Source organism: Methylobacterium carpenticola (genome assembly GCF_042748905.1).
Classification (GTDB): Bacteria; Pseudomonadota; Alphaproteobacteria; order Rhizobiales; family Beijerinckiaceae; genus Methylobacterium; species Methylobacterium carpenticola.
The window spans coordinates 4,037,501-4,093,690 of sequence record NZ_JBHZEO010000001.1; the positions used below are offsets into that span (position 1 = coordinate 4,037,501).

53 protein-coding genes (1 of these 53 running past the window's edge) are annotated in these 56,190 nt (G+C 70.8%); 26 read left to right on the plus strand and 27 right to left on the minus strand.

All coding sequences use genetic code 11. The annotated features are described in order from the left end of the window. The first annotated feature begins 108 nt into the window (after positions 1 to 108). Positions 109 to 1,095, plus strand: a complete 987-nt coding sequence (gene acuI / locus ACE101_RS18875; protein ID WP_379132603.1) for an acrylyl-CoA reductase (NADPH) — start codon at positions 109 to 111, stop codon at positions 1,093 to 1,095. A gap of 103 nt (positions 1,096 to 1,198) precedes the next feature. Next, entirely contained in the window at positions 1,199 to 1,660 is a 462-nt protein-coding gene (gene greA, locus ACE101_RS18880; protein ID WP_379132605.1) for a transcription elongation factor GreA, read from the plus strand. Positions 1,661 to 1,720: 60 nt separating this feature from the next. Here greA and ACE101_RS18885 read toward each other — a convergent pair whose 3' ends face one another. Further along, a complete protein-coding gene (locus ACE101_RS18885) occupies positions 1,721 to 2,614 on the minus strand; it encodes a LysR family transcriptional regulator (protein WP_379132608.1) in 894 nt (297 codons plus the stop codon). Positions 2,615 to 2,747: 133 nt separating this feature from the next. Between ACE101_RS18885 and wrbA the strand changes: the two genes are divergently transcribed. After that, positions 2,748 to 3,347, plus strand: a complete 600-nt coding sequence (wrbA, locus tag ACE101_RS18890; protein WP_379132611.1) for an NAD(P)H:quinone oxidoreductase — start codon at positions 2,748 to 2,750, stop codon at positions 3,345 to 3,347. A 150-nt stretch (positions 3,348 to 3,497) separates the two neighbouring features. Here the strand turns inward: wrbA and ACE101_RS18895 are convergent, their stop codons facing one another. Further along, positions 3,498 to 4,505: an L-threonylcarbamoyladenylate synthase gene (locus ACE101_RS18895; protein ID WP_379132614.1), complete on the minus strand. Its 1,008-nt coding sequence runs from the start codon at positions 4,503 to 4,505 to the stop codon at positions 3,498 to 3,500. Positions 4,506 to 4,595: 90 nt separating this feature from the next. Here ACE101_RS18895 and ACE101_RS18900 point away from each other — a divergent pair, with 90 nt between their 5' ends. The 7 genes from ACE101_RS18900 (at position 4,596) to ACE101_RS18930 (ending at position 11,724) form a co-directional block, all read left to right on the plus strand. After that, entirely contained in the window at positions 4,596 to 6,389 is a 1,794-nt protein-coding gene (locus ACE101_RS18900) for an acyl-CoA dehydrogenase family protein (protein WP_379132616.1), read from the plus strand. Between the two features lie 300 nt (positions 6,390 to 6,689). Then, the gene (locus ACE101_RS18905; protein ID WP_379132619.1) at positions 6,690 to 7,454 is read left to right on the plus strand and encodes an enoyl-CoA hydratase-related protein; all 765 of its coding nucleotides are present in this window, start codon (positions 6,690 to 6,692) and stop codon (positions 7,452 to 7,454) included. After that, the gene (locus ACE101_RS18910; protein ID WP_379132622.1) at positions 7,451 to 8,305 is read left to right on the plus strand and encodes an SDR family NAD(P)-dependent oxidoreductase; all 855 of its coding nucleotides are present in this window, start codon (positions 7,451 to 7,453) and stop codon (positions 8,303 to 8,305) included. The genes ACE101_RS18905 and ACE101_RS18910 overlap by 4 nt, the downstream gene beginning before the upstream one ends. A 48-nt stretch (positions 8,306 to 8,353) precedes the next feature. Continuing rightward, the gene (locus ACE101_RS18915) at positions 8,354 to 9,208 is read left to right on the plus strand and encodes an SDR family oxidoreductase (RefSeq protein ID WP_379132625.1); all 855 of its coding nucleotides are present in this window, start codon (positions 8,354 to 8,356) and stop codon (positions 9,206 to 9,208) included. 10 nt (positions 9,209 to 9,218) lie between these two features. Then, positions 9,219 to 10,214: a magnesium/cobalt transporter CorA gene (corA, locus tag ACE101_RS18920; RefSeq protein WP_379132627.1), complete on the plus strand. Its 996-nt coding sequence runs from the start codon at positions 9,219 to 9,221 to the stop codon at positions 10,212 to 10,214. Between the two features lie 10 nt (positions 10,215 to 10,224). Beyond that, positions 10,225 to 10,938 carry an SOS response-associated peptidase gene (locus tag ACE101_RS18925; protein WP_379132629.1) on the plus strand — a complete coding sequence of 238 codons (714 nt, stop codon included), beginning with the start codon at positions 10,225 to 10,227 and terminating at the stop codon, positions 10,936 to 10,938. Between the two features lie 543 nt (positions 10,939 to 11,481). Further along, positions 11,482 to 11,724, plus strand: coding sequence for a hypothetical protein (locus tag ACE101_RS18930; protein WP_379132631.1), 243 nt, complete (start codon positions 11,482 to 11,484; stop codon positions 11,722 to 11,724). 138 nt (positions 11,725 to 11,862) lie between these two features. Here ACE101_RS18930 and ACE101_RS18935 read toward each other — a convergent pair whose 3' ends face one another. From ACE101_RS18935 to ACE101_RS18950, 4 genes are all read right to left on the minus strand, one after another. After that, positions 11,863 to 13,146 carry a DUF3422 family protein gene (locus ACE101_RS18935; RefSeq protein ID WP_379132632.1) on the minus strand — a complete coding sequence of 428 codons (1,284 nt, stop codon included), beginning with the start codon at positions 13,144 to 13,146 and terminating at the stop codon, positions 11,863 to 11,865. An 85-nt stretch (positions 13,147 to 13,231) separates the two neighbouring features. Beyond that, positions 13,232 to 14,836, minus strand: coding sequence for a bifunctional phosphoribosylaminoimidazolecarboxamide formyltransferase/IMP cyclohydrolase (purH, locus tag ACE101_RS18940; protein ID WP_379132634.1), 1,605 nt, complete (start codon positions 14,834 to 14,836; stop codon positions 13,232 to 13,234). Between the two features lie 119 nt (positions 14,837 to 14,955). Continuing rightward, the gene (locus tag ACE101_RS18945; protein WP_379132636.1) at positions 14,956 to 16,671 is read right to left on the minus strand and encodes a heparinase II/III family protein; all 1,716 of its coding nucleotides are present in this window, start codon (positions 16,669 to 16,671) and stop codon (positions 14,956 to 14,958) included. Between the two features lie 142 nt (positions 16,672 to 16,813). Then, a complete protein-coding gene (locus ACE101_RS18950; protein ID WP_379132639.1) occupies positions 16,814 to 18,160 on the minus strand; it encodes an RsmB/NOP family class I SAM-dependent RNA methyltransferase in 1,347 nt (448 codons plus the stop codon). Between the two features lie 126 nt (positions 18,161 to 18,286). Here ACE101_RS18950 and ACE101_RS18955 point away from each other — a divergent pair, with 126 nt between their 5' ends. The 4 genes from ACE101_RS18955 (at position 18,287) to ACE101_RS18970 (ending at position 21,086) form a co-directional block, all read left to right on the plus strand. After that, a complete protein-coding gene (locus ACE101_RS18955) occupies positions 18,287 to 18,493 on the plus strand; it encodes a DUF1674 domain-containing protein (protein WP_379132641.1) in 207 nt (68 codons plus the stop codon). Positions 18,494 to 18,833: 340 nt separating this feature from the next. Then, entirely contained in the window at positions 18,834 to 19,907 is a 1,074-nt protein-coding gene (locus ACE101_RS18960; RefSeq protein WP_379132643.1) for a glycosyltransferase 61 family protein, read from the plus strand. Between the two features lie 44 nt (positions 19,908 to 19,951). Beyond that, entirely contained in the window at positions 19,952 to 20,632 is a 681-nt protein-coding gene (locus ACE101_RS18965; protein ID WP_379132645.1) for a class I SAM-dependent methyltransferase, read from the plus strand. A 115-nt stretch (positions 20,633 to 20,747) separates the two neighbouring features. Then, positions 20,748 to 21,086, plus strand: coding sequence for a cupin domain-containing protein (locus ACE101_RS18970; protein ID WP_379132647.1), 339 nt, complete (start codon positions 20,748 to 20,750; stop codon positions 21,084 to 21,086). Between the two features lie 78 nt (positions 21,087 to 21,164). Here ACE101_RS18970 and ACE101_RS18975 read toward each other — a convergent pair whose 3' ends face one another. Genes ACE101_RS18975 through ACE101_RS18985 form a run of 3 tightly spaced genes read right to left on the minus strand, consistent with a single transcriptional unit; the run spans position 21,165 to position 22,375 of the window. Then, positions 21,165 to 21,677, minus strand: coding sequence for a hypothetical protein (locus ACE101_RS18975; protein ID WP_379132650.1), 513 nt, complete (start codon positions 21,675 to 21,677; stop codon positions 21,165 to 21,167). Positions 21,678 to 21,736: 59 nt separating this feature from the next. Then, entirely contained in the window at positions 21,737 to 22,201 is a 465-nt protein-coding gene (locus ACE101_RS18980; RefSeq protein WP_379132653.1) for a TadE family protein, read from the minus strand. A 3-nt stretch (positions 22,202 to 22,204) separates the two neighbouring features. Next, complete coding sequence (locus tag ACE101_RS18985; protein WP_379132656.1) at positions 22,205 to 22,375, minus strand: hypothetical protein; 171 nt, start codon at positions 22,373 to 22,375, stop codon at positions 22,205 to 22,207. A 143-nt stretch (positions 22,376 to 22,518) separates the two neighbouring features. Here ACE101_RS18985 and ACE101_RS18990 point away from each other — a divergent pair. Together ACE101_RS18990 and ACE101_RS18995 are read left to right on the plus strand one after the other, a co-directional pair. Then, positions 22,519 to 23,285 (plus strand): IS5 family transposase gene (locus tag ACE101_RS18990; protein WP_379126120.1). Its coding sequence is split into 2 segments (ribosomal slippage): positions 22,519 to 22,834 and positions 22,834 to 23,285, totalling 768 coding nucleotides; the frame shifts between segments, so codons are not numbered across the junction. Positions 23,286 to 23,351: 66 nt separating this feature from the next. Further along, entirely contained in the window at positions 23,352 to 24,605 is a 1,254-nt protein-coding gene (locus tag ACE101_RS18995; RefSeq protein WP_379132658.1) for an IS701 family transposase, read from the plus strand. 93 nt (positions 24,606 to 24,698) lie between these two features. Here the strand turns inward: ACE101_RS18995 and ACE101_RS19000 are convergent, their stop codons facing one another. Then, entirely contained in the window at positions 24,699 to 25,439 is a 741-nt protein-coding gene (locus tag ACE101_RS19000; RefSeq protein WP_379132660.1) for a hypothetical protein, read from the minus strand. Between the two features lie 421 nt (positions 25,440 to 25,860). Continuing rightward, entirely contained in the window at positions 25,861 to 26,367 is a 507-nt protein-coding gene (locus tag ACE101_RS19005; RefSeq protein WP_379132663.1) for a L,D-transpeptidase, read from the minus strand. 207 nt (positions 26,368 to 26,574) lie between these two features. Between ACE101_RS19005 and ACE101_RS19010 the strand changes: the two genes are divergently transcribed. Next, entirely contained in the window at positions 26,575 to 26,814 is a 240-nt protein-coding gene (locus tag ACE101_RS19010; protein WP_379132664.1) for a DUF6894 family protein, read from the plus strand. An 8-nt stretch (positions 26,815 to 26,822) separates the two neighbouring features. Here the strand turns inward: ACE101_RS19010 and ACE101_RS19015 are convergent, their stop codons facing one another. Further along, the gene (locus ACE101_RS19015) at positions 26,823 to 29,168 is read right to left on the minus strand and encodes a GumC family protein (protein ID WP_379132667.1); all 2,346 of its coding nucleotides are present in this window, start codon (positions 29,166 to 29,168) and stop codon (positions 26,823 to 26,825) included. Positions 29,169 to 29,366: 198 nt separating this feature from the next. Here ACE101_RS19015 and ACE101_RS19020 point away from each other — a divergent pair, with 198 nt between their 5' ends. From ACE101_RS19020 to ACE101_RS19030, 3 genes are all read left to right on the plus strand, one after another. Then, positions 29,367 to 29,939, plus strand: coding sequence for a polysaccharide biosynthesis/export family protein (locus ACE101_RS19020; RefSeq protein WP_379132670.1), 573 nt, complete (start codon positions 29,367 to 29,369; stop codon positions 29,937 to 29,939). Between the two features lie 221 nt (positions 29,940 to 30,160). Continuing rightward, positions 30,161 to 31,381 (plus strand): glycosyltransferase family 4 protein, encoded by a 1,221-nt coding sequence (locus ACE101_RS19025; protein ID WP_379138791.1) that lies wholly within the window; start codon positions 30,161 to 30,163, stop codon positions 31,379 to 31,381. A 158-nt stretch (positions 31,382 to 31,539) separates the two neighbouring features. Beyond that, positions 31,540 to 33,060, plus strand: a complete 1,521-nt coding sequence (locus ACE101_RS19030; protein ID WP_379132672.1) for an undecaprenyl-phosphate glucose phosphotransferase — start codon at positions 31,540 to 31,542, stop codon at positions 33,058 to 33,060. 48 nt (positions 33,061 to 33,108) lie between these two features. On the opposite strand, the gene ACE101_RS19035 is transcribed toward ACE101_RS19030, so the two are convergent. The 6 genes from ACE101_RS19035 to ACE101_RS19060 form a co-directional block, all read right to left on the minus strand. Next, the gene (locus ACE101_RS19035) at positions 33,109 to 34,827 is read right to left on the minus strand and encodes a cation acetate symporter (protein ID WP_379132674.1); all 1,719 of its coding nucleotides are present in this window, start codon (positions 34,825 to 34,827) and stop codon (positions 33,109 to 33,111) included. Beyond that, a complete protein-coding gene (locus ACE101_RS19040; RefSeq protein WP_379132676.1) occupies positions 34,824 to 35,132 on the minus strand; it encodes a DUF485 domain-containing protein in 309 nt (102 codons plus the stop codon). Before ACE101_RS19040 ends, ACE101_RS19035 begins: the two co-directional genes overlap by 4 nt. Positions 35,133 to 35,469: 337 nt before the next feature. Further along, complete coding sequence (gene acs / locus ACE101_RS19045; RefSeq protein WP_379132678.1) at positions 35,470 to 37,419, minus strand: acetate--CoA ligase; 1,950 nt, start codon at positions 37,417 to 37,419, stop codon at positions 35,470 to 35,472. A 327-nt stretch (positions 37,420 to 37,746) separates the two neighbouring features. Further along, positions 37,747 to 38,019, minus strand: a complete 273-nt coding sequence (locus ACE101_RS19050; protein ID WP_379132681.1) for a hypothetical protein — start codon at positions 38,017 to 38,019, stop codon at positions 37,747 to 37,749. A gap of 58 nt (positions 38,020 to 38,077) precedes the next feature. Then, entirely contained in the window at positions 38,078 to 39,427 is a 1,350-nt protein-coding gene (locus tag ACE101_RS19055; RefSeq protein ID WP_379132683.1) for an MFS family transporter, read from the minus strand. Between the two features lie 251 nt (positions 39,428 to 39,678). Continuing rightward, on the minus strand, positions 39,679 to 41,010 hold the full coding sequence (locus ACE101_RS19060) for an ABC transporter substrate-binding protein (protein ID WP_379132686.1): 1,332 nt from the start codon (positions 41,008 to 41,010) through the stop codon (positions 39,679 to 39,681). A gap of 323 nt (positions 41,011 to 41,333) precedes the next feature. Here ACE101_RS19060 and ACE101_RS19065 point away from each other — a divergent pair, with 323 nt between their 5' ends. Together ACE101_RS19065 and ACE101_RS19070 are read left to right on the plus strand one after the other, a co-directional pair. Further along, the gene (locus ACE101_RS19065; RefSeq protein WP_379132689.1) at positions 41,334 to 42,212 is read left to right on the plus strand and encodes an alpha-hydroxy acid oxidase; all 879 of its coding nucleotides are present in this window, start codon (positions 41,334 to 41,336) and stop codon (positions 42,210 to 42,212) included. After that, positions 42,209 to 42,376, plus strand: a complete 168-nt coding sequence (locus tag ACE101_RS19070; protein ID WP_379132691.1) for an alpha-hydroxy-acid oxidizing protein — start codon at positions 42,209 to 42,211, stop codon at positions 42,374 to 42,376. The genes ACE101_RS19065 and ACE101_RS19070 overlap by 4 nt, the downstream gene beginning before the upstream one ends. A gap of 65 nt (positions 42,377 to 42,441) precedes the next feature. Here the strand turns inward: ACE101_RS19070 and ACE101_RS19075 are convergent, their stop codons facing one another. Further along, positions 42,442 to 43,890 carry an IS1182 family transposase gene (locus ACE101_RS19075; RefSeq protein ID WP_379132694.1) on the minus strand — a complete coding sequence of 483 codons (1,449 nt, stop codon included), beginning with the start codon at positions 43,888 to 43,890 and terminating at the stop codon, positions 42,442 to 42,444. Positions 43,891 to 43,904: 14 nt separating this feature from the next. Between ACE101_RS19075 and ACE101_RS19080 the strand changes: the two genes are divergently transcribed. Further along, positions 43,905 to 44,174, plus strand: a complete 270-nt coding sequence (locus ACE101_RS19080; protein WP_441005386.1) for an alpha-hydroxy-acid oxidizing protein — start codon at positions 43,905 to 43,907, stop codon at positions 44,172 to 44,174. Positions 44,175 to 44,481: 307 nt separating this feature from the next. Here the strand turns inward: ACE101_RS19080 and ACE101_RS19085 are convergent, their stop codons facing one another. Beyond that, positions 44,482 to 47,325: a PAS domain-containing sensor histidine kinase gene (locus tag ACE101_RS19085; protein ID WP_379132698.1), complete on the minus strand. Its 2,844-nt coding sequence runs from the start codon at positions 47,323 to 47,325 to the stop codon at positions 44,482 to 44,484. A 236-nt stretch (positions 47,326 to 47,561) separates the two neighbouring features. On the opposite strand from ACE101_RS19085, the gene ACE101_RS19090 reads away from it, so the two are divergent. Beyond that, positions 47,562 to 48,005 (plus strand): phasin, encoded by a 444-nt coding sequence (locus ACE101_RS19090; RefSeq protein ID WP_379132700.1) that lies wholly within the window; start codon positions 47,562 to 47,564, stop codon positions 48,003 to 48,005. A 246-nt stretch (positions 48,006 to 48,251) separates the two neighbouring features. Here the strand turns inward: ACE101_RS19090 and ACE101_RS19095 are convergent, their stop codons facing one another. Next, positions 48,252 to 48,491, minus strand: a complete 240-nt coding sequence (locus ACE101_RS19095; protein ID WP_379132703.1) for a hypothetical protein — start codon at positions 48,489 to 48,491, stop codon at positions 48,252 to 48,254. A 127-nt stretch (positions 48,492 to 48,618) separates the two neighbouring features. Here ACE101_RS19095 and ACE101_RS19100 point away from each other — a divergent pair, with 127 nt between their 5' ends. Further along, positions 48,619 to 48,909, plus strand: a complete 291-nt coding sequence (locus ACE101_RS19100) for a hypothetical protein (protein ID WP_379132704.1) — start codon at positions 48,619 to 48,621, stop codon at positions 48,907 to 48,909. A 69-nt stretch (positions 48,910 to 48,978) separates the two neighbouring features. Here ACE101_RS19100 and ACE101_RS19105 read toward each other — a convergent pair whose 3' ends face one another. The 3 genes from ACE101_RS19105 to ACE101_RS19115 form a co-directional block, all read right to left on the minus strand. Then, a complete protein-coding gene (locus tag ACE101_RS19105) occupies positions 48,979 to 49,644 on the minus strand; it encodes a L,D-transpeptidase (RefSeq protein WP_379132706.1) in 666 nt (221 codons plus the stop codon). Between the two features lie 307 nt (positions 49,645 to 49,951). Further along, positions 49,952 to 51,211, minus strand: coding sequence for a class I SAM-dependent RNA methyltransferase (locus ACE101_RS19110; protein ID WP_379132708.1), 1,260 nt, complete (start codon positions 51,209 to 51,211; stop codon positions 49,952 to 49,954). Beyond that, a complete protein-coding gene (locus ACE101_RS19115) occupies positions 51,208 to 51,960 on the minus strand; it encodes a TlyA family RNA methyltransferase (RefSeq protein ID WP_379132711.1) in 753 nt (250 codons plus the stop codon). The genes ACE101_RS19110 and ACE101_RS19115 overlap by 4 nt, the downstream gene beginning before the upstream one ends. A 139-nt stretch (positions 51,961 to 52,099) precedes the next feature. On the opposite strand from ACE101_RS19115, the gene ACE101_RS19120 reads away from it, so the two are divergent. Continuing rightward, positions 52,100 to 52,585, plus strand: a complete 486-nt coding sequence (locus ACE101_RS19120; RefSeq protein WP_379138794.1) for a superoxide dismutase family protein — start codon at positions 52,100 to 52,102, stop codon at positions 52,583 to 52,585. 270 nt (positions 52,586 to 52,855) lie between these two features. Here the strand turns inward: ACE101_RS19120 and ACE101_RS19125 are convergent, their stop codons facing one another. From ACE101_RS19125 to ACE101_RS19135, 3 genes are all read right to left on the minus strand, one after another. Next, the gene (locus tag ACE101_RS19125; RefSeq protein ID WP_379132713.1) at positions 52,856 to 53,821 is read right to left on the minus strand and encodes a type II secretion system F family protein; all 966 of its coding nucleotides are present in this window, start codon (positions 53,819 to 53,821) and stop codon (positions 52,856 to 52,858) included. Positions 53,822 to 53,887: 66 nt separating this feature from the next. Beyond that, the gene (locus ACE101_RS19130) at positions 53,888 to 54,856 is read right to left on the minus strand and encodes a type II secretion system F family protein (protein ID WP_379132716.1); all 969 of its coding nucleotides are present in this window, start codon (positions 54,854 to 54,856) and stop codon (positions 53,888 to 53,890) included. Then, positions 54,853 to 56,190 carry the 3' portion of a TadA family conjugal transfer-associated ATPase gene (locus ACE101_RS19135; RefSeq protein ID WP_379132719.1) on the minus strand. 114 nt of this gene lie beyond the right edge of the window, so the window shows 1,338 of its 1,452 coding nt (coding positions 115-1,452); its start codon lies off the right edge, out of view; the stop codon is at positions 54,853 to 54,855. Before ACE101_RS19135 ends, ACE101_RS19130 begins: the two co-directional genes overlap by 4 nt.

Sequence of the window (56,190 nt, forward strand, 5' to 3'; positions counted from 1 at the left end):
GCAAGCCTGCGCGGAGCCTCCTCTCCCGCGGGAGAAGGGGCTCCGCCATCTTGCCGCCCCGTCATCGTCGCTCCACAACCGGGCGACAACGACGATGGGAGGCGCCCGATGGGCCGGTTCAAGGCGGTGGTGATCGAGAAGGGGGAGGACGGGCAGCGCGTCGCGCTCACCACCTTCGACGAGGCCGACCTGATGGAGGGCGACGTCACGGTCCGCGTGACGCATTCCACCCTGAACTACAAGGACGGGCTCGCCATCACCGGGACGCTGCCCGTGGTGCGCCGCTGGCCGATGATCCCCGGCATCGATTTCGCGGGCGTGGTCGAGCAGTCGAGCCACCCGGATTGGAAGCCCGGCGATGCCGTCGTTCTCAACGGCTGGGGCACGGGCGAGACGCATCTCGGCGCCTATGCGGAGAAGGCCCGGGTCCGCGGCGACTGGCTGGTGCCGCTGCCCGCGAGCTTCACGCCGCAGCAGGCCATGGCGATCGGAACCGCCGGCTACACGGCGATGCTGTCGATCCTGGCCCTCGAACGGCATGGCCTCGCGCCCGAGCGCGGTCCCGTGCTGGTGACGGGAGCCTCGGGCGGCGTCGGTTCGGTGGCGGTCGCGCTCCTCGCGGCGGGCGGCTGGCACGTCATCGCGGCGACCGGCCGGGCCGCGGAGGCGGATTACCTGCGCGGTCTCGGCGCGGCCGAGATCATCGATCGCGCGGAGCTGTCGAAGCCCGCAAAGCCCCTCGCCAAGGAGCGCTGGGCCGCGGCGATCGACACGGTCGGCAGCACCACCCTCGCCAACGCGCTCGCGATGACCCGCCACGGCGGGGCTGTGGCGGCCTGCGGCAATGCCGGCGGCATGGACCTGCCGGGTTCGGTGGCGCCGTTCATCCTGCGCGGGATCGCGCTGCTCGGCATCGACAGCGTGATGGCGCCGCTGCCGCTGCGCCGCGAGGCCTGGAACCGCCTCGCCCGCGACCTCGATCCCGGTAAGCTCGCCGCCATGACCACGACGATCGGCCTGGAGGACGTCATCGCGACGGCGCCCGAGATCCTGGCCGGGCGCGTGCGCGGCCGCGTCGTCGTCGCCGTCTCCTGATGGCAACCGCGGCATCAGACTGCCTGCGAGAAACTCAAGACTGCCTGCGAGAAACTCACGGCGGCGCGGGAACCTTGACGGTGCTCCGCGCATTGCCCGTTTCATGAGCATCGCCTTCGTCCGTGAGCCGGAGGGTGGGGAAGCCTTCGAGGACCTTCCCGACCGTCCGCTCTCCCCGCACCAGAATTTCGTCACCCCGCAGGGGCTCGCCCTGATCGAGGCGGAGCTGGAGCGGCTGCATGCCGAGCACGGCGCCCTGTCGCCCGACGACAAGGCCGGGCTCGCGCGCACCAGCCGCGACCTGCGCTACTGGACGGCGCGCCGCAACTCCGCCCAGGTGATCGAGCCGTCGCCCAGCGACACGGTGCATTTCGGTTCCACCGTCACCGTCGAGCGCGAGGACGGCATCCGCCAGACCTTCCGGATCGTCGGCGAGGACGAGGCCGATCCCACGAAGGGCTCGATCGCCTACGTGGCGCCGCTCGCCCGCGCGCTCACCGGCAAGCAGGCGGGCGACACGGTGACGGTGGCCGATCACGAGGTCGAGATCATCGAGGTCCGCTGAGACCGCGCGACCTGACGATGCGAACGAGAACCTCGGCAGAATTGCTCGCCGCAATTCTGCTTAGCCCGCTGGATCGCGGCCCTCGATGAGGTCGCGCAGGCGCCCGATCTCGGCCGCGACGAAATCCAGGAAGACGCGCACCCGCGCCGCGTGCCGCAGATCGGCGTGGGTGAGCAGCCAGAGCCCGGCCGAGAGGTCCGGCTCCGGCGGCGTGAGCCGCATCAGGCCCGGCCGCCGGTCGCCCGCGAGGCAGGCGAGCGGCGCGATGCCGATGCCCGCCTCGACCGCCCGCACCAGGCTCACCACCGTGTCGAGCCGCAGGGCGATGCGGGCGGGATCGGCCCGTGCCGCGACGTAGCGGGCGACCTTCGCCGCGCCGGTCTCCTGCGCGAGGGAGACCCAGCGCCGCTCGGCGAGCGGCGTCTCCGCCCCGTCCTCCACTCGCCCGTAGAGGGCCCAGGCGATGGTGGCGAGCCGGCGCCCGACCAGGGTGTCGGGCGGGCCGTCCGTGGCACGCAGGGCGACGTCGGCGTCGCGCTTCGAGAGGTTCAGGGGCTGGTTCGACAGCACCACGTCGACGCGAACCTCCGGGTAGCGGTCGCAGAACCGCGCCAGGATCGGCGCCAGGAGATCGTTGAACAGGGAATCCGCGGTGGTGATCCGCAACTCGCCGGAGGGGGCGAGAAGCTGACCGTCGAGCTTGCGCGAGAAGGCCGCGACGTCGTCCTCCATGCGGGTGGCGACCCGCATCATCTCCTCGCCGGCCGGGGTCGGCGCGTAGCCGGTGCGGTGGCGCTCGAACAGGATCGTGCCGAGCGCCGCCTCGATCTGCCCGAGACGGCGGAAGACGGTGGAGGGATTGATGCCGAGCCGCTCCGCCGCCGGGGCGAGCCCGCGCTGGTCGGCGATGGCCTTGATGAGACGGAAATCGTCCCAGGCGAGAGGGCTGGTCACGGCGCCGCGTGCGCTCCTGCAAGATCGTGCTTGCAGGCTAGTCCATTCCCCTCGTCGCGGCGATCCCCGATGTTGCCGGCACCGCAGCCCGCCCCAGGTTGGGCCGACGCGCGCAGCGAAGAGGATTCCCGCCATGGCGAAGGTTCTGGTGCTCTACTATTCCACCTACGGCCACATCGAGCAGATGGCCTACGCGGTCGCGGAGGGCGTCCGCGAGACGGGGGCCGAGGTGCACGTGAAGCGGGTTCCGGAACTCGTGCCGGAAGAGGTGGCCCGCAAGTCCCACTACAAGCTCGACCAGACGGCACCGGTCGCCACCGTGGACGAATTGCCGGACTACGACGCGATCATCTTCGGGACGCCGACCCGCTACGGCAACATGGCCGCCCAGATGAAGAACTTCATCGACCAGACCGGTGGCCTGTGGATGAAGGGCGCCCTCGTCGGCAAGGTCGGCTCGGTCTTCACCTCGACGGCCTCCCAGCATGGCGGCCAGGAATCGACCATCCTGAGCTTCCACACCGTGCTCCTGCACCAGGGCATGGTGGTGGTGGGGCTGCCCTACGCCTTCCAGGGCCAGCTCGGCGTGTCGCAGGTGATGGGCAACTCGCCCTACGGCGCCTCGACCATCGCGGATGGGGACGGCAGCCGCCAGCCCTCGCAGGTCGAACGCGACGGTGCCCGCTTCCAGGGCCGCCACGTCGCCACGATCGCCGCCAAGCTCGCGGGCTGACGCCCCCTCGGCGGGCCAAAAGAAAAGGCCCGGATTGCTCCGGGCCTTGACAAGGGGGAAGGCCGATGGGGGCTTGGAATGGCCTTCAATGCGATGAAAACGTCGCGCTGCTGGAACGGTTCCAGCATTCCTGAGATTTTTTTCGCGTGATCAGCGCGGGGCGGCGGCGCGGGCGAGCCGGTCCGCGATCGCCTCGCCGAGGCCGTGGCGGGGAATGGGCGTGACCGCGATGGTTGCGGCACCGGAGGCGTCGAGTCGCCGCAGGGCCGAGAACAGGTTCGAGGCCGCCTCCGCGAGGTCCCCGCGCGGGCTCAGGTTAAAGCTCAGCCGGGCGCGCTCCAGCCCCGGCGGCTGCGCATCCCCGAACAGCAGCGCCGCCTCGTCCGGCCGGATCGCCGCCGCGTCGAGGCGCACCGCCGCCCGCGGCGCGTAATGCGAGGCGAGCAGGCCGGGCGCGCGGGGCGCGGCATCGGCCGCCTCCGGCGCGAGAAGGGCCCGGCCGAGAACCGCCTCGATCGCTTCGCGCGGCACGCCCCCCGGGCGCAGCAGCCGCGGCGCGCCGTCGAGGCAGGCGACGATCGTCGATTCCACGCCGACCGGGCAGGGCCCGCCATCGAGCACGGCGGCGATCCGGCCGTCGAGGTCGCCGAGGACGTGATCCGCCGCGGTCGGGCTGACCCGCCCGGAGCGGTTGGCCGAGGGCGCCGCGACGGGACGGCCGACCTGCGTGAGAAGGGCGTGCGCGAGCGGCGAGGCCGGCACCCGGATCGCCACGCTGTCGAGCCCCGCCCGGGCGAGATCGCTGACGCGGGCGGTCGCGGCGAGCGGCACCACCAGGGTCAGCGGTCCCGGCCAGAAGGCTTCCGCCAGGCGCAGGGCCTCCGGACCGAAGGCGCCCTCGCGGCGCGCCGCGGCGAGATCCGGCAGGTGCGCGATGAGCGGGTTGAAGCGCGGGCGCTCCTTGGCCGCATAGATCGCGGCCACGGCCGCTCCGTCGGTGGCATCCGCGCCGAGCCCGTAGACGGTCTCGGTCGGGAAGGCGACGAGGCGCCCGTCGGCGAGCAGCCGCGCGGCCTGCGCGATCCCCTCGGCATCGGGCGCCAGACGCCGCGTCGGCGTTGACCCGATATGGTTCACATGTAAACTATCGTCCGGCATGACAGCGGCCCTAGCGTCGCGTGCGGCTTCGCGTCAAATGACGAAGCGCCGGCCCGGCCCGCCGGGCGACGCTGTCCGGGAGGAAACAGGATGAGCTTTCGCGCACCCGTGGCCGAGATGGCTTTCACGATCCGGCAGGTGGCCGGGCTCGATCGCGCGATCGCCGAGGGGCTGCACGGCGACCTGACGGCGGATCTCGCCGAGGCGATCCTGGAGGAGGCCGGGCGGTTCGCCAGCGACGTGGTGGCGCCGCTCAACCGCGTCGGCGACAAGCAGGGCGCCGTGCTGAAGGACGGCGCCGTGACGATGCCGCCGGGGTTCCGCGAGGCCTACCGGGCCTGGAGCGAGGCGGGCTGGAACGCCCTGCCGGGGCCGGAGGCCTATGGCGGCCAGGGCCTGCCGCTGCTCCTCAACGCGGCCTGCGTCGAGATGTGGAACGCCGCCTCGATGTCCTTCGGGCTCGGGCCGCTCCTCACCGCGGGCGGCGTCGAGGCGCTCGCCAGGCACGGGGCGGAGGAGCTGCGCGAGCGCTACCTCGCCAAGCTCGTCTCGGGCGAGTGGACCGCGACCATGAACCTGACCGAGCCGCAGGCCGGCTCGGACCTCTCGGCCCTGCGCGCCAAGGCCGAGCCGGCGGGCGACGGCAGCTACCGGATCCGCGGCGAGAAGATCTACATCACCTGGGGCGAGCACGACCTCACGGACAACATCGTCCACCTCGTCCTCGCGCGCCTGCCCGACGCGCCCGCGGGCACCCGCGGCATCTCGCTCTTCCTGGTGCCGAAGGTGCTGCCGGACGGGAGCCGCAACGACCTGCGCTGCGCCGGGCTGGAGCACAAGCTCGGCATCCACGGCTCGCCGACCTGCACCATGGTCTACGGCGAGAATGACGGCGCGACCGGCTGGCTGGTGGGCGAGCCGAACCGCGGCCTCGCCTGCATGTTCACGATGATGAACAACGCCCGGCTCTGCGTCGGCCTGCAGGGCGTCGGCATCGCCGAGCGGGCTTATCAGCAGGCCCTGTCCTACGCCCGCGAGCGGCGCCAGGGCCGGGCGGGCACCGTCGCCGGCACCGGCAGTTCTGCCGGCATGAGCCCGATCATCGAGCATCCGGACGTGCAGCGGATGCTGCTGACCATGAAGGCGATGACCGCGGCCTCGCGGGGCATCTGCTACCTCACCGCCGAGGCGCTGGACCGGGCCCATCGGGCGCCGGACGAGGCGGCGCGCCGGGACGCCCTCGACCGCGCCTCGCTGCTGACCCCGGTGGCGAAGGCCTTCTCGACCGATATCGGCATCGAGGTCGCCTCGATCGGCATCCAGGTCCACGGGGGCATGGGCTTCGTGGAGGAGACGGGGGCCGCCCAGCACCTGCGCGACGCGCGGATCGCGGCGATCTACGAGGGCACCAACGGCATCCAGGCCATCGACCTCGTCACCCGCAAGCTGCCGCTGCAGGACGGGGCGGTGGTGCGGGCGCAGATCGCCACCATGCGCGGCATCGCCGAGCGGGTGCTGCGCGAGGGCGGCCCGGCCTTCGGGCTCACGGCACCGCGGCTGCGCGAGGCGATCGCGAGCCTCGATGCCGCAACGAGCTTTCTCCTGCGGGCGCTGCGCTCCAACCGGCCCGAGGAGGCCCTGGCAGGGGCGACGCCGTATCTGCGCCTGTTCGGCCTCGCGCAGGGCGGTGCCACCCTGGCGCAGGCGGCGCTCGCGGCGCATGCCGCCGCGGCGGGCGGCGACAGCGACCCGGCCCACCCGGCCCGGGTCGCGCTGGCGCGCTTCTTCGCGGAGAACCTCGCCACCACGGCCAGGGGCCTGGAGGAGACGGTGACGACGGGTGCCGGCTACCTTCAGGACGCGCCGCTCGCCCTCGCGAGCTGAGGCGGCCCGCGACCGGGAGGGGCGGACATCGTCGGCGCGGCGATCATCCAGTCCTCATCCCCTTTCCGGGCCCCTTCGGGCCTGCGCGCATGAAGCGAGAGCGGAATGCGACCCGGGACCCAGCACGACACGTCGCGAGGCGATCGCTTCTTGCGGTTGCGCCGACACGCCGAGCCTTCGCGGCAACTCCTCTTGCTGGGTCCCGGATTCCCGTCCGCTGACGCTGCCGTCGTCCGGGACAGGGGGGCCCACACCCCGATCATCCTCAATCCGTTCCGTCACGAAGCCCGAGGACATTCCATGACCGATCTTGTCAGGATCACGCGCGAGGCGGGCGGGGTCTGCCTCATCCGGCTCAACCGGCCGGAGAAGAAGAACGCGCTGACCGGCGCCATGTACGATGCCATGCGGGAGGCCCTGCTCGCCGCCGATGCCGAGGGCTCCCAGACCGGTGCGGTGGTCTTCGCGGGCGTCGAGGGCGCCTTCTCGGCGGGCAACGACATCGCCGATTTCGTCGCCCGCGCGAGCGAGTCCTTCGGCGGCGCGCCGTCCCTGAAGTTCATCCGGCAGCTCGCCGCCACCCGCACCCCGATGGTCGCGGCGGTGGATGGGATCGCGGTCGGCATCGGCACGACGCTCACGCTGCATTGCGACCTCGTCTACGCGACGCCGCGTGCGCTGTTCCGCATGCCGTTCGTCGATCTCGGCCTCGTGCCGGAGGCCGCCTCCAGCTACCTGCTGCCGCGCCGCGTCGGCACCGCCAAGGCGACGGAACTGCTGATGCTCGCCGAGGCCTTCGGGGCCGAGGAGGCGGCGCGGCTCGGCCTCGCCAACGCCGTGGTGCCGAGCGACGCGCTGCTCGAACACGCTCTCGCGCAGGCCGCCAAGCTCGCGGCCAAGCCCCGAGGGGCGCTCGCGGCCACCCGCGCGCTGATCCGCGGCGACCGCGCCGCCGTCGAGGCCGCCATGGATGCAGAGGCCAAGGCCTTCGACGCGGCCCTGCGCTCGCCGGAGGCGCAGGCCGCCTTCCGCGCCTTCCTGGAGAAGGGCAAGGCCCGGGCATGAGGCCGGCGGGCGTCCCGGATCTCTCGGGACAGGTCTGCCTCGTCGCCGGGGCCTCGCGGGGCGTCGGGCGCGGCATCGCCCGGGCGCTCGGGGAGGCCGGCGCCACGGTGATCGTCACCGGCCGCTCCAGCGAGAGCGGCCCGCGCACCGACGGGCGTCCGGAGGTGCTGGAGGACGCGGCCCGGGAGGTCGACCTCGCGGGCGGGCGGGGCTTCCACTATCTCTGCGACCATACCCGCGAGCAGGCCGTGGACGGGCTGGTGCACTGGACGCTGCGCCGCTTCGGCCGCATCGACATCGCGGTGTCGAGCGTGTGGGGCGGCCACGAGGGCTATGACGGCGACCGCTTCCCGGACGGGGCCGCCTGGGGCGATCCGTTCTGGCGCCGGGCCGCGACGCCCCTCGGCCATGCCCTGCAATCCGGCCCCTACGCGGCCCTGCTCCTCGCCCGGGCGGTCGCCCCCGCCATGGTCTCGGCCAAGCGCGGCCTCCTCGTCCTCGTCTCCTTCGGCACGCAGGAGGGCTATCTGGGCGACATCGTCTACGATCTCGCCATGGCGACGACGAACCGCCTCGCCCTGGCGACCGCCGCCGAACTGGCGCCGCGCGGCGTGACCGCGCTCGCCCTCTCGCCGGGGCGGGTGCGCACCGAGCGCAGCATCGATGCCGGGTTCGGCGAGGTGGCGGACGAGACGCCGCTCTATGCGGGCCGGGCGGTCGCCGCGCTGGCGGGCGATCCCGCCCTGGCGGAGCAGGCGGGCCGCACGCTCCATGTCGCCGATCTCGCCCGCCACTACGGCTTCACGGACGAGGATGGCCGCCGGCCGGACCGGTTCCGGATGGGCTTTTAGCGACGCCCGGCCCCCATCCGCCACGCGAGAAACAACTCGGAGGATCCTATGTCGCTCAAGGGCAAGACGCTGTTCATCACCGGGGCCTCGCGGGGCATCGGCCTCGCCATCGGCCTGCGGGCCGCGCGCGACGGCGCCAACGTCGCCATCGCGGCCAAGACGGCCGAGCCGCATCCGAAGCTCGACGGCACCATCCACACCGCCGCCGAGGCGATCGAGAAGGCCGGCGGCACGGCGCTGCCCCTCGTGGTCGACGTGCGCGACGAGGGGCAGGTGAAGGCGGCGATCGACGCGACCGCCGCCCGCTTCGGCGGCCTCGACATCGTGGTGAACAACGCGAGCGCCATCTCGCTCACCAACACCCCGGCGACCGACATGAAGCGGTTCGATCTGATGCACCAGATCAACACCCGCGGCACCTACATGGTCTCGAAACACGCGATCCCGCATCTCGAGAAGGCCGGGAACCCGCATATCCTGATGCTCTCGCCGCCCCTCGACATGCAGGAGAAGTGGTTCGCGCCGCACCTCGCCTACACGATGGCGAAGTTCGGCATGTCGCTCTGCGTGCTGGGCCTCGCGGGGGAGTTGCGGGCCCGTGGCATCGCAGTGAACGCCCTCTGGCCGCGCACCACCATCGCCACGGCGGCGGTGCAGAACCTGCTCGGGGGCGACGCCCTGATGCGGGCGAGCCGCACGCCCGAGATCCTGGCCGAGGCCGCGTGGCGGATCTTCCGGAAGCCGTCGCGCGACTTCAGCGGCCGCTTCCTGATCGACGACAGCTTCCTGGCGGAGGAGGGTGTCACGGAGTTCTCATACTACCGCGTCACACCGGGGGTGCCGCTTGCGCCCGACTTCTTCGTGCCGGATACGAGCGTGCCCCCGCCCCACGCCTTCGACTGAGCTCAGCCCCTTGATCTTCGTCCACCAGCCGAACGCCTGCGCCAGCACCGGTCAGCCCCTTCTCGAACGCCGGCTCCTCGATCCGCACGAGCCGATCCCGCCGGACACGATCTGGATCGACCTGATCGAGCCGACCCGGCAGGAGGACCTGCGCGTCGAGGCGTTCCTGGGCATCTCCATCCCGACCCGGGAGGAGATGCAGGACATCGAGCCCTCGGAGCTGCTCTACGTGGAGAACGGCGCCCGCTACATGACCGGGCGCCTGCTCTGCAAGGTCGACACGGAGGACGCGACGCTCACCGGCGTCACCTTCATCCTGCAGGACAACCGCCTCGCCACGGTGCGCTACGAGGACCCCCAGGCCTTCCGGATGTTCGTGCAGCGCGCCGCCCGGCCCTCCGGCGTGATCCTGGGCGGCGAGGCGATCCTCTCCGCGCTGATCGAGACGGTGATCGACCGCGCCGCCGACGTGCTCCAACTCCAGGGCGAGCGCATCGACGCGCTCTCCCGCCTGATCTTCGACGACCGGGCGGATCCGAGTGCGCGCAACGCCGAATTGCAGCAGACCCTGCGCGGGCTCGGACGCCACAACGATCTCCTGTCGAAGCAGCGCGAGAGCCTGGTCTCGATGGAGCGCATCCTGCTCTCGCTCTCGGCGAGCTACCGGGTGACCAAGGCGCCCCGCGAGATCCGCGAGGAGGTCCGCTCCACCCTGCGCGACCTCCAGTCCCTGGAGGAGCACGCCACCTTCCTGTCCGGCAAGATCCAGTTCCTGCTCGACGCGACCCTCGGCCTCGTCAACCTGGAGCAGAACAACATCATCAAGCTGTTCTCGGTCATGGCCGTGGTGTTCATGCCGCCGACGCTGATCGCGTCGATGTACGGGATGAACTTCAAGGCGATGCCGGAACTCGACTGGTCCTTCGGCTACCCGATGGCGATCGTGATGATGGTGGTGGCGGCGATCCTGCCCTATGCCTTCTTCCGCTGGAAGCGCTGGCTGTGAGGATGACGGGATGTGCGGCCGCTACGTGATCCTGTCGCCGCCGGAGGTGTTCCGCGAGACCTACGGCTACGGCGAGCAGCCGAACTTCCCGCCCCGCCACAACGTGGCGCCGACCCAGCCGGTGCCGGTGGTGACGGCCGAGTACGGGCGGCGGCGCTTCGTGCTGATGCGCTGGGGCTTCCTGCCGGCCTGGGTGAAGGATCCGGCGGAGTTCCCGCTCATCATCAACGCGCGGATCGAGACCGCGGCCGAGAAGCCGAGCTTCCGCAACGCCCTGCGCTACCGGCGCTGCGTCTTCCTGGCGGACGGCTTCTACGAGTGGCGCCGCGGCGGCGCGCGGGGGATGGCGCCCTACCTGATCCGGTGCGCCGACGGGCGCCCGATGGCGCTCGCCGGCCTGTGGGAGACCTGGAGCAGCCCGGACGGATCGGAGATCGACACCGCCGCCATCGTGACCTGCGGCGCGAACGGCCTGCTCGCGGCCCTGCACGACCGCATGCCGGCGATCCTGCCGCCGGAGGCGGTCGATGCCTGGCTCGACCTGCAGGCGGTGGACGCGAAGGCGGCCTCCGACCTCTGCCGGCCCTGCCCGGAGGAGTGGCTGAGCCTCGCGCCCGCGAATGCGCGGGTGAACGACCACCGCAACGACGACGCCGACCTGCTGGCGGGGCCGCCCGCCCCGCCGCCCGCGCCGGTCCCGCCCGCGCAGGGCAGCCTGTTCTGAGCGGAGGGGCGCCGGCATCGTCCGGCGCCGACCCGGGCGACCGGCCCGCGGTGGCGCGAGCGGCGCGTCGCGAACCCGCAATGCGAGCTCGCACGATTCGCGGGATCAGGGGGGCGTCAGGCGGCGTGATACGGCCGCTGCGGTTGCAAGTCGCAACCGGAGAGACGGGCTGGCAAGGCCAAGCCGGGCGCCGCGGCGGCGTCGGGCCAGCGCGCCACCACGACCGCGCGTGACGATCGTGATGCCAAGGACGAGCGCGGTGCGGAGAAGGGCGGCGCGCCGCGGATCCCGACGACAAGGTGACACCCCATATCTGGCCGGTCATGAGCCACGCGCGGGCGCTCGGCAGCACGGGGCGATGGCGAGGCTCCGGCCGGAGCCCTCGCAGTTGCAATCACCAGCCCGTTGCCGGCTTGAGGAGTGCGGCCCCGCGCCCATGTCTTCAGAGGGAAGGACAGCCCAGGCTTGGCACGCGCCATGCCGGGAGAGTCGATCGGCCGGTCCTGGCACCAGCCGTCCTCACACGGGGAAGGGGCGTCATCCATGAAGACCGCGCTCGTCGTCGCTCTCTCGCTGATCCAGCCGGCGCATTCCTGGTATCCATTCGAATGCTGCTCCGATCAGGATTGCGAGCCGGTGAGCGACGCGGTCGAGGTTCCGGGCGGCTACAGGACCCACGGCATCTTCATCCCGATGGCGAAGGTCCGCCCGAGCAAGGACGGCAACTTCCATTGGTGCCACCGGGGCGACTACGTGTTCTGCTTCTTCGCCCCGCTCGCGGGGTGATACGGTTTCCGGAAGTTCACTTTCGGAAACCGTATCACGAGCCCGCGCGGCGCCTGAGCGAGGCCGGTTTCCGCATCGCGAAGCGATCATCCGGAAACCGTATGAGACCGTTTCCGCACGGATCGTCCGGAAACCGGATCAGTGGTCGCCCGGCTCCGCGTGCCGGCGCCGGATGCGCCGCACCGTCCAGGCGACGCCGAGCACGATGAGGGGAATCGCCACCGCGGTGCCCATCGTCGGATCGACGTGCGCGCCCGCCGCGTGCACGCCCTCCAGCACGTGGTGCATCAGGCTCGCCACGTAGTAGCTGATCGCCGCGACCGAGAGGCCCTCCACCGTCTGCTGCAGCCGCAGCTGCAGGCGGACGCGGTCGTTCATGGCCTGGAGCTGGGCGTGGTTCTGGCGCTCCAGCTCCACGTCCACCCGGGTGCGCAGCATCTGCGCGGTGCGCGACAGCTTGCGCGAGAGCGTGTCCTGCCGCTCGCCGGTGGCCATGCAGGTGCGGATCGCCGGGTTGAAGCGCCGGGCGAGGAAGACCGACCAGCTCGTCTGGCCGGGGATCGCCTGCTCGCGGATGGCGTCGAGCCGCAGGCGGATCAATTCGTCATAGGCGCGGGTGGCGCCGAAGCGGAACAGGGAGCGGGCCGCGCCGGCTTCGAGTTCGGCGGCGAGGGCGACCAGCCGGTCGAGGAGGTGATGGTTGGCGTCGAAGCCCTCGCTCCCGCGCATCTCCTCCATGAGGTCGGGCAGGGCGGTCTCGATGCGCCGGATCGCCGGGGCCAGCGCCTGCGCCTCGGGCAGGCCGAGAAGGGCGAGGGTGCGGTAGGTCTCGATCTCCAGCACCCGCTGCACCAGCGCGCCCGCCGCGACCCGGGTCATGCCGCGATCGGCCACCACGATGCGCACGTAGCCGTGGGGATCCGGCTGGAAATCGGTGGCGACGATGGCCGCGCCGCCCTCCGCCTGCGCCACCGCCAGGGAGGCGGGCGAGAAGGTGGCGCTGATCTCCGGGGGCAGGTCGCCCTCGCCCGCGGCGAGGAGGTGCAGGTCCACGGCGACGAGGAGCGGCCCCGGCTGGACCAGCCCCTCCATCGCGCCCGAGAGCGCGTCGGGCTGCGGCTGGAAGGCGAGGCCCTGCGGGTCGGCATATTCCCAGGTGTAGGTGGTGAACTCGCTGTGGCTCTCCCAGCGCAGGATCGCGCCGGAGAACACCACCCGGTGCTGCTTGGTGCCGGGCGGCGGCCCCGGCAGGCCGAGGGAGCCGCAATAGGCGTCGAGGGCCACGCGGTCGGCCGCGGCAGCCTCGCCGTCGGTCAGGAAGGCGTAGTGCAGGAAGCGACGCGGGGTCTTGACCGGCATGAAGGGGCGGGCGTGGACCTCCGCCAGCACCCGCGCCCGCAGGTCGTGTTCGATGAGCCGCATCACCCGGTTGCCCCGCCCCGCCGTACCGCGACGCTCGGCGCCGGGCGAGGGCGGCGGTCAACGCCCCTGCCGGCCGGGCCGCCGATCAGTGCCGGAAATGCCGGTGGCCGGTGAACACCATGGCGAGGCCGGCCTCGTCGGCGGCGCGGATCACCTCGTCGTCGCGCATCGAGCCGCCGGGCTGGATCACCGCCGTGGCGCCCGCCTCCGCCGCGGCGAGCAGCCCGTCCGCGAAGGGGAAGAAGGCGTCGGAGGCGACCACCGAGCCGCGCGCGAGGCTCTCCGGCGCGCCCGCGGCCTTGGCGGCCTCCGCCGCCTTCCAGGCGGCGATGCGCGAGGAATCGACCCGCGACATCTGGCCGGCGCCGATGCCCACCGTGGCGCCGTCCTTCGCGTAGACGATGGCGTTCGACTTCACGTGCTTGGCGACGCGGAAGGCAAAGCGCAGATCCGCGAGCTCCCGCTCGCTCGGCGCCCGCTGCGTCACCACGCGCAGGTCCATGTCGTCGATGACGGCCGCGTCGCGGCTCTGCACCAGGATGCCGCCCGCGACCGTGCGCCAGACCTGGCCCGCCTGGCGCGGATCGGCGACGCCGCCGGTCACGAGGAGGCGCAGGTTCTTCTTGGCGGCCACGATCCGGGCCGCCTCCTCGGTGGCGTCGGGGGCGATGATCACCTCGGTGAAGATCTCGACGATGCGCCGGGCGGCCTCGGCATCGAGGGGTCGGTTCAGCGCCACGATGCCGCCGAAGGCCGAGACCGGGTCGCAGGCGAGCGCCCGCTCATAGGCGGAGAGCAGCGTGTCGCCCTCGGCGACGCCGCAGGGATTGGCGTGCTTGACGATGACCACCGCGGCCGCGCGGGCGGGGTCGAACTCGGACACGCACTCGAAGGCGGCGTCCGTGTCGTTGAGGTTGTTGTAGGAGAGTTCCTTGCCCTGGAGCTGGCGGGCGGTCGCCACGCCGGGGCGGCTCGCGCCGGCCGTGCGGTAGAAGGAGGCCTGCTGGTGCGGGTTCTCGCCGTAGCGCAGGCCCTGCGCCAGGGTGCCGCCGAGCGCCCGGAACACCGGCGTCCCGGGGATCGCCTCCGCGTATTCCCCTTCGAGCCAGGTGGCGATCGCCGCGTCGTAGGAGGCGGTGCGCGCGAAGGCCTTCTGGGCGAGGCGCCGCCGGGTCGCCCGGGTCACCGCGCCGTCATGGGCGTCGAGATCGGCCAGGACCGCGTCGTAATCGGCGACGTCGACCACGACGGCCACGTCCTCGTGGTTCTTGGCGGCGGCGCGGATCATCGCCGGCCCGCCGATGTCGATGTTCTCGATGCATTCCGCCGCCGGGCGCCCGGCCGCCAGCGTCGCCTCGAACGGGTAGAGATTCACGACGAGGAGGTCGATCGGCGCGATCCCGTGGGCCAGCATCGCGGCCTGATGCTCGGGATTGTCGCGGATGGCGAGGAGCCCGCCATGCACCCCCGGATGCAGGGTCTTGACGCGCCCGTCCATCATCTCGGGATAGCCGGTGAGGTCGGAAACCTCGGTGACCGTGAGGCCGGCCTCGGTGAGGGCCCGGTGCGTGCCGCCCGTCGAGACGAGCACGACGCCCCGAGCGGCGAGCGCCTTGGCGAAATCGACGAGGCCGGTCTTGTCGGAGACGGAGAGCAGGGCGCGGGTGACGGGAATGAGGTCGCTCGCCATGGGTCGAGGTCCGTGTGTCGTAGCGGAAAGCCGGCGGGGGCGCCTGCTGAAGGGTCGGTGTCCGCGCGGTAGCAGAAACGGCCGGGGGAGGCCAGCGCGGGCGCGAATCGGCCAAGCCGTCACAGCCGGCGGAACTGCCATGCGACCCGGCTGCCATCCGTCACCCGCAGGTGCAGCACGATCTGCTCGGTGCGCCGCGCGCCGTTGGAGGCGGCGAAGAACACGCTCTCCTCGATCACCGGATCGACGGTTTCCGCCTCGAAGAGCCAGGTCTCGCCGTTCGCGGCCAGGAGGCGCACGGCGCGGCCCTCGCGCCCGGCCCGTACGGAGGGGTGCAGGTGGAAGCGGATCGCCGCATCCACCGGTGGGCCTCCCCCGGCCCGCCCCTCGCGGACGCGCCGGAAGGCGTCCTCGCCGCTCAGGCGCGCGCCGTCCGGGGCGAGGCGCCAGCGGCGCTCGTGCAGGAGGCCGAGGGTCGGGGCGTAGCCGTCGTGGCTCGCCGCGAGCACCGCGGTGCCGTCCGCCTCCGTGCCGCGCTCGGCCGGAACCTGGGCCGGGCCGCGCACGATCACCGCGCCGATCCGGCTCCTCAGCCACGCGGCGAGCGGATGGGCGAAGCCGCGCCCCGGCGGGTTGAGGAAGCGGCAGGAGGACATCTCGCCGAGGATCGCGGTGGAATGGGCCGCCGTGGTGCGGGCGAGCTGGCGCATGTCCTCGCCGCCCGCGGGCCTGCCGCAATTCACCACCAGGCGCTGGGCGCCGCTCGACAGCTCGAAGGACAGGCTGCCCGCCCCCGCCATGGTCGAGAAGGCGGGGGGCGGCGCCCCGCCGATATCGGCCACCACCAGCGTCGTGCCCGCCTCCAGGCGGGAATAGCCCGTGTGCGGCGCGTGCATCAGCGGGCGGGCGAGGGCGCCGTCGTAGATGAGCAGCGTCGCGAGCTGATCGGCCTCCGTCACCCCCATGCCGTTGTGGTGGCCGAGGGAGGCATCGCCGTGCCGCAGCAGCCGCAGGAAGGGCAGCATGCGGTCGATGGCCTGGAGCAGGGCCTCCGGCGGGGCGATGTCGCGGCTGAGGAAGCTTTGGCGCAGGGGCAGCAGGTCGAGGAGGAGTTCCTTGACGGCGGCCGGATTGCGGCTGCGGTGGCCGCCATCCGGCAGGATCTGGCGGCGCAGTTCCCGCGACAGGAGCCGCGTGCCCCGGCGCAGGACCGGCTCGTAGCCGTCGCAGCACAGGCCCGCATAGGTGAGCGCGACCGCGGCCGCGAGGCGCTGCCGGGGCGGGACGCCGTGGCGCAGGGCGGCGTCGAGGCGGCGCACGCAGCGCCCGATGCCCTTCAGGAAGGCTTGGTAGAAGGCGTGGTCGGCCCCTTCGAGCACGAGGGGCGACTGGCTGAGCAGCGAGATCAGCCGCCGCGCCGCCACGGCCGGCCGGTCGGCGATCTCCCGGTCGCCGCGCCCGGCGAGGAAATCCTGCACGAAGGCCTGGGCGTTGGAGCGGGCGAGGGCGCTGTCGGCGGCGCGCAGGTGGCGCAGCCAGCCGAAGCCGTAGAGCGCCTCGCCCCATTCGGGCGACGGTGGGGTGAAGTCGAAGGGCGAGCGCCCGCCGGTGGCGAGCGCCCGACCCGCGAAGACGAACAACCCCGCGTAGATGTCCCCGGCCAGGGTGGCGTCGCTGGTGCGCAGGTCCTGCGGGGCGATGACGAGGCCGGTGGGGCGCAAGCGGGCGAGGGCCGAGGGGGCCGATGAGACCCGAACGCCGACGTTGCGCGCGGCGCGCCCGATCTCACGCCCGACGAGCCGGTAGAAACGCCAGCGGTCAGGCCCCCAATGCAAGCTACCCCCCGGGAGTGTCCGCGCGTGGCGGGCGCCCGGCCCCGGCCGCGCGGGACCATGATCAACCAACCGTGAACACCAATGGTGAAGGATGGCGGCGGCGTCAAACGCGGCCGCAGCGCTTGTGAACAGGATCGGCCGTTCAGTCCGCGGCTTTCTGCAACCGGACCGCGAAGAAACCGTCGATGCCGCCGCGCCCGCCTTCCGGGGCGGCCCAGTGCGCCGGGAGGGTGCGCAGGTCGCCCTGTGCGGAGAGGAGCGCGGTCTCGCCGCCCACCTCCGCGGCCGTGACGGGCCGGCGCGCGAAGTCGGCATGCCGCGCCAGGAAGGCCTCGGCCTGCGCCTCGCCCTCCTCCGGCTCCAGGGAGCAGGTGCAGTAGACGAGCCGCCCGCCCGGCCGCAGCAGCCGGGCGGCCTTGTCGAGGAGCTTGCCCTGGAGCGCGCCCAGGCGCGCGAGATCCCCCTCGCGCTTGGTCCAGGCCACGTCGGGATGGCGGCGGATCGTGCCGGTGGCGCTGCAGGGCGCGTCGAGCAGGATCGCGTCGAAGCGGTCGTCGTCGGGCAGCGTCAGGGCATCCGCCGCCCGCGTCTCCGCCGAGAGGCCGAGGCGCGCGAGGTTCTCGCGCAGGCGCCGCAGGCGGGATTCCGAGCGGTCGACGGCGACGACCGTCGCGCCGGCCGCGGCGAGCTGCGCGGTCTTGCCGCCGGGAGCCGCGCAGAGATCGGCGACGCGCTCGCCCGGCCGCGCCGCGAGCAGCCGGGCGGGGAGGGCGGCGGCGGCGTCCTGCACCCACCACGCGCCCTCATCGTAGCCGGCGAGCTGCGGCACGGGCGTGCGGGCATCGTCGAGCCGCAGGCTGCCGGTGGGCAGGAGCCGCGCGCCGAGGCGCTCCGCCCAGAGCTCCGGATCGGCCTTCACGGTGAGGTCGAGCGGGGCGCCGCGCATATGCGCCTCCGCGATGGCCCGCGCGGTGGCGTCGCCGTAGGCGTCGCTCCAGCGGCGGGCGAGCCAGGCGGGCGTGCCGAGACCGAGGGGATCGGCGTCGGTCTCGCGGCGGATCGCCTCCTTCTCGCGGGCGACGCGCCGCAGGACGGCGTTCGCGAGGCCGCTCAGGTGGCGCAGGCTCGCCTCGCCCTTGGCGAGCCGCACCGCGAGATCCACGGCGGCGTGATCCTGGACGTTGAGGTAGAGGATCTGCGCGGCGCCGGTGGCGAGGAGCGCGAGGAGCTTCGGCTGATCCTCCGGCAGGCCCTGGGTCATCCGGGCGGCCAGGGCGTAGCGGATCGCCCCGAGATGCCGGAAGGTGGTGGCGGCGATCGCCCGGGCGAGGCCGAGATCCTGCGGCGCCAGGGCGGCGCGGGCCGCCGCCGGGTCGAGCACGTCGTCGAGGGCGGTGCCGGACCGCGCCCCGAGGAGATCCGCCACCCCGGCGAAGGCGAGGCGCCGTGCCGCGAGTCCAGCCGTGCGATCGTCTTGCCCGTCGTCCATGCGCCTGCCGCCGCTCCCGTCTTGACGGCGCGCCGGCCCCCCGCCACCTGCGGGGGAACTGGCATCGACGCGCCAGGCCGGGCGTGGCACCGCGCCGCCCCGGATGCAAGCGGGAGTATCACGACCATGGACGACACCCATCCCGAGCCGGCCGCGCGCAGGCCCTTGAGCCCGGCCGCCGAACGGGCCCTCGCCGAGGCGCAGGCCCGCCGCGCGGAGATCGATGCCCGCGCGGCCGAGATCCGCCGGGAGCGCGAGATCAACGGCCGCGGCGGCCTCGAACCCGTCCGCTACGACGATTGGGAGGTGAAGGGGCTCGCCACGGATTTCTGAGGGCCTGCGGACCGTGCCGCTCGACCCTCGACAGATCGGGAGAACCCGCCTCCGCCTGAGGGCCGAGGTGGATGTCATGGGCGTTGCGCCCGCAGCCAGGGCGCGTGCCGCCCCGGACCCGGCCTCCCGGTCGGCGCGTGTGGTGTCCCAATGGTCGGGCCGCTATGGACCGGTCCTGAATCAATATTTCATGGTTAGCGGTTCATTAACCCCAGCATGGCAGCTGTAGCCTGCGGCCGATCGAGAGGGGCGGCCACATCCGGGAATTTGAGAACCCTGGGTATCGCCGGATTGCAGGGGGCTCGTTCACTTGCGGGCGGCGCCTCCTGAGGAGGGGACATTGGGCACGTCTGCAGCGCCGATCGTCAATTTCTATCAGCACAGGAATTACATTCCTCTCCTGACCCGGAACGTCTACCACGACGAGCCGAACGCGGATGTCGTGTTCAGCGGCAGCCTGCCGCGCGTGCAATGCGAGCTGGCGCGCTTCGTCGAGAAGGTGACGTTCGAGCGCGTCGGCATCATGCGGGGCGAGTACGTCCTGCTGATGGACGCCGAGGCGCTCCTCCTGCCCGACGGCACCTGCATCAAGATCAACGTCGCGTGCGAGGATCAGTGGGCCGACCAGGCGCTCAACGAGATCCTGCGCTCGAGTGTGTTCTCCGCCGCGCGGGCGCAGATCGCCCAGCACTGGCACGCCCTGCCGGTCCACGACAATCTCGGCATCCTCTCCGACGCCAACAACGCGAACTACTATCACGCCAGCCTGGAGATGATCCCGCGGATCCGCTTCCTGGCCCCGCACAGCTCGGCGATCTACATCCCGCAGAGCTATCGTCACCGGCCGAACATCCAGCACATCGTCGAGCGGATGTCGCCGCACATCCCGTTCGTGTCGACGCCGCACGCGATCCGGGTCCGCGATCCCATCGTCGCCCACGACCAGCTCTCCTCCGCCGGCGTTCACTGGCTCCGGACCGCCTGCGGCCTGCGCATCGAGCCCGGGACGCGCCGCATCTACATCCGGCGCGGCAAGACGGCCCGGGGCGGCGGTCTCCACGAGACCGAGAGCTTTCAGGCGATCCTGCGCGAGTTCGACATCGAGGCGATCGATTTCGGCCAGGGCGAGCTGACCCTCGCCCAGCAGGTCGAGCGTCTCGCCGGGGCCGGCCTGATCATCGCCCCCCACGGCGCCGGCATCGCGAACATCGTTCACCTCGGTACGCCGATGGGGCTGCTCGAGATCCTCCCGCTGCAAACCGCGCGAACGATGTGGGCCGAGGTCTGCGCGATGCTCGGCTACTCGTATCGCGGCATCTACTCCACGGTCACGACGGACGAGGGCGAGATCGTGCCGGATTACGACGAGCTGCGCGCCACCGTGATCGCCATGCTGTCGCGCCAGGCCGCGTGAGGCGAGCCGCAGCATCCTTCCCGAACGGGCTTCCGGAGTTCACCGTGACCACTCAACCGACGATCCGCGACCTGCTCTTCTCACGGTCCCCCTATGACGGCTTCGACAGCGAGGCTCACCCGGCCGACATGCAGGGCTGGGGCTCCGACCACCCGATCCTGCCGCGCGTGATCGAGCGGCTGCGCCCGAAGCGCATCCTCGAGATCGGCAGCTGGAAGGGCCGCTCGGCCATCAACATGGCGAAGGTCGTCAAGGCGCTGGACCTCGATTGCGAGATCGTCTGCGTCGACACCTGGCTCGGCTCGCCGGAGCATTGGCTGCGCGTCGAGGGAGGCTGGTACGAATCCCTCCGGATCGAGCACGGCTATCCGCATCTCTACTGGACCTTCCTGTCGAACGTGGTCCGCGAGGGCGTGCAGGACGTCATCACCCCGTTCCCGAGCACCTCGGAGAATGCCTGCCTCGTCCTCAAGCGGCTCGGGGTGACGTTCGATTTCTGCTACCTCGACGCCGCCCACGAATACGAGCCGGTGAAGCGCGACCTCGACGCCGTCTGGGATCTCATCGCCGAGCCGGGCGTCCTCGTCGGCGACGATTACGGGACCTGGCCCGACGTGACGCGGGCGGTGAACGAATTCGCCGAGGAGCGCGGCCTGTCGGGCGTCGGCGAGCACGGCAAGTTCATCATCAGCAAGGGCACGATCGACCCGCCGATCACCCTGTGAGTCCCGCGCCCGCCGCCGGAGCGGGAACACCGCCACCGGGACGCCGTTGGGGTCGCGGCGACCCGTTGGGGGTCGCGGCGACCTGTCGGGGTCGCAACGGCTCGCGGAGGCAGCGATGGCGGAGACGACGATCAAGAAGGTCTCGGGCGAGACCTCCCCGCACGGCCGGCAGGGCGAGCGCTACCTCGCCTCCGGCAAGCACGTGTCGATGCGGCTGTGGGAGAACGAGCCGCCGACGGACAGCAAGCCCGCCGCCGCCCGCGACTACGAGACCGTGGGCTACGTGATCGCGGGCCGGGCGGAGCTGGAGGTCGCCGGGCAGACGGTCCGCCTCGAACCCGGCGATTCCTGGCTGGTGCCGGCCGGGGCGGAGCACACCTACCGCATCCTGGAGAGCTTCACCGCGGTCGAGGCCACCGCGCCGCCCGCGCAGGTGCACGGCCGGGACGCCTGACCGGAGCGGGCACGCCGACGGCTGTCGCGCTTCTCGATCCGGCGGCGTGGAACCGCCCCGCGCTGCCGGGCCCGGCCTTCAGCAGAGCTGGACGTTGCTGACCTGGACGGCGACCGTGTAGCCGCGCAGCGCGCTCGTCTCCGTACCGGTGAACAGCTTGGACATGAAGCCCACATACGGAACGTAGGTCCCGGTGATCAGGACGACGATGGCCACGTCCTTGTCACCCAAGATCTGCAGCGCGCTGGTGTTGATGTCGGCGTCGAGGTAGGTGGCGGTTCCCGCGCAGACGCGGATCGCGCCGTTGACCTTGTTGACCTGGATGATGCTCAGCTGCGGCTGATTGGTGGGATCGCGCAGCAGCCGGATCAGCGTGACGAGCGCATTGGTCTTGCGGTCGGTCAATTGCTTGATCGTGTCGGTGGTGCAGCTGGCATAGCCCGGCGTCGACGAAGCCGGGCAGGAGGTGATGGCCGCCGCGAGCTGCGTGGTCGAACGCTCGATCTCGCGGGTGAGGGTGGTCAGGTTGATGAGGTCGACCCCGGCCGCGCTCAGCGCGATCAGGATGGTCGCGAGAAGCGCGAATTCCACCGCGACGCCGCCGCCCCGGGAACGGCGGAACCGGTGCCGGGCCTGACGCAGGCTCGACCTCACGGCCGCCGGAAGACGACGGAGGCCTTCGCCCGCATGACGGGGGCGAAGGGCAGGATCTGCAGGGTCGGGACGGCGGCGCGCAGCACCATCAGGTTCATCGGAAGGCCGGGATCGAACACGCTGCCCTGGATGTCCGTGACCGTCGTCGGCAGGCTGGCAAGCGGCTCCAGCTCGACCAGCAGGGTCGCGCGGCAGGTGGCGTCCGGGATGATCGGGATGCTGGCGCAGATGCGGTTCCGGTAGCCGGCCTGATCCCCCAGGATGACCTCCGTGCCGGGGGCCGCCGCGGTGTCGAACAGGGCGTTGCTCAGGGTCGCCTGCGTGTACTGATAGAAGCCGAATTGCAGCGCGCCCAGGATCAGCACCATGGCCGGCCAGAGCAGGAGGGCGAACTCCACCGCCGTGGCGCCCAGCCGGTCCGGACCGAGGCGCTGGAGAAGCCGGAGCCGGCCGGAGACCACGGCTCAGCTCGCCGGACATGTGTTGCGGCAGACGCGGATGTTGTCGATCAGGCCGCCATAGGTGTCCTGACGGCCGGCCGCCCGCCACGAGATCCGGTAATCCGACGTCGTCAGGACCTGGAAGTTGATGATCCGCTCGGTCCAGGTGTTCGACTGGACGCAGACGTCGGCCATGTTGCTTTGATCGTACGTATAGCTGCCGGATTTCTCGATGTAGACTTCGATCCGGTTGGTCTGGCCGTTCGCGGTGTAGGGCCTGTTGTCGCTTGAACCCTCTGGGCTGATGAGCGTTTCCCCACTTTGAGTGAGGAGACGCGATGCTGACGGACGCCCAGTGGGCCGAGTTGGAGCCGCTGGTGGAAGCCTGCCGGCCCAAAGGCAAGACGCCGCCCCTTGAACTGCGCCGCACGATCTCAGCCATCCTTTGGCGGCATCACAACGGCGCCTCCTGGCGCGCCATCCCGGCCGAGCTGGGTCCCTGGTGGCAAGCCGCCCAGGTCTTCATCCGCTGGGCGCGCGCCGGTGTCTGGGAGCGGCTGCTCGACCTCGTGCAGACCCGCGGCGTCGCGCTCGGCATGGTGTTTCTCGACGCCACGAGCATTCGGGCTCACCAGAAGGCGGCGGGCGCGGCCAAAAGGGGGGATCTGGAGCCGAGCGAGACCATCGTGAAGCTCTTGGCCGTTCGCGTGGCGGCTATGGCACCAAGGCCTGCGTGATCGCCGACGGGCGAGGACGCGCGATCGCGTTCCGCCTCGCGCCCGGCCAGGCGCATGAACTGCCGCACGCTCTCCCGTTGCTCGATCGACTGCCCGGCGTGCCGCAGTGGGTGGTGGGTGACCGCGGCTACTCCAGCCACCGTTTTCGCGAGGCGATCTGGACCGCCGGTGCACGGCCAGCGATCCCGACCAAGGGCAACGAGGCCCCGCTCGCCTGTCCTGAGTGGATCTACAGCAACCGCAACATTGTCGAGCGGCTCTGGGCCCGGCTCAAGGAGTGGCGGGCCATCGCCACCCGCTACGAAAAGACCGCCGTCAGCTTCATGGGCATCCTTTGTCTGGCCGCCACTCTCGATTGGCTCAAGTGACGACAGGCCCTAGCATTACAGTTGCATGGTGTTGCGCCTATCTGAAGGTTTTGGACGGAGAGCCCGATGCCCTCAGCCTCGTTGGAGACCACGTTGGAGCTCTGGTCGACGTCGCTGCGCGAGGCCAAGCAGCGCATGCGACCGCTGTTTGCCGCTCCCAGTGTCGCCGCCTCCGCGAACGCCTTCCTGGATGGGCTGCTCGGGGGCGAGCGGCGCAAGACTGGCTGGATGCGCGCGGAAGCAGCCGGGGATCCTGGGCCCTGGCGTCAGCAGGCGATCCTGGGCCGCAGTCACTGGGACGCGGACGCTCTGCGCGACGTGGTACGCGACCTCGTGATCGAGACGCTTGCCTCACCAGATGCGACCCTCGTGCTCGACGAAACCGGCTTTCTCAAGCAGGGCAAAGCCTCGTGCGGCGTCGGCCGTCAGTACACGGGCTCGGCCGGCAAGATCACGAACTGCCAGATCGGCGTGTTCGCGGCCTACGTCTCGGATCAGGGGCACGCCTTCATCGACCGTCAGCTGTATCTACCCAAAGCGTGGAGCGGTGATCCAGCGCGTAGGCGGGCGGCGCATGTTCCCGACGAGATCGCCTTTTCGACCAAGCCACAGCTGGCGCGGGGGATGATCCAGCGCGCGATCGCCGCGGGGGTGCCGTTTGCCTGGGTGGCGGCGGACAGCGTCTACGGGGTGAGCGAGATCGAGATGGCGCTGCGGCGCGCCTCCAAAGGCTACGTGCTGGGCGTCACCGGCCAACACAGCTTCTGGTCCTGGATCACCGAACGTCCCATTGCCGGCACGGCCGAGGAGATCGCCAAGGCTCTCTCGGAGACGGACTGGGTCCGCTTATCAGCTGGGGCGGGCACGAAGGGCGCACGCCTGTTCGACTGGGCCTACCTGCCCCTGGCCACCCTGCCGGCCAGCGCCGTGGATCCGGCCCTCGATGAGAGCGAGTGGACGCGCGGCTTGCTGGTCCGGCGCAGCCTCTCGGACGGGGCTCTGGCCTACTTCACGACCTGGTGCCCGGCCGGGACACCCGTCTCGACGCTGGTGGCGGTGGAGGGCCGGCGCTGGGCGATCGAGGACGCCTTCGAGACCGCCAAGACGGAACTCGGCTTGGCCCACAACGAGAGCCGCTCCTGGCATGGCTGGCACCGGCACGTCTCGCTGGTGATGCTGGCCTTTGCGATGCTGGCGCGGGTGCGCCGATTGGCGAACGGCGCGCCCCCAAAAACCGCGCTCATCGCCACGCTCGCCGGTGCCCTGGTCGGTCCAGGAGATCCGGCGCGTGGCGATGCGGCTGGCACAGCGACGCATTGAGCCCGCTGTCGTCATTGCATGGTCAGCCTGGAGACGCGCTCATCAAGCGGCAGCCCGAGAAGCATATCTGAAACGCCGCATGCAACTGTAATGCTAGTACGAGACGTCGCTGTTCTTCGATCCGCAGATCACGCGGCTGCCGATGGAGGCATCGGAGAGGCGCGAATAGTACCAGTATCGGACCTGATAGGCGCCCGGCGTGAGATTGAAGATCCGGGAGATCGTCGAATTGGACTGGCAGGACCGGTTACCCCGGTTGGCCGCGGTGGAGCAGTCGCTGTCGAGCTCCACGAAGTAGCTGCCGAACAGCACGCTGCTCACCGCGATCGCGCGCTGGCTGTCGACCTCGATGCCGGCGCCCTGCGTGGTCCAGCCGTTCCAGGTATTGTTGTTGTTGTAGCCGCCCAGCACGTCCCAGCCGGCGGCGCTGCTCCCGACACTGTGGCTGGCCTCGAAGGATTCCGAGAACAGCATCACCGGCGCGAGCCCGTTGCCCCGGGCGGCCACCGTCGAGACCACGGCACAATCCTTCGCCGCCGTGAAGGTCAACGCGCTCTGATGGAGCAGGCTGCCGAACACGAGCGGCTGCGACCGGGTCGCCTCCACGTGGACGTTGACGTCGGTGTTGTCCGTGACCGGAGCCGGCGTGGTCGCGATGCCCTTGGCCGTGAAGACCCGGCCGGTGATCTCCTTGACCATCTCCGGATAGGTGATCGCGACCGATGTCGCCTGCACGTCCAGCGGCTTGTGCGCGTTCACGTAGGCTGCGCCCTGGCTGCACGACAGCTCGACCGCGCTCGCCAGGCGCTGACGGAACGAGATCGCGCGCGACACCTCGATCGCTCCGCCGATGCCGGCCAACAGGGCCGGAAGGGCCAAGGCAACGATAACGGTGATCGCGCCGCTGTTATCCCTATGACGCATCGATTTCTTATTCGGAGGATTGCGCGCGCTTACGCTATGCGGAAATTGCTAATTTCGGCTTAATCATTCCTCCGACTTTTCGGTAGATTATTGGCTGAATACTCGTCGATGGAAGGGCCTGCAACGTTCCGCAGGTTTCCTGTCGGCCCCGGTGGAGCGCATGGCGGGGAAGCCCGGGGGGCAGGTCTGAGGGAGTCTCGGTCAGCGCGCGCGGTCGGATGGTCCGACGCGCCCCGCGCGCAGCGGACCACCGGTCCGGCACACCCGCGAGGCCGGCGCCCGAGAGCGTGACCGGGCCGGCCCTGCTCCCCGGGGTCCCGCTCCCGGCCGGTCAGCGCGTCACGATCACCGGTGTGCCCACCCCAACGCGACTGAACAGGTCGACGACGTCCTGATTGTACATCCGGATGCAACCGTAGGACGCGAAGGTGCCGATGGAGTTCGGGCGGTTGGTCCCGTGGATGGCATATTCTCCGCGGTCGAGGGTGAGGGCGGCGGCGCCCATCGGGTTGTGCGGCGAGCCGCCCGCGATGACGTTCGGCAGGCGCGGGTTGTCGCGCTTCACCTCGGCGGGCGGCGACCAGGCCGGCTGGACGTACTTGCCCTCGATATGGGCGAGCCCGGTCCATTGCTTGCCGAGCTTGCCCACCGCGACCGGATAGCGGATCGCCGTGCCGTCCCCGTTCACGAAGTAGAGCCGGCGCTCACCCGTGCGCACCACGATGCTGCCCGGTGACGCACCGGGATCGAAGACGACGACCTCCCGCGCCGATGCCGGGCCGCACGCCACCAGCGCCGCGGCAGCCAGTGCCGCGGCCCATCCACTCTGCTTGATCATCCCTGTGGTCCTCGAACGTGACCATTGAAGCGGGACGATAATCCGCAGGGAATTCTGTCGTTCCGGTTGGCGAAGATGCTTGCTCAGCCGTGAACGGCGACGCCTCGCGGCGGAGACTTAACGCACCGCTTCGCGGATCGTTCGAACTGCGTTGACATGAGAACAAAATGTGAACAAATTGCCCGAGGCACGGGAGGATCCGATCGCATGGCGACCTATCGGTTTCACTGCACGAACGGGCTCGAATGCCTCCTCGATGCGGAGGGGCAGGAGGTGCGGAGCGGCGACTCGCTGCGGCTGCGGGCGGCGCGGGTGGCCGAAGGCGTGCGGACCCGCTTCGGCGGCGACTGGTCGGACTGGAGCGTCACCGTGCACGACCTGGAGGGGCGGCAGGTGCTGCTGCTGCCCTTCGGGTCGGCCGGGTCCGGCTTGGCCCTCGCGGCGTAGGCCCGCGCTCAGGCCGAGCGCCGCAGCGGGTAGATCGGCATGGCGATCGGGGCCGGCGGCAGTTCCTGCGCCACGATCACCTCGGGAACGCCGGCTTCCTCGGCGAGATCGTAGAGGGCGACGAGGTCCGCATCGTCCGGCGCCGCATCGGAGGCGATCACGACCGCGTCCATCCAGCGGGAGGCCGAGGCGATCAGCGGACGCGTCGCGCCCTGCGGCGCATCCCGCGCCGCGCACAGGATCCACTCGTAGGCTTGGCCCAGCGCGTCGAGGGCGATGCCGAGGCCCTGCTGCTCCCTTACCAGCAGCTCGGCGGACTCGCCGCCGCGGCCGACGATGTGCAGGCGCGATCCGTCGTCGCGCCGGATCACCTCCCCGAAGGCCGCCGCGCCCGCGACCACGTCGGTGAGGCCGGGCGCCGCCGCCGGGCCGGGGTCCAGCTGCACCAGGACCGTGCGGGCCGAGCGGGCGAGCGCGCGCCCGAGCGCCATGGTGAGCGCATCGAGATCCGCCCCGGTGCCAGTGCCGACGACGAGGAGCCTGCGCCCGCCCCCGGCCGTCTCGACGGCATCGAGACGCTGGCGCAGGAGGTCGAAATCGAACCGCTGCAGGATCGGGTCGGCCGGCTGCGCCGGCGGGGCGGCAGGCGCCTTCCCGGGGCGCTCGGTTTCGGATGCCGGAGCGTCGGGATCCGCCAAGGGCTCGGCTTCCAAGGGCTCGGCTTCCAGGGGCTCGGCTTCCAAGGGCTCGGCTTCCAAGCGCTCGGCGTCGGCGGCCGAGGCGGCCGCCCGTCCGAGCGGGGCGGGGGCGGCCCGCACCACCGCCGGGCTGCCGGCCAAGCCCGGCTCGCTGCGGGGCCGGGGCCGCCCGCGCCCGCGCTGGTCGTCCGGATCCGCCGCGATGAGGCTGCGCGCCACGACGGCGCCCGCCGCCAGCAGGAAGGCCACGGCGGTGGTGAAGCCGATGATCGGCAGCTTCTTGGGGAAGGAGGGAGTGTCGGGCACGATCGCCCGCGAGACCACGCGGGCATCGGCCGGGGCGGCGCTCTCGGCGTCCCGGGCGGCGGCCTCGCGGTAGCGGGCGAGGTAGGATTCGAGCTGCTCGCGCTGCACCTTCGCCTCGCGCTCCAGGGCGCGCAGCTCCACCTCGCTGGTATTGCCCTTGGCCACCACGTCGCGCTGGGCGTCGACGGCGGCCTGAAGGGTCTCGACCCGGCTGCCGGCGATGCGCGCGTCGTTCTCCAGGGTGCGGATCGTGCGGTCGGCAGCGGCGCGGATCTGGCCTTCGAGGTCGGTCAGCTGCGCGTTCAACTCCTTGATGCGCGGATGCTGCGGCAGCAGGGTGCGGCTCTCCAGAGCGAGCTGGGCGCGCAGGGTGATGCGCTGCTCGACGAGGCGGCGGATCAGCTCGTTGTTGGCGACGTCGGGGATCTCGAAGGCCCGCCCATCCCGGATCATGTCCTTGATCAGCTTCGCCTTGGCGTTGGCGTCAGCCTGGGCGGCCCGCGCTTGGCTGAGCTGCGTCGAGAGTTCGGTGAGCTGCTGGGTGCCGATGGGCTGCGTCCCGGCCGTCCCGGCCACGCCGCCGATGAGGCCGTTGCGGGCGCGGAACGCCTCGACCTTCGCCTCCGCCTCCGCCACGCGGCTGCGCAGCATGTCGACGTTGGAGCCGAGCCAGCTCGACGCGAAGCGCGCCGTGTCGACCTTCGCGGCGGCCAGGGAGGCGAGGTAGAGATCCGCGATGGTGTTGGCGCCGCGGGCGGCGAGTTCCGGGTCGCGGGCGCGGAACTCGACGGTGAGGATGCGCGACTTGCCCGCCGGATAGACGAGCAGGCGGTTGAAGTAGTTCTCGAGGATCCGGTCCTCGGGATCGCGGTCGAGGGGGTTCGGCAGCAATCCGAGCAGGATCAGGATGCGCTGGACCGGACCCACGCCCTCGACCATCGGGTCGAACTCGCGGTTGCCGACGAGGCCGAGGCGCTTGATCGCTTCCCGGGCGATGTCCCGGGACATCACCACCTGGACCTGGCTCGCCACGGCCTGCTCGTCGATGGGCTGGGCCACGTCGCCGCGCTCCTGCTGCGGCCGGGTGAGCGCGCTGTCGCGGCTCTCCAGCAGCAGCTTCGCCTCGCCGGTGTAGCGCGGGCTCACGACCTGCACGAAGGCGACCGAGAGGACGAAGGCCGCGAGCGTCGGCAGCAGGATCGCCAGCCAGTGGCGCCGGAGCAGCCGGCCCACATCGCCGAGCGCCACACCCTCGCCGGCCGGCCATGCGCGAAGGCCGGCCCGCTCGGGGGGAGCGGTCGGGGCGCCGGCGGACGACGCGCGGGAGGCAACGGGGGTGACGCGAAACATGCGGGCCGTCCGCGGTGAGAGCTGCCGAGGACCGCCAGGCGGGCGATCCGGCTTGATCACAGCTCATTAAGGTTGCTGCCCGGTAAAGAAGCGTCCGGACTCGGACGCGCCATCGGCGGACGGGGCTGCCGCGGGGTGATCTTTCATTAACCACGCCGGCCTAAACCGGGGGACATCGGACGCCTTTGGCCGAAAGCGATGAATCGACGCCTCTTCCTGACCGGTCTCGCGACCACGCTGGCGCTCGGCGGCTGCATGCATCCCGAGTACCGCACGGATTATCTCGACGCGGCCGTCACCGGCTCGATCGGCGGGCAATACGCGCTTGCCTCCGGCGACCGGCTGCGCGTCATCGTGTTCGGGCAGGACAACCTCTCCAACCTCTACACGGTGGACGGGGCCGGCCGCATCGTCATGCCGCTGATCGGGGTGGTGCCGGTGGGCGGGGCCACCACGCTCCAGGCGGCGCGGGCCATCGAGGCCCGCCTGCGCGAGGGCTTCGTGCGCGAGCCGCACGTCACCGTCGAGATCGAGGTCTACCGGCCGTTCTTCATCCTGGGCGAGGTCACGACCTCGGGGCAGTACCCCTACGTGAACGGCATGACGGTGGAGACCGCCGTCGCCATCGCGGCGGGCTTCGGACCCCGCGCGGCGCGCGACTACGCCGTGGTGACGCGCCAAGCCCGCGAGGGGCTGGTCTCGGGCATCGTCCCGATGACCTATCCGGTGCGCCCGGGCGACACGATCGTCATCAAGGAGCGCTGGTTCTGATCCGCGCGCCGATGCGGGCCGCGTCACGCCCGCTTAACCACCGCTCGCGACCGGCTGCCCAAGACGGCCGCGCTTAACCGCCCGGCTACGAGCCTCGCCCGACAACGATGGGGCGCGGGGCGACGCGACCGTCCCTTCTCCGGAAACGGCGACCCTGCGGCTCATTCGCCGTCTGGGAGAGATTCGTGGTCGCGCCCCAGTTCCGTTCCGCCGTTTCCTCGGTGCCCCCCGCGCCGCCGAGTGCGGGCGAGCCTGCACCCGCGCGGCGCGAGCGCATCCTTCACGTGTTCCGCGCGCCCGTCGGCGGTCTGTTCCGGCACGTGCTGGACGTCGCCCGCCTGCAGGTCGAGGCGGGCCACGCGGTCGGCATCTTCTGCGATTCCAGCACGGGCGGCGTGCGCGCCGAGGCGGTGCTCGGTGCGCTGGCGCCCCGGCTCGCGCTCGGCCTCCACCGCGTCCCGATGCGCCGCAACCCGCACCCGCTCGACGTCGCGGCGCTGGCGCGGCTCCGGCGCACGATCGATCGGACGGCCCCTACGGTGCTGCACGGCCACGGATCGAAAGGCGGCCTGTTCGCCCGGCTCGTGCCCGGGCCCGCGGGTGCGGACACGATCCGCGCCTACACCCCCCATGGCGGCAGCTTCAACTACCGTCCGGGAACCGCTCTGCACCGCCTCTACATGACCGCGGAGGCGCTGCTGACCCGGCGCACCGACGTGTTCCTGTTCGAGAGCGCCTACATCGCCGGCCGCTACCGCGATTCCGTCGGCGACACCGACCGGCTGATCCGGATCGTCCAGAACGGCATCGATGCAGCCGAATTCGCGCCGATCACGCCGGCGGCCGAGCCGTACGACCTCGTCTATATCGGCGAGCTGCGCGAGGCGAAGGGCATCACCGTGCTGTTCGACGCCATCGCCCGCATCCGGCACGGGCTCGGTCGCCGCCTCAGCCTGCTCGTCGTCGGCTCAGGCCCGGACGAGGCGGTCCTGCGGGCGCGCGCCCAATCCCTCGGCCTCGCCGACGTGATCCGGTTCGAACCGCCCCAGCCGATCCGCGACGCCCTCTGCCGCGGCACCGTCATGGTGGTGCCGTCCTTCGCGGAATCGCTGCCCTACGTCGTGCTGGAGGCCGCCGCCGCCGCCCAGCCCCTGGTGGCGACGCGCGCCGGCGGCATCCCCGAGATCTTCGGCCCGGCCGCGGGCGTGCTCGTGCCCCCGCGCGACGTCGAGTCCCTCGCCCAGGCGGTCCTGCGCAAGCTCGATCAGGATCCGGAGGAGCGCCGGAACGAGGCGGCCGGCCTGAGCGCCTTCATCCGCACCCGCTTCTCGATGCAGCGCATGGCCGAGGGGGTCATCGCCGGATACCGCGCCGCCCGCGAGAGCCGCGGCGCGCGTCTCGGGCGGGGCACGCTTTCCGGAAGCTCGGCACGACCCCGTTAAAGCTTCGGTGAGGCCCCGCCTCGCAGAGTTTCGCGCCGCGCCGGCCGTCATTGGCCGGCCGGCTGCCTGCCCGAGAGACTCCGGCCCCGCCGGAGAATGGTCACCTCAACGCCCGATCGTCCCGCGAGCCGGGGCGCCGCGTACCCGGAAGACGCGACATGACTGCGTTCGACGTCCGCGACATCCTCAAGACGGTCTCCGGCCAGCCCGCCGAGACGGGCGAGCGGATGGCGATGCCACCCGCCGAGAACCTCGTTCCGCCGCGCGACCGCGGCCCGCTGTCGCCGGTCGTGCTCGCCGGCTGCGTCCGCGCCGCGGAGTTCGCCATCATCGCGGTCACCGGGATCCTGGTGCAGCGTGCCCTGCTGCGAGGCATCATCCCTCTGCACGGCGGCTACCTCGCGGCGATCTTCGGCCTCGCGGCCCTCAACGTCGCGGTGCTGCAGGTCGGCGGGACCTACGGGGTCCGCGCGTTCCGGCACTTCTTCGCGGTCGGGCTGCGGGTGGTGCTGGGCTGGTCGCTGGTCGTGCTGCTCGCGGCGACCGTGCTCTTCTTCGTGAAGATGGGCGACCATTATTCGCGCCTGTGGCTCGGCGTGTTCTGGGCCGTCGGCCTCGCGCTTCTCCTGATCGAGCGGCTCACCCTGTCGATCATCGTGAGCGACCAGATGCGCCGCGGGCGCTTCGACCGCCGCACGGCCGTCGTGGGCGGAGGGGAGCCCGCCGAGGCGCTGATCAAGGCGCTCGAATGGCAGCAGGATTCCGGCATCCGGATCGTCGGCGTGTTCGACGACCGCACGAACGGCCGCTCCGGCGATGTCGTCGCCGGCTATCCCCGGCTCGGGACGGTCAGCGACCTCGTGACCTACGCGCGCAACACCCGGCTCGACCTCATCGTCTTCACCATCCCGATCTCGGCGGAAGCCCGCATCCTGCAGATGCTCTCGAAGCTCTGGGTGCTGCCGATCGACATCCGCCTCTCGGCCCATGCGAGCAAGCTGCGGCTGCGTCCGCGCAGCTACTCCTATCTCGGCTCGGTGCCGGTGCTCGACCTCTACGATAAGCCGATCGCCGATTGGGACGTCGTGGTGAAGACCTTGTTCGACCGCGTGGTCGGCGGGCTCATGCTGCTGGCCTTCTCGCCGATCATGCTGGCGGTGGCGCTCGCCGTGAAGCTGACCTCGCGGGGGCCGGTCTTCTTCCGGCAGAAGCGCTACGGCTTCAACAACGAGCTGATCGAGGTCTACAAGTTCCGCTCGATGTATGTCGAGCAGAGCGACGCGGGAGCGGCGAAGCTGGTCACCAAGGGCGACCCGCGGGTGACGCCGGTCGGGCGCTTCATCCGCAAGACCTCCCTCGACGAGCTGCCGCAGCTGTTCAACGTGATCAAGGGGGACCTGTCGCTGGTGGGGCCGCGCCCGCACGCGCTCCAGGCCAAGGCCGCCAACACCCTCTACGATCAGGTCGTCGACGGCTACTTCGCCCGCCACAAGGTCAAGCCGGGCCTCACCGGCTGGGCCCAGATCAACGGCTGGCGCGGCGAGACCGACACCAGCGAGAAGATCCAGCGCCGCGTCGAGCACGACCTCTACTACATCGAGAACTGGTCGGTGTTCTTCGACCTGCAGATCCTGGCGATGACGCCCTTCGCCCTGCTCAAGACCGAGAACGCGTATTGAGCGGGACGGGCACCCGACCCCTTCGGGTCGGGTGCCCGCGCATCGTCTTCAGTGGGCGTGCGCCGCGCTGGCGCCGATACCCGTCTCGGAGCGGACGTACTGCGCCTCGAAGCTCTCCCGCTCCCGGCGCGCCCGGGCGCTGGAATCAATCCTCGACACCAGCCAGATCCCCAGGAAGGCGAGGGGCATCGAGAACAGGGCCGGATTGTCGTAGGGGAACAGGGCCGCGGGGAAGCCGAGGGTCGCGACCCAGACGGCCTTCGAGAGCACCACCATCACCACCGCGCTGACGAGGCCGATGAGGCCGCCGACGAGGGCGCCCGTCGTGGTGGTGCCCTTCCACAGGATCGACATCACCAGGACCGGGAAGTTGCAGCTCGCCGCCACCGCGAAGGCGAGACCGACCATGAAGGCGACGTTCTGGTTCTCGAACACGTAGCCGAGCACGATCGCCACGATGCCGATCGCCACGGCCGAGAGCTTCGAGAGGCGCACCTCCTTCTGCTCGGTGGTGCGGCCGCGGGCGATGACCTGGGCGTAGAGGTCGTGGCTCACCGCCGAGGCGCCGGCGAGCGTCAGGCCCGCCACCACCGCCAGGATGGTCGCGAAGGCCACCGCCGAGATGAAGCCGAGGAAGAGGGCGCCCCCGGTGGCGTTGGCGAGGTGGATCGCCGCCATGTTGGAGCCGCCGATCAGGCCGCTGACCCGGTCGTAGGCGCCGTCCGCCCCGAGCTTGAAGTAGCTCGGATCGTTCATCAGGAAGGTGATGGCACCGAACCCGATGATGAAGGTGAGGATGTAGAAATAGGCGATCAGGCCGGTGGCGTAGAACACCGACTTGCGGGCCGCCTGGGCGTCCGAGACCGTGAAGAACCGCATCAGGATGTGCGGCAGGCCGGCGGTGCCGAACATCAGGCCGATGCCGAGCGAGATGGCCGAGATCGGATCGGTGACGAGGCCGCCCGGCGCCATGATGGCATCGTGCTTCGGGTGGTCCTGCACCGCGGCGGCGAACAGCGCCTCCGGGTTGAAGCCGTAGCGCCACAGGACCGCGATGGCCATGAACGAGGCCCCCGCGAGCAGCAGGCAGGCCTTGATGATCTGCACCCAGGTCGTCGCCTTCATGCCGCCGAAGGCCACGTAGACGATCATCAGGATGCCGACGAGCACCACTGCGTAGAGGTAGTCGAGGCCGAACAGGAGCTGGATCAGCTTCCCCGCTCCGACCATCTGGGCGATCAGGTAGAAGGCGACGACGACGAGGGTGCCGGTGGCCGAGAGGATGCGGATCCGGGTCTGGTCGAGCCGGAACGAGGCCACGTCCGCGAAGGTGAACTTGCCGAGGTTGCGCAGGCGCTCCGCGATCAGGAACAGCACGATCGGCCAGCCGACCAGGAAGCCGATCGAGTAGATCAGCCCGTCGAAGCCCGACGAGAAGACGAGGCCGGAGATGCCCAGGAAGGAGGCGGCCGACATGTAGTCGCCCGCGATCGCGAGCGCGTTCTGGCCGGCCGAGATGCCGCCGCCGGCGGCGTAGAAGTCGGCGGCGGAGCGGGTCTGCGCCGCGGCCCGGTAGGTGATGCCGAGGGTGCCGAGCACGAACAGCAGGAACATGCCGATCGCGGCCCAGTTCAGGCCCTGCTTCTGCACGGCGCCGAGATCGGGACCGGCCGCATGGGCGGTGGTGGCCAAGAGCGTGCCGGTGGCCAGGAGCGTGCCGGTGGCCAGGAGCGCGCCGGCGGCCAGGGGAAGACGAAGGCGGATCATCGGGCGAGGTCCCGGTTGAGGTCGCGGGTGAGATCGTCGAAGCGGCCGTTGGCGCGCTGCACGTAGATCCCGGTGAGCACGAAGGCCGACAGGATCACGGCGACGCCGAGCAGGATGCCGAGCGAGGTCACGCCCGCCCCGATCTTCATGGCGAGGAAACCCTTGGCGAAGGCCACGAGCAGGACGAAGCCGAGGTAGATCCCCAGCATCACGCCGGAGAGCACCCAGCCGAACCGCGTCCGCTCCGAGACGAGTTCGCGGAACTTGGGGTTCTGCAGAATGCGCGTGGTGTCCGGGCCGGACATGATGCTCCTCCCTTGTCTGTTGCGGCACGGCTCGACCCGGCCTGCCCGGAGAATACGCCCGAGAAGCTTCCGTGTCGTCGTGGTTGTCATGATCTGTTGCGCCATGCGCAAACAGAGCGCCGCAATCCACGGCGCGGATACGGTCAGCCGGGGCGTTTGACGCGATTCATGCGCCGTGACCAGTGCGATTGTTCTGAAAAAACGCTCAATGCGACGAAGGTTGTCGTCGCTGGTCGGCGTCGAAAAGCCAAGCTATCCTTGAGCCATGGCGGTTCTTGAGTCGAACGATCTATGCCTCATCCCGGCGCCGCGGAGGCGCCGGGATGAGGCGGGAGCGTCACTCGGCGCGGTTCTGCCGGTTCTCGATCAGGTCGTCGACCACCCCCGGATCCGCGAGCGTCGAGGTGTCGCCGAGGGAGGAGAAGTCGTCCTCGGCGATCTTGCGCAGGATGCGGCGCATGATCTTGCCCGAGCGGGTCTTCGGCAGGCCGGGGGCGAACTGGATCAGGTCGGGCGAGGCGATCGGCCCGATATCCTTGCGCACCCAGGCGACGAGTTCCTTGCGCAAAGCCTCGGTGGGCTCCTCGCCCTGCATCAGCGTCACGTAGGCGTAGATGCCCTGGCCCTTGAGGTTGTGGGGGTAGCCCACCACCGCGGCCTCGGAGACTTTCGGATGCGCGACCAGGGAGGATTCCACCTCCGCGGTGCCCATGCGGTGGCCCGAGACGTTGATCACGTCGTCCACGCGGCCGGTGATCCAGTAATAGCCGTCCGCGTCCCGCCGGCAGCCGTCGCCCGAGAAGTAGCGGCCCGGGAAGGTCGAGAAGTAGGTCTGCACGAAGCGCTCGTGATCGCCCCAGACCGTGCGCATCTGGCCCGGCCAGGAATCGTCGATGCAGAGGTTGCCCTCGCAAGGTCCCTCCAGGACCTTGTTCTCGCCGTCGACCACCACCGGCTTCACGCCGAAGAACGGCCGCGTCGCCGAGCCGGGCTTGAGGGCGGTGGCGCCGGGGAGCGGGGTGATGAGGATGCCGCCGGTCTCGGTCTGCCACCACGTGTCGACGATCGGGCAGCGCTCGTCGCCGACCACCCGGTAGTACCATTCCCAGGCTTCCGGGTTGATCGGCTCGCCCACCGAGCCGAGGACGCGCAGGGAGGCGCGCGAGGTCTTCTTCACCGGCTCCTCGCCCGCGCCCATCAGCGAGCGGATGGCGGTCGGCGCCGTGTAGAAGATGGTGACCTTGTGCTTGTCCACCACCTCCCAGAACCGGGAGATCGACGGATAGGTCGGGATGCCCTCGAACATCAGCGTCGTGGCGCCGTTCGCGAGGGGGCCGTAGACGATGTAGGAATGGCCCGTGACCCAGCCGACATCGGCGGTGCACCAGTAGACGTCGCCCTCATGGTAGTCGAAGACGTATTGGTGCGTCATCGACGCGTAGACGAGGTAGCCGCCGGTGGTGTGGACGACGCCCTTCGGCTGGCCGGTCGAGCCCGAGGTGTAGAGGAGGAAGAGCGGGTGCTCGGCGTCCACGTGGGCGACCGGGCACTCGTCGGTGACCTCGCGGGCGGCGGCGTGGTAGTAGACGTCGCGCACCGGGTCCATCGCCACCGCGCCGCCCGTGCGGCGCACCACGATGACGTGGTCGACGCTGTCGGCGGGCAGGCGCTCGATCGCCGCGTCGACATTGGCCTTCAGCGGCACCTTGCGGCCGCCGCGCAGGCCCTCGTCGGCGGTGATGACGAGCCGCGAGCCGCAGCCCTCGATGCGGCCGGCGAGCGAATCCGGCGAGAAGCCGCCGAACACCACCGAGTGGATGGCGCCGAGCCGCGCGCAGGCCAGCATCGCGAAGGCCGCCTCGGGGATCATCGGCAGGTAGATGGTGACCCGGTCGCCCTTGCTCACGCCGCGGTTGCGCAGGACGTTGGCCATCCGGCAGACCTCCGCGTGCAGCTCGCGGTAGGTGATGCGGCGGGTTTCCGAGGGGTCGTCGCCTTCCCAGATGATGGCGACCTGATCGCCCCGCTTGGCCAAGTGCCGGTCGATGCAATTGTGCGCCACGTTGGTGACGCCGTCCGCGAACCAACGGATGGAGACGTTCCCGGGGCCGAAGCTCGTTTCCTTGACCTTGGAGTACGGCGTGAACCAGTCGATCCGCTTGCCGTGCTCGCGCCAGAACGCTTCCGGATCGTTGATCGAAGCCTCGTACCATGCCTGATACTTGGCCTCGTCGATATAGGCCCGGCCGCGCGCGGCATCCGACACCGCGACGATCCGCTGGTTCATGGCGCTCTCCCTCTCGTCACCTTGGCCGGATCATCTGGGGATCCGGTGCTGGTCCGGTGGTGGTAATCCCGCGCGAGGCCGATGGGCAACGGATTCTTCCGTCTAACACCTTTCGGATGATCCGATGGCCGTGAGCCGTCCCGGGCAGCCGATTTCGGGCCCGGCCGGCGGCCGAACCCTTCCTCTCGTCTTGGACGTCATCAAGTTGGGCGTCATCAAGTCTTGGCAACCCGACCCTTGGCAACCCGAACCCTCGGCAACCCAACCCCTGGCGACCCGACCCTCGGTGACGATGGCCCAACGCGGAGTCGGGCGCCTTGGCCTGGATCAATTGCAGCCGATGCAGATCCCGGTATCGACCTTGCGGTTGATCTCCTTGATCCGGTCGGGCTGGCCGCTCTCCTGGGGCGCCGCGGTCCGGCCCGGCGGCTTCGTCTGCCCGGTCGAGGTGATGCTGCGGCCGGTGGTGCCGGTGCTGGCCGGTTCGTTCACGCCCGCGCCCGGGGAGGAAGTCCCCGGGGCGGTGGTCTGCGCCGCGGCCGGGCCGGCGCCGAGGAGGGCGGCCGCGAGGCCGAGGCCGATGAGCCGGGAGCGAGACATGGCGGATTCCTTCGCATGAAGTCGTTCTGCCAAGTCAACGCGTCGTTCCCGCCGAGGTTCAGGCGGTGCCGTCGCCCTGCAGGTAGCCGGAGCGGCGGCTGTCGGGCATCTGCAGCGAGGTCAGGAACGCGATGGCGCACATGACCGTGACGTACCAGAAGAACGAGGTCTCGAAGCCCCAATCCTTGAAGGTCAGCGCCACGAACTCGGCCGAGCCGCCGAAGATCGCGTTGGCGATGGCGTAGGAGAGGCCGACGCCGAGCGCGCGCACCTCCGCCGGGAACATCTCGGCTTTCACGAGGCCGCTGATCGAGGTGTAGAACGACACGCAGAGCAGCGCCGCCGTGATCAGCGCGTAGGCGAGGAGCGGGTCCTTGGCCGAGCCGATCGCGTGCAGCAGCGGCACCGTCATCACCGTGGTCGTGGCACCGAAGATCAGCATCGAGGTCTTGCGGCCGAACTTGTCGGCGAACAGGCCGAACAGCGGCTGCACCACCATGTAGGTGAAGAGGACCGCCGTCATCACGAGGTTGGCGGTCTTCTTATCCATATGCGTCGTATTGACGAGATACTTCTGCATGTAGGTGGTGAAGGTGTAGAAGATCAGCGAGCCGCCGGCGGTGTAGCCCAGCACCGTGAGGAAGGCGCGGCGATGGTTGCGCCAGATCGCCAGCATGCTGCCGGCCTCCTCCGCGCCCCGGGTCTTCGCCGTCGAGGTCTCGTGCAGCGAGCGCCGGAGATAGAGGGCGACGATCGCGGCGAGCGCCCCGATGAAGAACGGGATGCGCCAGCCCCAGGCCGACATCTCCTTGTCGCTCAGGGCAAGCGTCACCAGCACGACGACGAGCGAGGCGAGGAGCTGGCCGCCGATCAGCGTGACGTACTGGAACGAGCCGTAGAAGCCGCGCCGGCCCTTCAGCGCCACCTCGCTCATGTAGGTCGCGCTGGTGCCGTACTCGCCGCCGACCGAGAGGCCCTGCGCCATGCGGGCGAGGAGTAGCAGGATCGGGGCGAGCAGGCCGATCTGCCCGTAGGTCGGCAGCACCGCGATGACGAGCGAGCCCAGGCACATCATCAGCACGGATATCAGCATCGAGTTCTTGCGGCCGAAGCGGTCGGCGACGCGGCCGAACACCCAGCCGCCGATCGGCCGCATCAGGAAGCCGATCGCGAAGACTGCCGCGGTGTTGATCAGCTGAACGGTCGGGTCGGAACCCGGAAAGAACGCGTCCTTGAAATAGATCGCCGTGAACGCATAGGCGTAGAAATCGTACCACTCGACGAGGTTGCCCGACGACGAGCCGATGATGGCGCGGATGCGCGCCCGCGAGTCGAAGGCGGCGATGGTGGGGTTCTGCGACGCCAGGGCGTCGGTGGCAGCGGCACCGGCTGTATTCGTGGTGGTCATCGCGGGGGCGTGTCCTCCTGAGCTGTGTCGTGGGCCGGCCGTCTCGCGCGAGATCGGGCCGTTCGGCGACTGCATTCGCACTTAGCCCCTGCCGGCCGGCAATGGAAGCGCCGGCCGGACGCCAGCTCTCCTGAGCTGTGAGTTCTCGAAAACAGTCCGTTCACAGGCCGATAGCTGAGAAAACCTGTCGATGATGCTCCGGCCGGGGAGGGAAGCGCACCCGACTGACGCATGGGAATCAGGCCGGAACCCTAGGTCCGGTCACACGGGTCCGGCCGCTCCGGCCAGGGCTGGCCGGCTTCGGCGGCGCGGGCGACGAAGGCCTTGGCGGCGGCGTCGAGCCGGGGCCGCAGGCGCTGGCGCAGCGGAGCGATCTTGTCGCTCGCCGTCACCCACTTGGCGCCGTTCCACTCGACCACGAGGCCGGCCAGATGGCCGCTGTGGTTGGCGCAGGAGAGCCGCAGGCTCGCCGCGAACCCGGTCAGGCCGAGCTCCTTCCAGCGCGCCCCGTCGAGATTGAGCGCCTCCAGCCCGCGTCGCACGGCGTCGCCGTCGAGCTCCCGCCCGCCGGTGAGGCGCTGCGCGTTGCGGATGCCCTCCGCCACGATCACCGCCGCGTAGACGCCCCGGTTGTAGAGGAGGCCCGTCGCCTGGCTCTTCTCGGTGCGGGACAACCCCGCATCGATGGCGAGCAGGTCCATCTGGTCGAAGGCCGGGAAGCTGTCCGTCGCGGCGTGCCAGGTGATCTCCTTGAAGCCCCTGGCGGCCGGGCCCGCCCGCCGCAGGGCCTCGACCCCCGGCCCGCCGAGGGCGATGACCCGACCGAGCGGGATGCCCGCCGAAGCGGCCTCGGTGACCGGATCGCCGGCGAGCCCGGCCGAGCCGTCGAGGAGCAGGTAGTCGGGGGAGGCCGCCTTGACCGCCCGCCACGCATCCGGCGTTCCCTCTCCGGGAGCATCCGGCAGGGCGTAGCTGCGCAGGGTGAAGCCGAACTCCTCCGCGAGCCCCTCCAGCATGCGGATGGGATCGCGGCCGGCCGGGCTGTCGCGGTGCAGATAGGCGATGCGGCGCCCCTGCAGCCCTTCAGGCCCGTCGAGTTCGTCGATGAGGTAGGCGAGGGCGACCGTGAGCCCGTCCCAGACCGTGGCCGGCGGCGAGAAGGCGTAGGGGAAAACGCGCCCGAGGGCCGCCACGGAGGGGCCCGCCGCGACGCTGACGAGGGGGATGCGGTCCGCCGCGCTCGGCCCGAGCAGGGCGAGGGCGAGATCGGCGCCGCCCGGATTGATCGAGACGGCGCCCCGCTCCTTCGCGGCCGCGTAGCAGGCTTGGCCGCGCTCGATCTCGCCGCCGGTCTCGCATTCGATCACGGCGATGCGCCGGCCGCCGACGCCGCGGTCGCGCTGGTTCAGCATGGTGAAGTAATCGGCGAAGCCGTTCGCGAGGGCCTCGCCCGAGGCGGCCGCCGGGCCGCTGCGCTCGGTCAGCAGGGCCACCGCGAGATCGTCCGCCGCGCCGGCCCGCGGCGCCGAAGCGGCGAGCAGGGCCCCGGCGAGAACCGAGCTCAGCACGTGGCGGATCGTCATGGCGTTTCCCCGATGATCGCGCGGCCGGCTTGCGGACCCGGCGTCGCTGCGTCGCACAAGTGTAGCGCCGTTCCAGGCCGGGCCGATAGGTGGCCCTCGGCCGGCCGGTTCACCGAGGGGCAGCCGTCCGAGAGCATGCACAACAAGGCATGTTATATGAAATATATGAACTATTAGGCATATTTTGAAGTAATAAAACTCGCATCTGTACTCTTTTTGCACCGCAATAGCAGTGCTTGGGGCTACATCGAAGCAAGCAAGATGTACGGGATCACGAGACGATGGTGCGGGGATTCGACGACCGGGGTGAGAATAGGTCCGAAATGGCGATCAGCCGGCGCAGGTTCCTTGAGTTCCTCTCGGCGAGCCTGGTCGTGGCGCCGGGCGTGGCACGCGCGCTCGCCGGCCTGTCGGTGCTCGGCGGCGGCGAAGCGCTGGCGCAGAGCTACGACGTGCTGCGGCAGGCACCCGCCAATGTCGGGCCTGTCATCGCCGACCCGTCGCAGGCCCTCAACGTCTTCGACTTCGAGCCCGCGGCCAAGCAGGCGCTGCCGCCGGCCCATTACGGCTACCTCGCCACGGGCATCGACGGCGACGCCACCCTGCGCGCCAACCGCGAGGGCTTCGACAAGTACCGCATCCGCGTCCGCCGCCTGATCGACGCGCGCAGGATCGATACCAGCGTGACGATCTTCGGCGAGACCTGGGCGAGCCCGATCGCGCTGGCGCCGGTGAGCAGCCAGGGCGCGTTCCATCCCGATGCCGAGGCGGCGGTCGCCCGCGCGGCGAAGGCCCGCGGCCATCAGATGATCCTCTCGACGGTCGGCAGCACGTCGATCGAGGAGGTCATCAAGGAGCGTGGCGCCCCCGTCTGGTTCATGCTCTACCCGACCGACGACTGGATGGTGACCGAGGCCCTGGTGCGCCGGGCCGAGAAGGCCGGTGCGCCGGCCATCGTGCTCACCGTCGACCGGCAGGGCGGCCGCAACACCGAAACCCGGTTCCGCGAGCGTCGTCTCGACACCCGCACCTGCACCGACTGTCACACGCCGGGCTTCAAGAACGAGGTCAGCCGCAAGCCGATGTTCGACAACCTCGACGTGTCGACGGTGACGAACCTCTACGGCACCGGCATGGATTGGGGTTACGTCAAGCGCCTGCGCGGGCTCGTGAGGGGCAGGCTCGTCGTCAAGGCATCGTGACCGGCGAGGATGCCAAGGTGGCGCTCTTCTACGGCGTCGACGGCCTGATCGTGTCGAACCACGGCGGCCGGGCCGAGGAGAGCCTGCAATCGACCATCGAGGCGCTGCCCGAGGTGGTCGCCGCGGTGGACGGCAAGATCCCGGTTCTGGTCCAGGCTGTGTGAGAACGCGGTTTTGGTGGCTGGGTAGCTGAGCGAGCTCTTGCAGCGAACTCGCGTGCATGGGGGGCTTAAGCCCGGATCGCTGTGATCAGCGCTCCAACCCCGACGATCTGGATCATCCGCTTCATGTTGTAGGCCAGAACCTGCAGGCTCACCTCGGTTCTGACCTTCGCCAGTGTTCGGGTCAGGAAGTGCGTCGCCCCCATCCAGGCCTTCAGCGTGCCGAATGTGTGCTCCACGGTCTGCCGACGGATCATCATCGCCTCCGGCATCCGATCGAGCCGCTCCTGCATTGCGTCGAGCACGCCCTCGTGCACCCAGCGCTTGATCCGCCGCGTCTTCGCAGGCGTGCAGCGAGGTTTGAGCGCGCAGCTCAAGCAAGCCGTCGAATGACTGTAGGGGTCCATGGCGTCATCCCCGGACTGGCGGTCGGACCGGGCGGCTCCCTTGGTCAGGTGCTGGCCAGCGGGGCAGGTGTAGTGATCCTTCTCGGCGTCGTAGACGAAGTCTTGTCCTGTGAAGAAACCTCGTTTGGCGTGGTTCGAGGTGAGGGTCTTGGGCACGCACGGCAGGAGGCCCGTGCCTTCACAGGCCAAGACTTGATCACCGTTGAGGTAGCCCCGGTCGGCCAGCAGCGTGAGCGAGGCGCATCCCGTCGCCTCTTGGGCCAGGAGCCCCGGCGGGACGAGCTGAGCGCGGTCGTTGCCGACGTTGGTCACGGCGTGGGCGACGATCAGATGATGCTCGGCATCGACGGCCGCCTGAACATTGTAGCCGACGATGCCGGTTCCCTTGCCGTGGGTCGCCATCGCGCGAGCATCGGGGTCGGTCAACGAGACCTGCTGGTCGGGTGCTTCCTCGACCCGCTGACGCATCGCTTGCAGATCTTTCATCTGCTCGCGCAGGGCTGCGATCTTCTCGGTGAGCCGTGCTGTTCGTGCCTCGGCGACGTCACTCGGCTGGCGGTCGGCCCGGTCCAGGGCTGCGAGGTAGCGGGCGACGCTCGCCTCGACCTGCGCCAGACGCGCCTCGACTTTAGCTACGGTGAAGTTCTTGTCGCGGTTGTTGATCGCTTTGAACTTGCTGCCGTCGATCGCGACCACCGCCTTGCTGAACAGGTTCAATCGACGACAGAGGATGACGAACTGGGCGCAGGTGGCCTGGATCGCAGGTCCATTGTTCTTGCGGAAGTCGGCCAGGGTCTTGAAGTCGGGCATCAGCCGGCCGGTCAGCCACATCAGCTCGATGTTGCGCTGGGTCTCGCGTTCAAGACGGCGACTCGACGGCACGCGGTTGAGGTAGCTGTAAAGGTAGATCTTGAGGAGCGTCGCCGGGTCGTAGGCTGGACGGCCAGTCGTCCCGGGCACGGCTCTGGCAAAACCGAGAGTGGCAAGATCAAGTTCGTCGACAAAGACCTCGACGAGGCGAACCGGGTTGTCCGCCGTCACGTAATCATCGAGGCAGTCCGGCAGCAGCGTGCTCTGACGACGATCCTCACCTGCGATGAAGCGGGTCATCCCGACCTCCTCAGATCGGTGACAAGCTTAGCAGATTAGGGCGTTTTCACACAGCCTCGGTCGATAGCGGCTTCCGCCGCGGCACCGACGTGATCAAGGCGCTGGCCCTGGGCGCGACCGCGGTCTGCATCGGCCGCCCCTATTGCTGGGGCCTCGCGGCCTTCGGCCAGCCGGGCGTCGAGGCGGTGCTCGCCATCATGCAGCGCGAGTTCGAGACGATCATGCGCCAGGTCGGCGCCGTGAGGATCGCCGAGATCGACAGGCGCGCGATCAGCCACCTCTGAGGACGCCGCGGGTGACGGGCGGCCGCGCCGATCGCGTCGAAGCGCGGCCCGTATCCCTCCGCCCGTCAGCCCGCATCGCGGACGCATCCCCGAGACCCCGTCAAGGCTGACGGAGCATCCGGCGGGGCGCCGCACCTTGATCCAGATCACGGTGCGGGCGGCGTCCGCTCCGCGGCCGGGCCGCGGTGGCATGGGCCCGGGAGCCGCGGTTCAGGCGCACATGCCGGCGGCAGGTCGGCCGGAGGCTTGCCGACGGCGATCGACGATCGCCGGGACCGGCCCGATGTGGTGGGAGCCGTGCGCGCCCTCAGCTCGCGAGCACGCGGGCGGGCGGGAACAGCACCTCGACCAGCGTGCCCTCGTGCTTGCGGCTCGTCACGCGCAGGGTGCCGCGGTTCGCTTCCACCAGGGCCTTCGTCAGGGGCAGGCCGAGCCCGGTGCCGCGCCCGCGCCGGTTCTGCGCCGTCGCGACCTGCCGGAAGGGCTGGAGCGCGGTCTCGATCTCGTCGGAGGTCATGCCGATCCCGGTGTCGCGCACCCGCAGGGCGACGCCGCCGCGGTCGGTCATCGCCGTCGAGACGATCACCTGCCCGCCCGCATCCGTGAACTTGATCGCGTTGGCGATCAGGTTGAGGGCGGCCTGCCGCATCGAGCGCAGATCGGCGAGGACGGGCTTCAGCCCGGTCGCGAAGCTCGTGCGCACGACCACGCGCTGCCGGGCCGCCTGCGGCTGCATCAGCGAGACGCTCGCGCCGACGAGTTCGTTCAGCACCACGCCGGTGAAGCTCAGGTCGAGATGGCCGGCCTCGATCTTGGCGAGGTCGAGCAGGTCCGTGACCAGGCTGACCACGTGCTCGCCCGAGGTGCGGATGTCGCGCAGATAGTCGCGGTAGCGCTCGTTGCCGATCGGGCCGAACTGCTCCTCCATCATCACCTCGGTGAAGCCGAGGATCGCGTTCAGCGGCGTGCGGATCTCGTGGCTGATCGTGGCGAGGAAATCGGATTTCTGGCTGTTGGCGAGTTCCGCGGCGCGCTTGGCGCGCAGCAATTCGGCCTCCGTGCGCCGCGAGGCCGAAACATCGCGGAGCAGGGCGGAGAAGCGGCGGGATCCGTCGCCCGCCACGGGGGCCAGGGTGACGGCCAGGATGCCGTCGCGCCGCTCGGCCACCGCCTCCGTGCTCGCCGGCTCCCCGGCGCGGGCGCGCTGCAGGGCCGCCTGCACGGCCGGCCGGGTGTCCGTGGTGAAGAGCCGCGAGAAGTCCTCGCCCGCGACCTCCCGCGGCTCGTGGCCGAACAGGGCGTTGGCGCCCGTGTTGAAGTCGAGGATGCGGCCGCTTCCGTCGAGGGTGACGACGCCGTCCGTCACCGAATCGAGGACCGCCTCGATCTCGCGCAGGCTGTCGCGCTGCCGGGCGAGGTCGAGTTCGGTGGCGGCGAGGGCCCGGGCCGGGTCGGTATCGGGCAGGCGGCGCACGAGCAGCAGGCTCGCCGGCGCGCCGCTCCACTCGACGGTGGTGAGCGTCACCGCCACGGGCAGGGCGCCGCCCTCGCGCGGAGCGAGGCAGACCGGATGCCCGGCCTCCGCCTCCGGCAGGCTCGCCGGGTCGCGCCCCTTGAACAGGGCGCTCGCGCCGCCCGCCTCCGCCAAGTGCTCCGCCGTCGGGTAGCCGGCGAGGGCGAGCAGGTGCCGGTTGACGAACAGGATCTCGTCGCCGCGATGCACCACGAGGCCGAAGGGCAAACGGTCGAGGATGCGGGACGTCCGGTCCTCGGAACCCGGCGATTCGGGCTCCGCCGGTCGGGCGGGCGCTGCGGCGACCGGGAAGGGGGTGACGGCGCCGGACCGGCGCGGGGCGTCCTGCACGTCCTCGTCGGGGACCGGGTCCGTCTCGGACGGATCGCCCGCGAAGCGGGCGCCGAGCGCCCGCGCGATCTCCCGGAAGGCCGCATGCTCGTTGAGCGAGAGCTGGCCCGGCGCGAGCGGCTTGTGCGACGCGGGGGCGGGCGCGTCCGCGGCGGGCGCCTCGTCGGCCGGGGGGGGCGCAAGATCGTCCTTCTCGTCCGCGCAGGCGGCCGGATCCGTCGAGAAGGTCCAGCTCAAGCCGAACGGATTGAGGGATGAGGAGGCCATGATCCCGGCGAAGCCCGCGAGCGTCGCGCCGGCGATCGACGCGAAGGCCGGAAGATCCGCCATCGGATCCGGGGCGGGCGGAGCAGGGGAATCCGGGGGGATGGAGCGGCCGATCGAGATCACCGCAGCCGCCCGTTCGCGCAGGCTGGGCCGGGCCCGCGCGGGTGCCGCGACCGGCCGGGGCGGCACGGCCGAGACGCGGTCCGGATGGATCACGCCGAAGCCGCTGAATCCCGCAAAGGCCCGCCCTTCGCCGAGACGCGGCGCTCCCGAGAGGTCGACCTGAACGCCCCGGTCGCCCTCGCCGAGCCGCCAGCGGACCGTGATGGCGCGGAAGGTGCGCCGTTCGTCGAGGGACGCCGCCAGGCCGTCATCCGCAGGCATGACCGTGCCGGCGAGGAGTTCGTCCCAGGACCGGCCGACCGGGGAGGCCCCGACGATCTCCGCGAGGGCCGAGGTCGCCTCGATCAGGCGTCCGCCGGCGTCGCTGCGCCAGAGGAATCGCACTGGCGCCGCGGGGCTCGCCGGAGCGGCGGATTCCGGTGCCGGGGGCGGGGGCGGTTCTTCCGCCGGAGGCGGGGAGGGCGGGGCCGGCGTCTCCGCCGCGGCCGCCGCGGCCGGTCCGCGCCGCGGCCGGAGCGCGGGCAGCGGGTCGACCGGGATCAGCGCGACGGCCTCGCGCCCCTCGGCCAGGGTGACCGCGACGCAGGCGCAGACCAGGGGCGGCGCGAGCCGGCCCGGATCGAGCCGCAGGCGCGAGAGCCGCGGCACGCCGGCCTCCGGGGCGGCGGGGCGCACCCCGCGCAGCTGCCGGGCGAGCTGAAGGCCCGGCTCGATGCGGCCCGAACCATCCGCCATCACCGACCGGAGCCCAATTGCCGCAGGGGAAGCGTACAGGACGCGATCGGCCGCCGGATCGACGAACAGGCAAGGCAGCGGACGTCCGCCGACCAGCCGTTCGACGGCCGGAAGCGCCCGCAGGGCCGCGATGCTCGCCTCGAACAGCGCCGTATCGTCCACGTCCGCTCCCCAATCCGCCCGATCCTGGTGGAACCGGACGATTCGCCGTCCCGTATCCTTCCCGCATCCGGATTTAACGGAAATGAAACGCTCGCGCACGGGCACGGAATGCGCAGCCCAAGCGTTAGATCATCATTAACCTTAACGACCCGCGGCAAACTGGCATTCCGCGGGCGACGTGGTATTGTGCAGTGCACAACGCCCGTGCCGCACAAATCACCAGCGAGGAGACGAACATGACCACGACCCCGAACTACGAGATCCCGACCGAAATGCGCGACTTCGCGGAGAAGAGCGTCGAGCAGGCTCGGAAGGCTTTCGACTCGTATATCAGCGCAGCGCGCAAGACGGCCGACACGATCCAGGGTTCGGCGGAAGTGGCACGCTCCAACGCGCAGACGCTGTCGAGCCGCAGCTTCGCCTTCGCCGAGCAGAACGTGAACGCGGCCTTCGACCTGGCGCAGAAGCTCGTGCGCTCGCGCGACGTGCAGGAGGCGATGCAGCACCAGGCGGAGTTCATCCGCAGCCAGTTCGCCGCGATCCAGTCGCAGGCGAAGGAATTCGGCAGCATGACCCAGTCGGCCATGCAGCAGGGCGCCGAGAACGCCAAGGCGGCCATGCAGCAGGGCGTCGAGACGGTGAAGAACACCGCCAACGACGTGAGCCACACCGCCTCCTGAGGGCGGCGCCTCATCGGAATTGCGAGGCGATTCCGCTGGGGCTTCCTGCTTCTGCATCGGCGCCGCCGTGAGGCGGGTTGACCCGGCTGCCCGGGACCCGAGGGGAATCTCGGGCGGCGAGATGACGGAGACGGAGCCGCAGGGCTGCCGCCTCCGGGGAGAGGGTGCCTCCCGAGTTCTGTTCATGGGCGTTGAGACCCGGCCGCATCCCGCAAGCGGGGTGCGGCCGTTTGCATCCGCGCTCCCTCAGGACGCGCGCGGCCGATGGAAGGCATGCATCCGCGTGAGGGGGCCGACTTCCGGCTCCGCCCCGGGATCGTCCTCGTCCTCGGCGAACGGCTCCTCGCCGGACGGCGGTTCGAGGTCGCGCACGAGCCGGGCGATCTGCATCGCGCGGTCGGCGCAGTCGGGGGAGAGCCGGGCGATCTCCTGCGCCAGGTCGAGAATCGCATCCAGGGTGCGCTGCCATTGGCCCGGGCACGTCATGGCTTGCTCCCGCTCTGCTTGGTGGGGAAGGCCCGCGTTGCCGGCGCGATCCGGTTCCGCTACCGATGCCGCCCCGTGCCGCCCCGTCCCGCAGGGCGGCGCCTCATCCTGAACGGAGAACGCAGTGATGCGACGGTTCGTTCGCGCCTCCCTCGCGTCGGCGGCCCTGTTTGTCACGGCCCTGACCGGGTTGGCCTCGGCCCAGCCCTATTACGTCCCGGACGACGAGCCGCCGCCGCCCCGCCGCCGCGCGGTCGGCTACAATTGCGAGGCGATCCAGCGCGGGTTCACCGGGCCCCATCCCTATTCCTGCCCGCTCGCCGGACCGCGCCCGCTCGGGATGCGCTGCTTCTGCGATCTGCCGATCGCGCCGTTCAGCCCGCCGCAGCCGCCGGCTCCCGGGCGCGTCGTTCCCTGAAACAACGAAGGGCCGCCGAGAGGCGGCCCTTCGATCCCAGCTGAGCCGGAGATTGCTCCGGCCCGGAGATCAGTTCAGCACGACGACCTTCGCACCGACCTTCACCCGCTCGTAGAGATCGGTGACGTCTTCGTTGGTCATGCGGATGCAGCCCGAGGACACCGCCTGGCCGATCGTGTCCGGCTCGTTCGAGCCGTGGATCCGGTAGAGCGTGCCGCCGATATACATGGCGCGGGCGCCGAGCGGGTTGTCGATGCCGCCGGCCATGTAGCGCGGCAGGTCGGGGCGGCGGGCCAGCATCTCCTTCGGCGGCGTCCAGGACGGCCATTCGCGCTTGGCGATCACGGTCTTGGTGCCCGACCACGTGAAGCCCGGCCGGCCGACGCCGACGCCGTAGCGGATCGCCATGCCGTCGCCGAGCACGTAGTAGAGGCGGCGCTCCGCGGTCGAGACCACGATGGTCCCCGGCGCGTAGCGGCCGGTGAAGGGCACGAGTTCGCGCGGGATCGGCGCGACCTGCGCCTGATCCGTGCTGCCGGCGCCCTGACCGCGGCCGTAGCCATAGCCGTAACCGGACGAGGGCTGACTGTAGATCGTCTCGGCGTAGGGCCGGCTGGCATAGTACGCCTCGCCGGGATTCATCTCGAAGGGATCGTAGGGTGCGGCCTGGACCGGGGCCGAGGCGAGCACGCAGGCACCAAGGACGCCCGCGAGGGCGGAGGCGAAGATCTTCATGACTGGGAGCCTTACCTCAGCAATTACCTTTGCAGTGAAGAATGTACGACGGACGCTTCGGTTCCGTGAAAAAGCCACGGTTTCTGATGTGGCGAACCACTGAGCCGTCGAGCGGTTCACGGTTGCTTGAGCGAACCGCTCGGATGCTGCGGTGCGCGGGCGCACCTTGGCCGTTCCATGGGGGCGCGGGCGGCCGTGATCTTGGCGGCGCTGCGACCCCGGCGGAGGTTGGATGAGCCGCTCGGAGCTTGCTTGATCGATCTTGCCGTCTTTTCCACCCTGATCCCGAGAGCAGGCAGACTGGTGCTCACCGCCGGCGGCGCTCCCGCCGGAAGACGCCGACGAGTTCGACGTGAGGCGAGTGGCGGAACTGGTCGATCGGCACGACCTCGTCGAGGGCGTAGCCGCCGGCGATGAGCAGGCTCGCGTCGCGCGCGAAGGTGCCCGCGTCGCAGGAGACCCCCACCACCACCGGAACCTTCGATTCCGCGAGCCGGGCCGCCTGCGCCTCGGCCCCGGCGCGGGGCGGATCGAACACCACCGCGTCGAAGCGGTCGAGTTCGGGCGCGAGCAGCGGGCGGCGGAACAGGTCGCGGCGCTCCGTCGTCACCGCGCGCAGGCCCTCCGCGAAGCGGGCGGCCCGGTCGAGGGCGGCGAGCGCCCCGGCATCGCCCTCGACCGCGTGGACGGCCCGTGCCTCGGCGAGGCGCAGCGTGAAGGCGCCGGCTCCCGAGAACAGGTCGGCGACGCGCTTGGCGCCGCCCATGGCCGCGACGACGAGGTCGGCGAGGAGGGACTCGCCGGCGCGGGTCGCCTGCAGGAAGCCTCCGGGCGGCGGCACCAGGGCGGCGCGGCCCACCCGCACGGCCGGCAGCCGGCGCTCCAGCAGCACCTCCCCGTGCAGGGACAGGCGGGCAAGGTCGCACTCGCCCGCGAGCGCCACCAGTGCCTGCCGGGCGCGCCCGTCGGCGGGTCCGTGGCCCCGCACGTCGACGTCGAGCCCGCCCTCCGTCGCGGTCGCCTGGACGTCGAGGGGCTTGCCGCCCCCGCCGAGCGGCCGGGCGAGGAGCCGGGCCACCTCGGGCGCCCGGTGCAGGGCGGGCTCGGTGATCGGGCAATGGTCGATGGCGACGAGAGCGTGGCTGCGCGCCGCCATGAAGCCCGCCCGCACCTCGCCGTCGATGCGGCGGACGTGGAAGGTCGCCCGGCGGCGGCCGGCCCCGTGCGCGTCTCGCAACGGTGTCACCGCCGCCGCGACGCCGGCCCGGGACAGGGCGGTCGCGACGAGGTCGCGCTTCCAGTCCGCGTAGGGCCCGGGGGCGAGGTGCTGGATGGCGCAGCCGCCGCAGGTGCCGAAATACGGGCAGAACGGCGCGATGCGGTCGGGCGAAGGCTTGAGCACCGCCTCGAGGCGCGCCCGCGGCTGGCTCCCACGCGTCTCCTCGGCGCAGACCCGCACGGTCTCGCCCGGCAGCGCGCCCGCGACGAGGAGACCCCCGGCGGCGATGCCGTCGCCCCGCGCGCCGAGCCGCTGGATCTCCACGACCGTTTCCGTCTCGCCGCTCATGCGACCTCTCCGCTGCGGCGGGTCGCCCCGACCAGGAATTCACGATTGCCGTCCCCGCCCTCGATCGGCGAGGGGATCAGCCCCACCACCGCGAAGCCGAGGGCGTCGAGGAGGTCCCGGATCCCGTCGCAGACCTCCGCTTGGACCTCCGGATCGCGCACGAGGCCGCCGCGGCCGATCCGCCCGCGTCCCGCCTCGAATTGCGGCTTGATCAGCGCGACGAGGCGGGCACCGGGCGCGAGGAGCGGCGGCAGCACCGGCAGGACGAGGCGCAGGGAGATGAAGCTCACGTCGATGACGGCGAGGGCGGGCGGCGCGGCGAACAGGGCGGCGTCGAGGGAGCGGGCATCCGTCGCTTCGAGGGAGACGATGCGGGGATCGCCCGCGAGACGGGGATGGAGCTGGCCGCGCCCGACATCGACGGCGTAGACGCGCGCCGCTCCCCGGCGCAGCAGCACGTTGGTGAAGCCGCCGGTCGAGGCGCCGAGATCGAGGCAGGGCAGGCCGGCCGGGTCGATGGCGAAGGCATCGAGGGCCGCCGCGAGCTTCAGCCCCCCGCGCGAGACGTAAGGGTGGGGCGCCTCCGCGCTGATCCGCGCGGTGCGGGCGATCAGGTCGGAGGCGCGGCGCACGGGCTCGCCATCGGCCAGTACCAGCCCGGCGGCGATGGCGGCCTGCGCGCGGGCCCGGCTCTCGAAATGTCCGGCCTCCACCAGGAGGCGGTCCGCCCGCACGCGCTCCTCGCTCACCCCTGGCTCCTTCACGCTCGCCGCGGCCCCTGTGCGCCGCCCGGCCTTCCCTTACCTTATGCGGCCGTGGAGAGGAGAGGGCGGAATGATGAGACGTATCCTGTTCGGCACCGCGGTGGCGCTCGCGCTCGGCGCCGCGATGCCGGCCATGGGTCAGCAGAACGAGCCGGCCGCACCGCAGACCTTCGAGGCGCCGGTGATCAACGCCAAGGGGGAGACGATCGGACGGATCCGGATCCGCGACGGCGCGAACACGCTGGTGCTGCGCCTGACGATCGCGGCCGGCGGCCTGCCGCCCGGCTGGCACGGCATCCACTTCCACGCGGTGGCGAACTGCTCCGACACCGTGAAGTTCGAGATGTCCAAGGGGCACGTGAACCACGATTCCAGCAAGCACGGCCTGCTCAACCCGGACGGCCCGGACGAGGGCGACCTGCCGAACGTCTTCGCCAACGCGGACGGCTCGGTGAATGCCGAGGTGTCGAGCGAGACCCCGCTGACGGGGGAGGGCGGACTCAAGGACGCGGACGGTTCGGCCCTGGTGATCCATGCGGGCGAGGACGACCACGCGAGCCAGCCGATCGGCAATGCCGGCGGGCGCATCGCCTGCGCGGAGATCAAGTAGCGCGGCCGGTCCGGCGGCCGCGCGGGCTTCCGCCGGATGAGAGCCGGCCGCCGTTCCGAAGCCGACTGCCGCGTGTGATACGGTTTCCGGACGATCACTTTCGGAAACCGTATCACGAGCCCGCGCGGCGCCTGAGCGAGGCCGGTTTCCGCATCGCGAAGCGATCATCCGGAAACCGTATGAGGGGCACCCTTTCCCGTTCGGGCTGAGCGGATTCACCCGTCTCCGACGGGGATGCTCACGACCCGAAACCTGAATCCGCTGCCCGCATCAGCGGTTGGCCATGATCTGCACCATCGCGGGGGTGAGGATCACCACGAACAGCACCGGCAGGAAGAACAGGATCATCGGCACGGTGAGCTTCGGCGGCAGGGCGGCGGCCTTCTTCTCCGCCTCGTTCAGGCGCTGGTCGCGGCTCTCCTGGGCGAGCACGCGCAGGGCCTGGCCGATCGGCGTGCCGTAGCGTTCCGCCTGGACCAGGGCCGTGCAGACCGCCTTCACCAAATCGAGCCCGGTGCGCAGGGCGAGGTTCTCGTAGGCGATCCGCCGGTCCGAGAGATAGGACAGCTCGGCCGTGGTGAGCGCCAGCTCCTCGGCGAGAACGATGCACTGGTTGGCCATCTCGACGCTCACCCGGCGGAACGAGTGCTCGACGGCCATGCCCGATTCCACGCAGATCAGCAGCAGATCGAGCGCGTCCGGCCAGTTCTTCTTGATCTCCGCCTGCCGCTTGGCGGTCTGGTTCCTCAGGAAGACCTCGGGCGCCTTGATGCCCGCGTAGACGGCCGCGACCACGATCATCAGCCGGACGGAGAAGGGCTGGTTCAGCACGCGCAGCACGAAGAGGTAGAAGACCGAGAACACGAGGAAGCCGGCCGGCATGACGAGCCGGAAGAACAGGAAGGCGGTCTCGGCCTGCGGGCCGCGGTAGCCGGCCATCATCAGCCGGTTCTTGGCATCGTCGGCGGCGAGCCAGTTGTCGAGCCGGAAGCGCTCGACCACGCGCCTCATGTAGGCCTTGGGCTGCTGGCGGAGGTTGACGCGCTGATGCAGCCTGTCGCGCTCGCGCAGGCGGATGCGGTCGCGTTCCTCGCCGACGCTCCTCATCCGCCGCGCGAGGCGGTCCGGTTCGAGGAAGGGCTGCAGCAGCGTGTAGGCGGTGGCCGCGGCCGCCACCGCGGCCAGGACCGAGCCGAGGGACCGCGGCTCCACGAGGGTGAACAGAAGGTCCATCATCCGGCTTCCCGCAGGACGGCGCGACGGGCCCGGCCGGCGCGCCGGCTCGGATCGGCCGTTCCGCCTCTAGATTTCGAAGGTGATCATCCGCTTCATCACGAGCACGCCGAGGAGCATCCACAGGCCGGAGGCCGCCACGGCGATCTGGCCGACCTGCGTCGTCCAGAGCAGCGCGATGTAGTCGGGGCTCGACAGGTAGCAGAGGACCGCGACGATGAAGGGCAGCGAGGCGATGATCGCCGCCGAGGCGCGCGCCTCCATGCTCATCGCGCTGACCTTGTCGACCATGCGGCGGCGGTCGCGCAGCACCTTCGAGAGATTGCTCAGCGCCTCCGACAGGTTGCCGCCCGATTTGGTCTGGATGCCGATCACGATCGCGAAGAAGTTCGCCTCCGGGACCGGCATGCGGTCGTAGAGCCGGGTGGCGGCCTCGGTGAGCGACACGCCCACCGCCTGCGATTCCACGAGCACGCGGAACTCGGTCTTGACCGGCTCGGGCGATTCCCGGGCGATGATGCGCAGGCAGTCGCCGATCGGCAGGCCGGACCGGATGCCGCGCACGATCACGTCCATGGCGTTGGGCAGTTCCAGGACGAAGCGGTTCATGCGGCGCTTGCGCAGGTAGCGCAGCAGCCATTGCGGCGCGCCGAGGCCGACCGCGAAGGCCGCCCCGGCGACCAGCAGCAGATGCCCGGTGAGCAGCAGGATCATGACGGCGGTCAGGCCGGCGGCGAGCCCGCTGAAGAGGTGGAACTGCGTCGGCGAGATCGTCAGGCCGGCCTGGGTCAGGCGCAGCTCCAGGCTCGGCCGCGCCTTCTTCTCCTTGTTCTCCAAGTCCTTGAGGCTCTTGGCGACCTGATCGCGCCGGCTGGTGGTCTGGATCCGCTCGCTGGCCGGGCGCCGCCCGACGATCGCCTTCTGCCGCTTGGTCGCTCGCGCCTGGCCGGGCAGCATCGGCAGGATGACCGCGGAGACGATGCAGGCCGCCGCCAGGGCGAGGAGGGCCGGGACGGCGAGGGATTCGAGGCCGGTCACGCCAGCTCTCCCGCCTCGGTCGTCTCCGCCGCGTCGAGCGCCGCCGCGAGGGCCCGATCCTCGCCGTAATAGCGCGCGCGGTCCCAGAAGCGCGGCCGGCCGATCCCGGTCGAGCGGTGGCGGCCGACGAGCCGGCCGTTCGCGTCCTCGCCGGTGACCTCGTAGACGAACAGGTCCTGGGTGATGATGACGTCGCCCTCCATGCCCATCACCTCGCTGATATGCGTGATGCGGCGCGAACCGTCGCGCAGGCGCGCGGCCTGGACGATGACGTCGATGGAGCCCGCGATCATCTCGCGGATGGTCTTGGAGGGAAGCGAGTAGCCGCCCATCGAGATCATCGATTCGATGCGCGACAGGCATTCGCGCGGGGAATTCGCGTGCAGCGTGCCCATCGAGCCGTCGTGCCCGGTATTCATGGCCTGCAGGAGGTCGAAGGCCTCCGGTCCGCGCACCTCGCCGACGATGATCCGCTCGGGCCGCATGCGCAGGCAGTTCTTGATCAGGTCGCGCATGGTGATCTGGCCCTGCCCTTCGAGATTCGGCGGGCGGGTTTCCAGGCGCACCACGTGGGGCTGCTGGAGCTGCAGCTCCGCCGCGTCCTCGCAGGTGATGATGCGCTCGTCGTCCTCGATGTAGCGCGTCAGGCAGTTGAGCAGGGTGGTCTTGCCGGAGCCCGTGCCCCCCGACACCACCACGTTGCAGCGCACCCGCCCGATGATCTGCAGGATCTTGGCACCCTCGGGCGAGATCGAGCCGAAGCGCACAAGCTGGTCGAGGGTGAGCTTGTCCTTCTTGAACTTGCGGATGGTCAGCGCCGGCCCGTCGATGGCGAGCGGCGGGGCGATGACGTTGACGCGCGAGCCGTCGGGCAGGCGCGCGTCGCAGATCGGGGAGGATTCGTCGACCCGGCGGCCGACCTGGCTGACGATCCGCTGGCAGATGTTCATCAGCTGCTGGTTGTCGCGGAAGCGCACGTTGGTCAGCTGGATCTTGCCCGCGACCTCGATGTAGGTGCGGTTCGCGCCGTTCACCATCACGTCGGCGATGTCGTCGCGGCCGAGGAGCGGTTCCAGCGGCCCGTAGCCGAGCACGTCGTTGCAGATGTCGTCGAGCAGATCCTCCTGCTCGGCGATCGACATCACGACGCTCTTGAGACCGATGATCTCCGTGACGATGTCGCGGATCTCCTCCCGGGCGGCATCCGCCTCGAGCCGCGCGAGCTGCGCGAGATCGATCGCCTCGATCAGCGCCCCGAAGATCATGCTCTTCGTGCGGTAGTATTCCTCCGAGCGGGCCGCCTCCACGGTCACCGCGACCGAGCGCTGCGCCTC

Coding starts and splice junctions, on each gene's coding strand:
- ACE101_RS19105 (WP_379132706.1), bottom strand. CDS start 49,644: ATGAAGATCTTCGCCTCCGCCCTCGCGGGCGTCCTTGGTGCCTGCGTG.
- acuI (WP_379132603.1), top strand. CDS start 109: ATGGGCCGGTTCAAGGCGGTGGTGATCGAGAAGGGGGAGGACGGGCAG.
- ACE101_RS18955 (WP_379132641.1), top strand. CDS start 18,287: ATGGACGACACCCATCCCGAGCCGGCCGCGCGCAGGCCCTTGAGCCCG.
- ACE101_RS19125 (WP_379132713.1), bottom strand. CDS start 53,821: ATGATGGACCTTCTGTTCACCCTCGTGGAGCCGCGGTCCCTCGGCTCG.
- ACE101_RS19090 (WP_379132700.1), top strand. CDS start 47,562: ATGACCACGACCCCGAACTACGAGATCCCGACCGAAATGCGCGACTTC.
- ACE101_RS18935 (WP_379132632.1), bottom strand. CDS start 13,146: ATGCGGCTCATCGAACACGACCTGCGGGCGCGGGTGCTGGCGGAGGTC.
- ACE101_RS19075 (WP_379132694.1), bottom strand. CDS start 43,890: ATGACCCGCTTCATCGCAGGTGAGGATCGTCGTCAGAGCACGCTGCTG.
- ACE101_RS19010 (WP_379132664.1), top strand. CDS start 26,575: ATGGCGACCTATCGGTTTCACTGCACGAACGGGCTCGAATGCCTCCTC.
- ACE101_RS18950 (WP_379132639.1), bottom strand. CDS start 18,160: ATGGACGACGGGCAAGACGATCGCACGGCTGGACTCGCGGCACGGCGC.
- ACE101_RS18895 (WP_379132614.1), bottom strand. CDS start 4,505: ATGCCGGACGATAGTTTACATGTGAACCATATCGGGTCAACGCCGACG.
- ACE101_RS19040 (WP_379132676.1), bottom strand. CDS start 35,132: ATGTCCGGCCCGGACACCACGCGCATTCTGCAGAACCCCAAGTTCCGC.
- ACE101_RS19120 (WP_379138794.1), top strand. CDS start 52,100: ATGCCGGCCATGGGTCAGCAGAACGAGCCGGCCGCACCGCAGACCTTC.
- ACE101_RS19005 (WP_379132663.1), bottom strand. CDS start 26,367: ATGATCAAGCAGAGTGGATGGGCCGCGGCACTGGCTGCCGCGGCGCTG.
- ACE101_RS19035 (WP_379132674.1), bottom strand. CDS start 34,827: ATGATCCGCCTTCGTCTTCCCCTGGCCGCCGGCGCGCTCCTGGCCACC.
- ACE101_RS19020 (WP_379132670.1), top strand. CDS start 29,367: ATGAATCGACGCCTCTTCCTGACCGGTCTCGCGACCACGCTGGCGCTC.
- ACE101_RS19030 (WP_379132672.1), top strand. CDS start 31,540: ATGACTGCGTTCGACGTCCGCGACATCCTCAAGACGGTCTCCGGCCAG.
- ACE101_RS18985 (WP_379132656.1), bottom strand. CDS start 22,375: ATGGCCGACGTCTGCGTCCAGTCGAACACCTGGACCGAGCGGATCATC.
- ACE101_RS18995 (WP_379132658.1), top strand. CDS start 23,352: ATGCCCTCAGCCTCGTTGGAGACCACGTTGGAGCTCTGGTCGACGTCG.
- purH (WP_379132634.1), bottom strand. CDS start 14,836: ATGGCGAGCGACCTCATTCCCGTCACCCGCGCCCTGCTCTCCGTCTCC.
- ACE101_RS18905 (WP_379132619.1), top strand. CDS start 6,690: ATGACCGATCTTGTCAGGATCACGCGCGAGGCGGGCGGGGTCTGCCTC.
- ACE101_RS18930 (WP_379132631.1), top strand. CDS start 11,482: ATGAAGACCGCGCTCGTCGTCGCTCTCTCGCTGATCCAGCCGGCGCAT.
- ACE101_RS19055 (WP_379132683.1), bottom strand. CDS start 39,427: ATGACCACCACGAATACAGCCGGTGCCGCTGCCACCGACGCCCTGGCG.
- acs (WP_379132678.1), bottom strand. CDS start 37,419: ATGAACCAGCGGATCGTCGCGGTGTCGGATGCCGCGCGCGGCCGGGCC.
- ACE101_RS18910 (WP_379132622.1), top strand. CDS start 7,451: ATGAGGCCGGCGGGCGTCCCGGATCTCTCGGGACAGGTCTGCCTCGTC.
- ACE101_RS18900 (WP_379132616.1), top strand. CDS start 4,596: ATGAGCTTTCGCGCACCCGTGGCCGAGATGGCTTTCACGATCCGGCAG.
- greA (WP_379132605.1), top strand. CDS start 1,199: ATGAGCATCGCCTTCGTCCGTGAGCCGGAGGGTGGGGAAGCCTTCGAG.
- ACE101_RS18970 (WP_379132647.1), top strand. CDS start 20,748: ATGGCGGAGACGACGATCAAGAAGGTCTCGGGCGAGACCTCCCCGCAC.
- ACE101_RS18925 (WP_379132629.1), top strand. CDS start 10,225: ATGTGCGGCCGCTACGTGATCCTGTCGCCGCCGGAGGTGTTCCGCGAG.
- ACE101_RS19050 (WP_379132681.1), bottom strand. CDS start 38,019: ATGTCTCGCTCCCGGCTCATCGGCCTCGGCCTCGCGGCCGCCCTCCTC.
- ACE101_RS19065 (WP_379132689.1), top strand. CDS start 41,334: ATGGCGATCAGCCGGCGCAGGTTCCTTGAGTTCCTCTCGGCGAGCCTG.
- ACE101_RS19110 (WP_379132708.1), bottom strand. CDS start 51,211: ATGAGCGGCGAGACGGAAACGGTCGTGGAGATCCAGCGGCTCGGCGCG.
- ACE101_RS19060 (WP_379132686.1), bottom strand. CDS start 41,010: ATGACGATCCGCCACGTGCTGAGCTCGGTTCTCGCCGGGGCCCTGCTC.
- ACE101_RS19100 (WP_379132704.1), top strand. CDS start 48,619: ATGCGACGGTTCGTTCGCGCCTCCCTCGCGTCGGCGGCCCTGTTTGTC.
- wrbA (WP_379132611.1), top strand. CDS start 2,748: ATGGCGAAGGTTCTGGTGCTCTACTATTCCACCTACGGCCACATCGAG.
- ACE101_RS18915 (WP_379132625.1), top strand. CDS start 8,354: ATGTCGCTCAAGGGCAAGACGCTGTTCATCACCGGGGCCTCGCGGGGC.
- ACE101_RS19095 (WP_379132703.1), bottom strand. CDS start 48,491: ATGACGTGCCCGGGCCAATGGCAGCGCACCCTGGATGCGATTCTCGAC.
- ACE101_RS19015 (WP_379132667.1), bottom strand. CDS start 29,168: ATGTTTCGCGTCACCCCCGTTGCCTCCCGCGCGTCGTCCGCCGGCGCC.